The sequence below is a fragment of the Streptomyces sp. WMMB303 genome, from assembly GCF_029351045.1.
Lineage (GTDB): Bacteria > Actinomycetota > Actinomycetes > Streptomycetales > Streptomycetaceae > Streptomyces.
Genome location: NZ_JARKIN010000001.1, coordinates 1,367,563 through 1,423,114 on the forward strand (window position 1 = coordinate 1,367,563; position 55,552 = coordinate 1,423,114).

The window sequence follows — 55,552 nt, forward strand, 5'->3', positions numbered from 1 at the left end:
GGCCATACGTTCGACAGGGGGACACAGTCATGCCAGCTCCAGAGGCCGGGAGCCCCGTTGCGAGGCCACGAAAACGGTAATGGGGACAGGTGTGAATGCTGTGTGGGCGAGCGTGGTCGCAGTGGTCGGGACGCTGCTCGGGGCCCTCACCACTGGTCTGTTGCAGCGCTGGGTGTCCTCCCGTGCCGAGCACACGGCCCGGATCCAGAGACTTCAGGACGCTGCGACCAGCCTGGCGGACGCGTTGACGGACTATCGCGGGCGGCTCTACTGGGAGACACGTCTGGCCACGCAGGACGAGGGGACGCCCGAGCAGGAGGAGGCCACCCACGAGAGCTGGGCGGCCCGGTCACGGGTGAACTACGCCATCAACCGGCTGCTCCTGGCCACGCAGGACGAACGCATCCTCCGGCTCGCGACCGAGGCCCGCAACGCGACATTCGACGTGCAGACCGGCACGTGCGCGCCGCCTGACGCCCGGGAGCAGCAGTTCGCCTTCCTGGCGGCGGTCGCCGAGGCGTCGCGGAGCTGAGGAGCTGCCGGTGCGGCCGGCCGGCAGCGGCCCGCCTGCTCGGGACTCCCGTTCGACGGGCCCTTCTCAAGATCGAAAAGACAACAGCTTCGCAGGCCGGTCAGGCTCGGAGAGCACCGACGCGAGCGGCGAGGCCGCGGAGATCCGATGTCCTACGTCCGGAGAGCAGCAGGCCGGAGATGAGGGCTTGGACGGCGGGGCGTGCATGGATCTCTTGCGGGGCACAGCGTTCGGCCGCCAGAAGGCTGGAGATGCACGCGTCTCTGCGCCCCCATCGGTTGTGGGCGTGGGCGATGTCCGTATACAGGCGAGCGCGTCGCTCGGTGGTGGGCAGCGCGGCGGGGTCGATGGCGTGTGCTGCGGCCAGTGCCCGTGCCGGGTCCCCGACACTGTTCTCGGCTGAGACCAGATGCAGTTGCACGGTTGCGGGGCAGAAGCCGCCAAGGTCCCTCAGCCGGGTGTCACCAAGTCCGGAGGCGAGAGCGGCAGCTTCGGCGGTGAGCTCACGCATCCCATCCGGGTCTCCCTTCCAGGCGGCGGTGTAGGCGGCAGACTGCACCAGCAGTCCCCGCAGTGCGGTGCCCGACCGGCCGACCTCGCGCAGCTCGGGCGATTCGGCAGCGTTGAGCGCGAGGGTGAGTGCTTGGTCCTGCCACCCTGCTTTGCGTGCGAGGACGGCGAGTTGGCGTGCCGACTCGGCGACAGCGAGTGGATCCCCGGCTGCCGCCGCCAGCTGCCGGGCCCGGTCGGCGGCCATCCACCCCAGTTGCTGCTCGTCCAGCTTGACCAGGAGCCGGGTTGCGAGGAGATAGCTGCGGCCCAGCAGAGCGTGGTCCTTACCGTGGGCAGCGTGTGCTGTGCTGATGAGGCGCGGCAGGCGTACGGCGAGGCTGGCATACCCGCATGTGCGGTAGTCGCGGTGCGCGTGGTGGAGCTCGGCGATCACGTGCTCATGATTCTGGCTCGTGGCGGGGCTGCCGAGCCCGAGCATCGCGTCCCGCAGCCGTGCGACGAGGATCTCACCCATCTGAGCTTCGTGGGCCTGCGCAGGGGTCTCGCCGGGCGGACCCCCGACGTTCACCGCAGCAGCAGCAGCGCTGGCTGCGAGAAACTGCCGACGCCTCACGCTCTCACCGTCCTCCCTGCCCTTCAGCGTAGGCGCGGGAATGCGGGGATAGCGGCTGGTCGGTTCAGTGTGTCGGCCCGGCTGATGGGAGTCGGGGAGCGGGCCGGGAGCTCCGGACGGGATGTCGAGGGCGTCAGCGAAGGCTCGGAAGGCATCGACCGTCATCGGGGAGATGCCGCGCTCCAGACGCGAGAGCTGCGCGGCTGAGTACCCGGTCTTCTGGCCCAGTTGCTCCAGCGTGACGCCCTGCTCCCGTCTGATGACGCGAATCAATTGGCCCGGGGCCAAGTGCTCCCCCGATGGGGTGGACGGCAAACGGATGACCGGTCGCATCAAACCCCCCTGGTCGTGCTGCCGGAACACCCATCGTAGGAACAGAAGACGTGGTGGCGGTCACTTTTGCGTGAGATGCAAAGACCGTGCACGCCGACCCGATACCTCTCCCGATCCGCTCCCGGCTGAGGCGCAATCGGTGAGTGCGCCCCACCACCTACGGCGGGGAGCGCCCACACCTACCGCATCAGGAGGCATCGTGACCGACACATATCTGTCAGAGCTGGCTGGGCGAACCGTCTTGGTAACGGGAGGCGCTGGGTTGATCGGCAGCCGCATCACCGGTCGCCTCCGCGAACTGGGAGCCCACTGCCGCGTGCTGTGCACGCTCGACGCCTATCCCGCCCACACCTACCGGGACATCTTCGGCGTCGGCCTCGACAGCCCCGACGTCATCCGAGCAAGCATCACCGACGAGGCCGCCGTGACGCGTGCTGTTGACGGGACCGACTACATCATCCACGCCGCGGCGCTGGCTGACGTGGCAGCCTGCACCCGCCACCCGCATAACGCGATCGCCGCCAACATCTGTGGCACACAGACCGTGTTGGACGCTGCCGCCGCCAGCGACCGACTGCGCCGATTCGTGTTCGTCTCCTCTGCCAGCGTCTACGGCAACGGCGAGCCGGACAACTCTCCCCGCTGCGCCGAGTGGCGATCGATGCGGCAACTGCTGGAGTCCGTCTACGGACAGGCAGCCACGCTGTTCACCGAGGAGACGCCCCTGCGGCCCGTCTCGGTCTACGGCAGCACGAAGGCGTGGGGCGAGACCCAGACTCGGCTGATGCTGGGTGCGGTCGGTATCTCCCACACCGTCGTGCGTTACTTCTCCGTCTACGGAGAACCGCAGGTGGTCAAGGAGGACAGCCACTCATGGGTGGTCGCCTGGTTTGCCGTGCGCGCCGCTCTGGGGCTGCCGCTGTACCTGCACGGTGGTGGTCGGCAGATCCGCGACCTGGTGCATGTCGACGACGTGGCTGCCGCCACAGTACGCAGCCTGGTTGCACCGCGCGCACACAACGAAACCGTCAACGTCGGAACTGGAACGCCTACAAACGTGCGCACCGTGGCCGACCTGATTGCCGAACACTTCCCTGGCACACAGTTGCTGGAGGCTCCGATGCCTTCTGGTGACCCGCTGGGCGGCTATGCCTCACCGCACCGGCTGGCCGCGACACTGGAGTGGAAGCCCACCATCACGGTCGCCGACGGGGTGGCCCGTTATGTGCGGTGGCTGGGCAGGACCCCGGATGCGGTACCGGACTGGCTGCTCGCCGAGAGGGCTGCGAGCGCCTAGAGCACCGGAGGCCGACCGAGGCGGGTCATGCGCCAGACCGTGGCCCACCTCATCGGCTGCCGCGGCGGGCACGAGGTGCGCACGCCTTCTGCGAACCCTCCGAACCAGGCGCGGAGCCCGTCCCACGAACGCGTCCGGGCCAGAGTGAGAAGCGTCCATGCACCCAGGTAGGCGGGGACGAGTGGTGCGGGCAGGTGGCGTTTGGCCAGCCATACCCGGTTGCGGGCGACCATGCGGTGGAAGACCGCGTGCCGGGTCGGTGACGTCCACGGGTGCTGGAGCACCAGGGCGGGTTCGTAGACCACCTTCCATCCCGCGTCCAAGGCACGCCAGGCCAGGTCCGTCTCCTCGTGGGCATAGAAGAAGGCGTCGGGCCAGCCGCCGGTCTGCTCCAGCATCCGGGCCGAGAGGGCGTGCCCGCCGCCGAGGAAGGTGGTGACCGGACCGCCCCGCATCGGATCCCCGGCCCTCAGCCGCGGAACGTGACGCCGCTGGGTACGGCCGCGCTCATCGCAAATACGGAAGCTGACGATGCCCAGCCGCTCGTCCTGCTCGTACAGGGCGGCCAGGCGGGCGAAGGCGTCGCGGCTGATCAGCAGACCGTCATCGTCCAGATCCACCACCACATCGACGTCCCCGAACTCCGCCAGACAGGCAAGGGCCGTGTTCCGGCCGCCGGCCACGCCCAGGTTCTCCGTCAGCTCGAGGCCGGTCACTCCATCCTGGAGCGCGGGCAGTGGCGCCCCGTTCCCGACCACCACCACCCGCTGCGCGGGCGTCTCCTGCATGGCCACCGACTCCAGCAGTTCCATCAGTTCGGCTGGTCGGTTGCCCATCGTCAGGATGGCGACGCCGATGCGCGGACTACTCACAGATGAACGCTCCGTCTCTCGGGACTGACGCAGATGCTAACGATCCCGGGCAGCGGGCCGACCGCAAGAGAGAGGTCTTCATGCCCCGACTACGTATCGGCGACTACCTCACCGCACCCAGCGCCGGGATGCTCGCAGACACCCCGTATGCCGACATGAACGACGCAGAGCTGGCTGACTTCCTGGCATCGTGGGACGACTGGCACCGCCAGGCCCTCGCGCGACTCCCCCACCCTCACCGTATCCACCCCACTGCCGAGATCCATCGAACGGCCCTCATCGGAGAGGACGTCATCATCGGCCCCGGCGTGCGGGTGTGGGAGTTCTCCACCGTACGGTCCGGCTCGGTACTCAGCGCAGGAGTAAGCGTCGGCTTCAACTGCGAAGTCACACGGTCGTTCCTCGGTGAAGGCACGATTCTCGGGCACCGCATCGGTCTCAATCGCACCCTCGTCGGTGACGAGGCCCATCTGTCCGCCAACGTCACCGTCGCCGCCATCAGTATGTGGAGCACTCACATGGCGCAGCCGGAGCGCGAGATCCGGTTTCGCGCCCCTGGTGGGATCTACCGCTGCGGAACGCCCCGATTCGGGGCGCTCCTTGGCGACCGCGTCCAGACCGGTCACAACATCAGCCTGGGTCCAGGGCTTGCCATCGGGCGGTACTCACGCATCGCCGGCGGCGTCACCCTGGCTGGACGCACCCTCCCGGAGCGCAGCACCGTGACCGCGCCGCACACCGCCGAAGCGCACGTGCGTCGGCAGCGGGCGTAGCTCCTGCACGTCAGGAGCTGCCGACCCACGCCGAGCAGCGCCCACACCCTGCGGCGGCGGCGCGATTCCTGGGAGCGCGGCGTCAGCCCAGCGCGGCCTCCGCCAGGAGGTCGAGCTGGGCCGGTGCGGCGGTGCAGGGGAAGACCAGCAGCTCGTCGCAGCCGGCCGCGGCATAGGCGGCGGCCGTCTCGCGCAGGGCCTCCGCGTCGGTGATGACGGCCTTGGCGGCCATCTCCGCCTTCGGGCCGATGAACGCGTAGTAGGCCCGCAGATAGCGCTCGGCGGTGGCGCGCGCCTCCGGGCCCAGGCAGGCGTAGACGAGCGCGACCAGCCGCGGGCTGTCGGTGCGACCCTCGGCGCGCCAGGCGGCGCGGGCCTGCTGCGCCAGGTCGGCGTAGGCCGTGGCCGAACTGCCGCCCGCGATCCAGCCGCCCGCGTGCCGCGCTGCCCGCCGCATCGCGGCCGGGGTGTGCCCGCCGACGATCAGTTCGGGGCCGGGCGCGGCCGGGAAGGGGCCGATGCCCGTGACGCCGGTGTCGGTCTCCTTGCCGTCCCAGACGTTGCGCAGCTCGGTCAGCAGGGCGTCCAGCCGGCGCCCCCGGTCGTGGTACGCGGCACCGGTCGCCTGGAAGTCGTCCTCGCGGCCGCCCGCCGCGGCGCCGACCACCAGCCGGCCGCCCGAGATCTCGTGCAGGGTGGCGAGCTGCTTGGCCAGCAGCGCGGTGCCGGGCCGGTAGGCGGCCAGCAGGATGCTGGTCGTCAGCCGGATCCGTTCGGTGACGGCCGCGGCCGCGGTGAGCGCGGTGAGGGGTTCGTAGCTGTCGTAGACGAGCCGGTCCAGGACGCCCAGCGCCGAGAAGCCGTGCTCCTCGGCGCGGGCCGCCCACCGGACGAGGCGCCGCCCGTCGACGTCGGGCACGGTGGTGGGCAGGCCCACTCCGATCTGCACAGTCGGTCTCCTTGGGTCGTCGGGGCTGGCGGCGTGCCGTCAGGGCGTGCCGGCCGCCGGTTTGCGGGCGGCCAGGAGCGTGTTGCCCAGCGGCAGCGGCCGGGAGGTCACCTCGGTGAATCCGGCCTGCTCCATCCAGCCGGCGCAGTGGTCGGGGTGGTATCCGGCTCCCGCCGGGGTCATGACCAGCATGTGCAGGCTGGCGATCAGCGAGGCCAGTTCGGGCTTGTCGCCGTTCATCGGGTCGTAGACGAGCAGCGCCCCGCCCTCGTGCACGGCCGCGTACGCCTTCTCGATCAGCGCGCGCCGCTCGTCGCGGGAGAAGTCGGCCAGGACGTGGCCGATGACGACGACGTCGGCGGGCGGCAGCGGGTCGGTGAAGAAGTCGCCGCCGACGAAGCCGGTCCGGTCGGCCACCCCCAGGTCCGCGGTGTGCTCGGCGCAGGGTCCGGCGTTCTGCGGCCGGTCGAAGACGGTGGCCGTCAGCCCGGGGCGCTCGCGCGCGATGCGCGCCGCCAGGTTGCCGCGGGCGCCGCCCACGTCGGTGAGGGTGGCGTACCCGGACCAGTCGAGTGCAGCCAGCAGATGCGGGATCAGCGGCTGGCTGAGCGAGTCCTGCATGGCGAGGAACATCCGGCGGGCCTGCGGATCGCTGAGCATGGCCTCGAAGTCGCCCTCGGCCTGGGGTTCCCCGGTGCGCAGCGCCTCGGTGAGCCGCCCCCAGGCCGGGTAGAGGACGAACCCCGCGCCTTCCAGGAAGCCGCCCTGGTAGTCCGGGCCGCGGACCAGGTGCCGCTGGGCGGTGTCGCTGTTGCGGTAGCGGCCGTACTGCCGCTCCAGCAGGCCGACGGCGGTCAGCGCGTCGAAGAAGTCGGAGGCGGCCCGCGGGTGCAGACCCAGCGCGGCGCGCAGTTCCTCGGCTTCCGCGCTGCCGTCGGCCGTCTGCGCGAGGGCGGAGAAGACGCCCAGCTCCAGTGCGCTCAGCAGCAGTTTGGAGGCTGCGAAGCCGAGCCCCAGCCGGGCCAGCTCCGAGGTCTGGGGGGTGTCGAGGGTGGCGGACTCGGGTGCCGGGGGCAGCGAGGTCATGTGCGGTCTCCTTCCTTGACGGTCGCGGGCGCGGTGCCCTCGGGCGGTTCCTCGGCGTCCGCGCCCTCGGGGGCCAGGCCGCGGGACACGGCGTGCCGGCGCAGGGCCAGGGCGCCGCCGACGGAGAGTGCCAGCACCGCGAGCAGCAGGTAGTACAGCGCCTCGGGAATCACATCGATCAGCCGGACGAGGCCGCTGCCCGCGCCGCCGCCGAGCGCCGCGAACAGCCACAGCAGCCCCAGCATGTGCGCGATGAACCGGCGCGGCAGGACGTCGGCCACGGCGGCGATGCCCACGGCGGCGACGATCAGTTCGCCGCAGGCGTGCATCAGATAGACCACCAGCAGCCACAGCGGGGAGACCTTGGTGTCGCCGGAGGCCAGCCCGGCGGCCACCGCCATGATGAGGAAGCTGACGCCGGTCAGCAGCAGGCCGGCGGAGAACTTGGCCGGGACGCCGCCGCGTCCGCCGCTGTGCTTGAGCAGCAGCCAGGCGAACACCGGTGCCAGCACCAGGATGAACAGCGGGGTGGCCGACTGCAGCCAGCTGACCGGGACTTCGAATCCGAGCACGTCACGGTCGGTGGAGTTCTTGGCGAACAGCGTGAGCGAGGAGCCGTCCTGGGCGATCAGCGACCAGAACAGCGTGGAACCGAGGAAGATCCACAGGAAGGCGCGCAGCCTCCTGCGGTCCGGCGGCCCCAGTTCGGGGCTGCGGTAGAGCACGGTGTAGGCGACGACGGGCGCGACGATGGTGACCATGCCGACGAGGGCGATGCCGCTGGCCGCCGTCAGCGCGCCGCCCGCCGCCATCCCGCTCAGCAGCAGCACGAGGACGGCCGCGACGGCGCCGGTCCGGCGCTTGACGCGGCGGGCCGATGCCGCGTCCAGCGGCCTGCCGGGCAGGTCGCCCACTCCCTGGAACTGCGGCCGGGCCAGCGCCACCTGGATGGTGCCGAGCAGCATCGCGGTGCCCGAGACGGCGAAGCCGAGCCGCCAGTCGACGCGCTCGCCGAGGAACCCCGCGATCAGCGGCGAGGTGAGCGCGCTGACCTGGATGCCGACGTAGATCAGCGAGATGCCCGCCTCGCGGCGGCCGCCGTCCTTGAACATCAGGTTGAGCAGGGCCTGGTGGTTGGGCTTGTACAGGCCCATGCCGACGGCCAGCAGAACGAGCGCGAGCGGCGTCAGCCACAGCAGCGGGGTGGCGAGCGCGAAGTGGCCCGCGGTGGTGACGGCGGCGCCGAGCACCAGGGTGCGCCGCGGGCCGAGCAGCCGGTCGGCGACCCAGCCGCCGGGCAGGCAGAGCATGAACGCCAGCCCGATCCAGGCGCCGAACAGGGCGGCGGCGTCCGCCTTGGCGAGCCCGAGCCCGCCCTCGTCGCGGGGCGCCACGGCGAACAGCACGAGGATCGCCTGCATGCCGAAGAAGCCGAAGCGCTCCCACAGGTCGCTCATGAACAGGGTGCGGAACCAGTTGGGCCAGGGCCGCAGCGAGGTGGTGGCCGGTGTGCCGTCCGCCGCGGGGGCCGGTTGCTGAGCCGTCATACCGTCGGGCCTCCCTGCGGCGCCGCCTCGGCGGCGCCGGTGCGTGCCAGCCGCAACTGCGGGTGGAAGGCGAGGTAGAGGCCGCCGACAGCGTTCTGCTCGCTCATCGGGGCCTGCTTCTGCTCATGGACCTTGTTGAGGTTGGCGAGCGGGTTGGGGTCGCCGCTCTCGGCGCCGTTCAGGTGGGCGTGCACGCTGGCGTACACGTCCTGCGCGTCCTCCATGTCCGCGATACCGGTGATGATCCGGTCGAAGGCGTCCTGGAGATTGAGGTTCTCGCGCTGCGCGGAGGTGAGCTTCTGCGCGTTGTAGAAGTGGTGCTCCTTGCCGCGGTAGCTCTCGTAGAAGACCGAGACCAGCACCAGCAGCCGCTCGTAGGCGTGCTGGTAGACCGTGTTGAAGAACTGCCAGGCCTCCTCCTCCTCGACCTCGCCGCGGATGACGCTGCCGAGCGCGGCGCTGGCCAGCATCGCGCTGTAGGTGGCCAGGTGCACGCCGGTGGACAGCAGCGGGTCGAGGAAGCAGGCGGCGTCGCCGCACATCAGATAGCCCGGCCGGCCGAAGTCCTCCGCGGTGTAGGAGTAGTCCTGCTCGACCTTCATCTCGCCGACCTGCTCGGCGCCGCCGAGCAGATCGGTGACGGCCGGGCACTCGGCCAGCACCTGGTCGTAGACCTCCTGGACGCCGCCGAGGCGGTTGCGCTTCTCGTTGAAGATGTCCCGCCCGGTGACCAGGCCGATGCTGGTGGTGCCGTCGTGCAGCGGGATCACCCAGAACCAGCCGTCGGGTGCCGAGCAGACGGCGATGGCGCCCTCGGGGCCCCGGTCGAGCGGCTTGACGTTCTTCCAGTACGACCAGGCGGCCACGTTGCGGAAGATCTCGTGGTACTGGCGGTTCTTCACGTGCCGTGCCGCCATCACGCCGCCGCGCCCGGAGGCGTCGATGACGTAGTCGAAGGCGATGCGGCCGCCCCGGGCCGGATCCTTGGTGCCGGCCCAGCGGGCGGCGACCGGCCGGTCCCCGTCGAACTCCAGTTCCTTGACGGTGACGTTCTCCACCACCTCGACGCCCAGCGAGGCGGCGTGCCGCAGCAGCAGCTCGTCGAACTCGGAGCGGACGACCTGCCAGGCGTTGGTGCCGTCGTCGCCCAGGCTGTCGAACTTGACCTCCCACTCCTCCGGGCCCCAGAAGAAGTAGGCACCGCCCTTGGGCTGGAAGCCGTGGGACTGCACCTTGTCCCAGACGCCGAGGAGTTCGAGTATCGGTCGGCACGAGGGGAGGATCGACTCGCCGATGTGGTAGCGGGGGAACTGGTCCCGCTCCAGCAGGGTGACCTCGAAGCCCTGCTTGGCCAGCAGTCCGGCCGCCGTTGACCCGGCAGGCCCGCCCCCGATGACGAGGATCTGGGTGGAACCGCGCATGAACTTCTCCATTCCTCCGGGGCCCAGGACAGATCGGGTGGAAGGCTCGGACCCTCCCGGCCACGGTGCGCCGGGCTGCCGGAGGAGCGGTGGAGGCGGCCTCGATGCCCGGCTGTGCCGCCGGTGTTCCGCCGCGCTTCCGCGCGCTTCCCCGCGCTTTCCCGCACCGCGCGCGGGCGGCGGGGCAGGCACAGCCGGTTCGAGGGCGGGTGGAGGCGGAGCGGGGTCGCTCCAGCGGTACTCGAGCGAAGTGCAGTCTGCTGGGCGGCGCCCGGGAGCCGCCCGGGTCAGTCGAAGCGAAGGAGACCACCATGCGTGCAAGAGCCATCCGCACCCTGGCAGTCAGCACGGCGAGCGCGGCGGTGCTGTCCGTCGGGCTGGTGGCGGGCGCCCCGAGCAGCGGTGCGCAGCCGGCGGCGGCCAAGGCGCCGTCGACGGCCGAGATCGTGCGGTACGGGCAGCCGAGCCTCTACACCAGGAACATCGACACGATGCTGGACTTCTACCACGAGGCGTTCGGCTTCCAGGTCGACTTCCGCTTCCCGGCCGAGGGGGACGCCGTCTTCGGCACGGTCAGCCTCGGGGACAGCTACTACCTCACGTTCGCCACCTACGACGTGATCAAGGACTCCACGCCGCTGCGGCGCATCGGCCGCTCGCTGCGCAAGCAGTCCGAGATCGTGGTGATCACCAGCGATGTGGACGCGCTGTACGCCAAGGCCCGGCAGGCGGGCGCGCGCGGACTGATGGCGCCCAAGGACCAGCCCTGGGGCGAGCGGTCGGCCTACGTCGCCGACCCGGAGGGCAACCTGGTGCAGCTCTCCACGCACAACGAGTCCTGAACCGCACGGCACGGTCCGGGACAGCGACGGAGGGGGTACGCGGATCGGGCGTACCCCCTCCGGCTGTCCGGGACCGCACGTTCAGGCCGCGCGGCCCGCGGGTGCGGGCTGGACCTCCTCGTCCCAGTCGACGCGGTAGGAGTAGACCGGCTCGGTCGCCTTGACGCCGAGCTTGAGGAAGAACGGCAGCACCAGATCGCGCAGGGCGCGCTGGAAGCCGTTGGCCGCCGCCTTCTGGTTCCCGGTCCGGCGCCCCTCCTTGATGATCTTCTCGACCCGGTCCTTGCGGATGTCCTGGAACGCCGCGAAGGCCCGCTCCACCTGTGGGATGTCCCGCAGGCACTTGGCCAGCACGATCGCGTCCTCCATGGCCATCGAGGCGCCCTGGCCGACGTGCGGCGAGGTGGCGTGCGCGGCGTCGCCGACCAGGCAGACCCGCCCCTTGTGCCAGGTGGGCAGCGAGGGCATGTCGTAGATGGGGTAGCCGATGATGCCGTCGGCGGTGTCCTCGATCAGCTGCGGCACCGGGTAGTGGTCCTTGCGGTGCCGCTCCAGCAGCCGGCGCTGCCACTCCTGGTGCTCGACGGCCTCGATCTCGCCGCGCGCCGGCTCCCGCTCGTGGTGGTAGTTCTCGAACCAGTAGATCTCGCCGCCGGGAGTGGTCTGGTGACCGAAGAATCCCTCGAGGCAGAACGACATCCGCATGGTGCCGTCCTCGGGCGCCCCGTGCCGGGAGTGGGTGTACCCGGCGGTGCCGATCACTCCGGTGTAGGCGGGCTTGGGGGCGTTGGGCAGCACGGTGTAGCGGGTCTTGGAGTGGATGCCGTCGCAGCCGACGAGGAAGTCGCCCTCGGCGGTGCTGCCGTCACGGAAGCGGACCGACACGCCCTCGTCCGTCTCGGTGACGCTCTCGAAGAACTTGCCGAACTCCATCGGCACGCCGCGCTCGACCGCCGCCTCGCGCAGGGCCTGGTTGAGCCGTCCCCGCGTCAGCAGCACGGTCTCGGCCGGGTTCTGGCCGAGCTGCCGGCCCTTGTGGTTGAGGAAGGCGGTGTTGCGGGTGAGGGTTCCGCTGCCCGAGACCTCCTCGGCGATGCCCAGCGTCTCCAGGACGGCGATCCCGTTGGGCGCCAGGTTCAGAAAGGCCCCCGCGTCGTCCCTCGGCTTCTCGCTCCCCTCGTAGACGACGGCTTCCACGCCGATGCGCTGGAGGAACATGGCCAGGACGGGCCCGGCGATACCGCAGCCGATCAGCAGCGCTCTGCGGGGTCGTACGGACTGGGTGCCGCTCATGGATCAACCTCGTTCTCTGCGGGGTGCGTTGATGTGCGGTTCGGGTGCGGTCGTGCAGGTTTCGAGTGTCGCCGATCGATGCTCGTCCGTCAGTCGATATCCAGACGTGGCAGGATTCGTTCCATCGGACGCGGCAGCCACCAGGCACGCGGTCCCAGCAGCCGCAGCACGGCGGGGACGAGCAGGCAGCGGATGACGACGGCGTCCATGAAGATCGCGACGGCCAGCCCGAAGCCGAACTGGCGCAGCATCCGGTCGTCGCTGAGGAAGAACGAGCCGAACACCACGATCATGATGGCTCCGGCCGCGGTGACGACGGCACCGGTGCGGGCCAGCCCCTCGCGGACGGCCGCGGTGTGATCGCCGGTGCGCAGCCACTCCTCGCGCATCCGGGAGAGCAGGAAGACCTCGTAGTCCATGGAGAGCCCGAAGACGATCGCGAAGATCATCACGGGCAGGTACGCCTCGATGGGACCCGCCTGTTCGCCCAGCCAGCCGTTCTGGAACACCAGGGTGATGGCGCCCAGCGCGGCGCCGATGGACAGCAGGTTGAGCAGCGCGGCCTTCAGCGGGATCAGCAGCGAGCGGAAGACGGCGGCCAGCAGCAGCATGGACAGCCCCACGACGATCGCCACGAACAGCGGCATCCGGGAGGCGACCGTGTCGGAGTAGTCGATGACCGAGGCGGTGGCGCCGCCCAGCAGATAGTCGGCACCGGTGCGCTCCGAGAGGCGGGGCAGCACCTCCTCGCGCAGGTGGTGCACCAGGTCGGTGGTCGCCTCGTCCTGCGGCGCCGTCTTCGGATAGGCCAGCACGGTGGCCGCCTCGCCGTCGGCGGTCGGGATGACCCCGCTGCTGCCGGCGATGCCGGGGGTGTCGCGCAGCGCCGCCGTCAGGGCGCGGGCCGCCTCCCGGACGTCGCCGCCCGAACCGTCGTCCCCCTGCGGCGCGACGGCGATGACCAGCGGGCCGTTGACGCCCGGGCCGAAGCCGTCGGCAAGCCGGTCGTAGGCCTTCCGGCTGGTGCTGCCCTGCGGGTCGTTGCCCGCGTCGGCGAAGCCGAGCCGCATGCCGAGCATCGGCGCGGCCAGTGCGCCGAGCGCGACCACGGCCAGTACGAGTACGGCGACGGGGCGGCGCTGCACGGCCGCGCCCAGCCGGCGCCAGCCCGCGCCCTCCTCGGACCTGCCCCGATCGGCGCGCTTGGCGGCGCGGGCCCGGAACTGCCGCTCGAAGCGCTTGCCGAAGACGGCCAGCAGCGCGGGCAGCAGGGTCAGCGAGGCGAGCATCGTGACCAGGATGGTCAGCGCCACCGCCAGCGCGGCCCCACGCAGCGCGCCCAGGCCCAGGGCGACCAGCCCCAGCAGGGCGATGATCACGGTGCAGCCGGCGACGGCGACGGTTCTTCCGGCCGTCTGCAGGGCCCGCTGCGCCGCCTCGGCGGTCTCGGCACCGCTGGTGAGTTCGGTGCGGTACCGGGCGAAGATCAGCAGCGCGTAGTCGATGCCGACACCGAGGCCGACGAGCATCATCACGTACGGCGCCCAGGTGGCGACGGTGAACAGATGGGAGACGAGCACGATGGCGCCGAGCGTGGTGCCCACGGCGAACAGCGCGGTGATGACGGGCAGTCCGGCGGCCACCACGGTGCCGAACATGAAGACGAGGATGACCAGCGCCGCGAGGATGCCGGCTCCCTCCGCCGCGCCGCCGGAGTCGGCCGCGAGTTCGCCGGCCGCCTCGCCGCCGAGCTCGACGCGGACGCCGTCTCCCGCCACGGTGCGCGCGGTGTCCAGGATGCGCCGGGTGTCGGCGACCTCCATCTCCTCCGCGGGCCGGTCGAGGGCCACGGTGGCGAACGCCGTGGTGCCGTCCGGGGAGAGCGAGGAGGGGTCGGCGAAGGCGCCGCGCACCTCGTCGACCGCGGGCAGGTCCGCGACCTTCGCCTCCATGGAGCCGACGGCCTGGCGGACCGCCTCTCCGCGCAGCCCGTCCGGGTCGTGCAGCACGATCTCCAGGGAGCCGCCGCCCTGCCCGGAACCGTGCTCCTCCAGCAGTTCGACCGTGCGCTGGGTCTCGGTCCCGGGGATGGAGTAGTCGTCGCGGTAACGGTCCCCCGCGGCGGAGGCCGCCGCCCATATCCCGGCGAGCACCACGGCCCACAGCACCAGCGCGGTCCATCGGTGGCGGTGCGCGAAGACGGCGGATCTGGCGAACAGCCCACCGCCGTCCGGCTGTGGTGCCGGGGCGGTGGAGTGGGTACGGGGTGGCGTGCCGGTCACGGTTCCTCCTCGGGCACGCGGTCGGCTGGTCCGCGGCCGTGCGTACAGCCTGGCCAGAGCCGCTGGAGAACGGCTCGAGCGAGGTTGTAGCCGCTCCGGGACGGGCCGGGCAAGGGGCATCGGCGCGCGCTCCACCGCCACTCCAGGGACAGTCGAGTCAAGCGCCGGACGCTGACCGGATGACCGGCCACCATGGTCCGATGACCAGCGAACCGGACAACGAGCAGCGGCCGCGCCGGGCCGGGAAGAACAAACGCGACTCCGTCGGCGGGCCGCCCTCGCGCGGCCGGCGGATCCGCCGCCGCGCCCTGCTGACCGCGGGCGGCGCACTGGGGGCTGGAGTGGTGGTGGGCGGTGCGTACGCCGTCAACTTCGCGGTCGTCTACGGCAACCGCAAGCTGACCAACGTCGGCGATCTGACGTTCGAGAACGCGCTGCGCATCCCCCGGCTGCTGGAGGGGCGCAGGAGCGGCGGGGACCGGCTGTTCGAGCTCACCGCGCGGCCGGGCAGCAGCGAGTTGCTGCCCGGCAAGCAGACCCCGACCTGGGGCATCAACGGGCCTTTTCTGGCGCCCACGCTGCGGGCCCGGCGCGGGGAGACGGTACGGGTGGCCTACGACAACCGGCTGCCGGAAGCCACCACACTGCACTGGCACGGCATGCACCTGCCGGCGGTGATGGACGGCGGCCCGCACCAGACGGTGCAGCCCGGCGCCGTCTGGAAGCCGCACTGGAAGATCGAGCAGCCCGCCGCGACGCTCTGGTACCACCCGCACCCGCACGGGGCCACCGCCGAGCATGTGACACGCGGCATCGCGGGCATGTTCCTGGTGGACGACGAGCAGGACGCCGAGGAGCGCACGGGCCTGCCGCGGGACTACGGGGTGGACGACATCCCGCTGATCGTGCAGGACCGCAGCTTCGCGGACGACGGCACGATGGAGTTGCGCGGCGCCTCCACCCTGGAGAGCTTCGCCGGGGTGGGCAGCGTCGGCGTGCTGGGCGACACGATCCTGGTCAACGGGGTGCACGACCCGCATCTGAAGGTGAGCACCACGCTGGTGCGGCTGAGAGTGCTGAACGCCTCCAACGCGCGGGTCTACAACTTCGGCTTCACCGACAACCGCGAGTTCCACCTGGTGGCCCAGGAGAACGGGCTGCTGGAGCGGCCCGTGCCGCTGCGGCGGCTGCAGCTCATGGCCGCCGAGCGCGCGGAGATCGTGGTGCGGATGGAGCCGGGCAGGAACGCGCTGCTGCGCAGCTTCCCGCCCGATCTGGGGCTCAGCTTTCCCACCGACCGGATGGACGGCGGCGAGGACACCTTCGACATCCTCCAGCTCCGCCCCGCGCGGAAGCTGACCAGGTCGCAGCCGCTGCCCGAGCGGCTGCGGGACGTGCCGCGCCCGGTCGAGGTGGAGAAGGACGCGACCGTGCGCAGGTTCCGGATGAACGGGACCCAGATCAACGGCAAGGCCATGGAGATGGCGCGGGTGGACGTGGTCGCCCCCGCCGAAGCGGTTGAAGTGTGGGAGTTCACCGGCTCGAGCGATGGGATGCACAGCATCCATGTGCACGGCACCGGCTTCAACGTCCTGGAGTACCGGGGGCGGAAACCGCCCGCGCGGCTGCGCGGCCAGAAGGACACCGTCCACGTACCGGCGGGCGGCACGGTGCGGCTCGCGGTTCCGCTGCCGCGCTGGGTGGACACCGAGTACCCCTACATGTACCACTGCCACGTCCTCACCCATGAGGACCAGGGCATGATGGCGCAGTTCACGATCGCCGAGCCCGGCTCCGAGTCCCAGGCCCCGCGCTGGATCTCCGACCACCACTGACCACGTGAAGAGCGTCCGCGGCGACCGGCCGCGGCACGCGCGCACCCGTCGAGATCCTGGAGGCCGAGATGAACAGCAGCACTGCCCCGCCCGGACCGCGTACCGCGCTGGTGACCGGGGCCAACCGCGGACTCGGGCAGGCGGTGGCCGCCGCGCTGCACGAGGCCGGCCATCGGGTGGTGGTCGCCGCCCGGGACGCGGAGGCCGCCGCGAAGACGGCCGCCGAACTGGGCGAGGGGGCACGGTCCGCGGTGCTGGACGTGACCGAGGCCGGGGCGGCCGAGCGGGCCGCCGCGCACCTGGGCCCGGTGGACATCCTGGTCAACAACGCGGGCGTGCAACTGGACTGGGGGGAGCGGCCCTCCGCGCTGGACCTGTCGTTGGTCGAGCGCACCCTGGAGGTGAACCTGCTGGGCACCTGGCGGGTCTGCCAGTCCTTCGTCCCCGGCATGGTGGCACGGGGCTGGGGGCGGGTGGTCAACATCTCCAGCGGCACCGGCTCGTTCAGCAACGGGATCGCCGCCATGTGCCCGGCCTACTCGGTCTCCAAGACGTCCCTGAACGCGCTGACCGTGATGCTCGCCGAGGAGACCCGGGGCACGGGGGTACTGGTCAACGCGATCAATCCGGGGCTGGTGCGCACCCGGATGCGGCCGACGGCCGAGCAGAGTCCGCAGCAGGCGGCGCGGGACGTGGTGCGCGCCGCGACGCTGCCGGACGACGGACCCTCGGGGGTGTTCTTCCGCCGGGACGCCGTGATCGGCTGGTAGTCCTGCCCGTTTCGCGCCCGTTCTCGGTGCCGGTTCCGCTGCCCGTCCGGGGGCCGACGCCACCTCTGCCATCACATTTGACACATCCTTGAGCCCGTCGCGGGCGGTCACTTGTTCGCTGGAGACCGGAATTGCCCGTTCGACACGAGGAAGTGTCCGTATGCGCAACTGGAACAGGCGCCGGTTCATCACCGCGGCCGGCGGGGCGGCCGGTGCGGCCCTGGCAGCCGGGGCCGCACCGGCCCACGCCGCACCCCGGGCCCAACAGGCCGAGGCGTGCGCTCCGCTCCGTATCGTGACCGGCGAGGAGGATTTCGTCTGCCCGAGCACGGCTCCCCCGGGTGCCTCGGTCTTCCGGGTGACCGCCACCAGCTTCAAGACCGGGTTCCTCGGGCTGGTCCGGCTGCGCGACGGACACGAGGAGGGCGCCTTCCGCGAACTGCTGTACGCGCTCTTCTCGGCGCGCACCCCGCAGGAGACCATCGAGGCCACCCGCGGGCTCATGGACACCGCCGAACTGTACGGCGGGGCCGCCGTCCATCCGGGCGCGGTCTCCTACATCACTCCGGTGCTGGAGCCCGGCAGCTATCTGGTGCTGGAGTACCGGGACTTCCAGGGGCCGCTGGGCCGCGAGCCGGAGCGGGGGCAGGAGCACGTGCGGACGCTGACCGTCACGGAGCCGGTCACCGGTACGGCCGCGGCCGCGGCCACCGGGAGCGCGGCCACGCTGACCACCCGGGAGACCGCGGAGGGGCCGCGGTTCGAACTGCACGGACAGCCCGGGGCCGGATCTCCGGTCCGCTGCGTCAACCAGGTGACGCAGCCGGACGAGGCGATCATCTACCGCGTCCCGGACGACTCGGTCACCGAGGAGGACGTACACGCGTTCTTCAATAGTGACATGAGCATGACACCTCCGTTCAGCATCGAAGCCCCCCTGGGAACCCCGCCGATCTCCCCCGGTGGAGACCTCTGGGTCACCATGCCGACCGAGCCCGGCCGATATGTGGCCGCCTCCTGGGTCGGCAGCCTGGAGGACGGCCGGCCGATGGCCGCGCACGGCCAGCATCTGATCTTCCACGTCACGGCCTGACCCGTACGCGGAAGGCGGCGGCCGCACCCGGCGGCCGCCGCACCGGGCCACCGGACGGCACGTGCGGCCGCACCCGCGGGCCGCACCGCCCGGCCGTACCCCGCAGAGCCCCGGCACGGCTCCCGCGGCCGGAGCACGCCGGAAGCCCCGGCCCCCGTTCGACGGGGCCGGGGCTTCCGGCATCCGCGGTCAGACACCCGCGGCGCGACACCTCAGGTGCGGGTGTCCAGGAAGGAGGTGATGTGCCGGCCGGCCCGGAAGACCGGGTCGGCGACGATCTCGCGCAGCAGCGGGATGGTCGTGTGCACCCCCGGTCCGGCGATCCGGAACTCGGCCAGCGCCCGGTCCATCCGGTCCAGCGCCTCGTCGCGCTCCGGCGCCCAGCAGACCACCTTCGCCAGCAGCGAGTCGTACTGCGGCGGCACCTTCCACCCGGCCCGGCCGTGGGTGTCCACCCGCACGAACGGGCCGCCCGGCGGGACGAACTCCGCCAGGGTGCCGGGCGCCGGCGCGAAGTCCCGCGCCGGGTCCTCCGCGTTGACCCGGCACTCGACCGCGACGCCGCGCGGCACCAGGTCCTCCTGGGACATCCGCAGCGCCTCCCCGGAGGCGACCCGGATCTGCTCGGCTACCAGATCGACCCCGTACACCGCCTCGGTGACCGGATGTTCGACCTGGATGCGGCAGTTCATCTCCATGAAGGAGAAGCCCTCGTCGTGCACGAGGAACTCGAAGGTCCCCGCGCCCGTGTAGCCGATGGCCCGGGCCCCGCGCACCGCGGCACGCGCCATGGCCGAGCGCAACTGCGGGTGCAGCCCCGGGCCGGGACTCTCCTCGACCAGCTTCTGGTGCCGCCGCTGCACCGAGCAGTCCCGCTCGCCCAGGTGCAGCACGGTGCCGTGCCCGTCGGCGAGCACCTGCACCTCGATATGGCGGGCGCTGTCGCAGTACCGCTCCATGTAGACCCGGTTGTCGCCGAAGACGGCCTGCGCGGTCGCCCGCGTCTGCCGGTAGGCGGGCAGCAGGTCGGAGGCGCCGCGCACCACGGTCATCCCCCGCCCGCCGCCCCCGGCCGCGGCCTTGATGATGAGCGGATAACCGATCCGGGACGCCAGGTCGGACGCCTCGGCGGCGCTGTCCACGGTGCCGGGGCTGCCGGGCAGCACCGGCAGCCCCGCGTCCGTCATCAGAGACCGGGCGACGGCCTTGTCGCCCAGCCTGGCCAGCACCTCGGGACGCGGCCCGATGAAGGTCAGCCCGTTCTCCGCGCAGATCTCCGCGAAGTCCGGGTCCTCGGAGAGGAATCCGTACCCCGGGTGCACCGCGTCGGCGCCGGTGCGCAGCGCCGCCTCGACCACGGCGGGCGCCGAGAGGTACGACTTGCGGGGCGCCCCGGGCCCGATCTGCACCGCGGCGTCCGCCGCGTGCACATGGCTGCTGTCCCGGTCGGCCGTCGAGTGCACGGCGACGGTGCGGATGCCCAACTCGCGGCAGGTCCGCATGACACGGATCGCGATCTCGCCCCGGTTGGCCACCAGGACGGTGCCGAATCCCACCGTCACACCCCCTCGTCCGAGCCGTCGGCAGCGGTGTCGTCGGGGTCGATCAGCACCAGCGGCTCGCCGTACTCGACGGGCTCGCCGTCCCCGACCAGCACCTCCACCACGCGGCCACGCCGGGTGGCCGCCAGCGGGTTCATCAGCTTCATCGCCTCGATGATGCCGAGCTGCTGGCCCTCCTCCACATGGTCACCCGGCTGGACGAAGGCGGGTGCGCCGGGCGCGGGAGCGGCGTAGAAGGTGCCGACGAGCGGCGCGCACTCCCGGTGCCCCTCCAGGACCTCCTCCCCGGCGCCCCCCGCGGCGCCGGGATCGCCGTGCGGACCGAGCACGGCCTGCGCCGCCGCGGGGGCCCGTTCGTTGTCCCACTCGACCTCGACGCTGGCGGCGCCGAGCGCGATCCGCACCCGGCGGGGTTTGTCGGGCCCTACGCGGACCACTTCGGCGATGCTCCGGCAGATGTCGGTCAGGGCCAGGCCGCTGTTGTCGTAGTCCAGGCCGGCGAGCGCATCGTCGGTCTGGGCGCGCGGACTGTCCTGGGTGAGTTCACTCATGAGTGCCTCTCGGTAGTACGTTGCCTTGCGACCTGTGTGCGCCGCGATGGGGCCGGGCCACGGCGGCGGAGGGTGCAGGGTGCCGCCCGGCCAGGGTCCGAGGGAGCCGTCCCGGCCGTCGTGCCCGGCGCGTTCGAGTGGCCCGCCGGACACCGCTAGCCGTCCGCGAGGCCGAAGGAGCGGAAGCGGCGCCGCCGCGCGGGCACCGGGCCGGCCCCCTCGGCCCCGGTACCCTCCGCGTCCGGCCCGGTCCGCAGCTCGCGGAGCGCCGCGACGACGGCGCGCCGCACGGCGTCGCTCAGCGCCGCGGTGTCCGTGTGGCCGCCGCCCTCGGGTTCGGGTATCACCCCGTCCACCACGCCGAGCCGCAACAGCGAGGCCGCGTCCAGCGCCAACTCGTCGGCGGCGACGGCGGCCTCCGCGGCGTTCTTCCAGAGGATGGCCGCGCAGCCTTCCGGACTGATCACCGAGTAGGTCGCGTTGGCGCAGATCAGCACCCGGTCGGCGACGCCCAGCGCGAGCGCCCCGCCGCTGCCGCCCTCCCCCGTGACGACGGCGACGACGGGCACCGGCAGCGACCCCATCAGCCGCAGGTTCTCGGCGATGGCGCCGGACTGGCCCCTCTCCTCGGCGGTCAGCCCCGGGTAGGCGCCCGGGGTGTCGATCAGGGTGATGACGGGAAGCCCCAGTTTGGCCGCCAGCCGCATCAGCCGGCCCGCCTTGCGGTAGCCGGCGGGCGAGGGCATGCCGAAGTTCCGGCCGACCAGCTCGGCGGTGGTGTGGCCCTTCTGGTGCCCCACGACCATCACCGGCAGGCCGTCCAGGCAGCCGATCCCGCCGACGATCGCCGGGCACTCCTCGCCCGCCCGGTCGCCGTGCAGTTCGACGAAGCCGTCGAGCCAGAAGCCGATGTGCTCCAGCGCGGTGGGCCGCCCGGACTCGCGGGCGAGCTGGACGCAGTCCCAGGCGGGCAGCTGGTCCAGCAACTGGCTGTCGCGGACCACCGGATCCTCCTCGCCGCTCCCCCAGGCCGCCGCCGGACGGTCGGTGACGGTCAGCAGCCGGGCGAGTCGCGCGCGCAGCTCGCCCCGCTCCCACACGTCGTCCACCAGCCCGCGCTCGCGCAGGAACTCGGCGGTCTGGAACCCGGCGGGCAGTTGCTGCCGGATGGTCTGTTCGATGACGCGCGGCCCGGCGAACCCCATCCGGGCGCCGGGCTCGGCGACCACCACGTCCGAGAGTGTGGCGAAGGACGCGGCGACCCCGCCGTAGGTGGGGTCGGTGACCAGGGTGACGGTCAGCAGCCCGGCCTCGTCCAACTGGGCCAGTGCGTTGCTGGTCTTGGCCATCTGCATCAGGGACAGCGCCCCCTCCTGCATCCGGGCCCCGCCGGACGCGGTGACCAGCAGCAGCGGGGTGCGGTCCCGCAGCGCGTGCTCGGCGGCGGTGGTGACCGCCTCGCCCGCCGCGACGCCCAGGCTGCCGCCGAAGAAGCGGAAGTCCATGACGGCGGCGGTCAGCGGGCGCCCCTCGATCCGGCCCCGCACCGCCAGGACCGCGTCCTGCCGGCCCGTGCGGTGACGGGCCTGCTGGAGCCGTTCGGCGTAGGGGCGCTGGTCCACGAAGTCGAGGGGATTGTGCTGGGTCGCGGGGACCTCGAGGTGCTGGACGCTGCCCTCGTCGAAGAGCTGCGCTATCCGCGCGGGCGCGTCCAGGCGGGCGTGCGCTCCGCACTCGGGGCACACGTGCAGCAGCCGCGTGTACCGCTTTCCGTAGACGAGGGAGCGGCAGTTGGTGCACGAGACCCAGGAAGGCTGTTCCGTCGGCGGCGCGCCGGTGGGCGCGGTGGAAGTTGTCATGGGTGTCCCTTGCGTTCGCGGCGGCGCGCGGCGGTCAGTAGGTGGCTTCTACCTCGTAGATGCCGAACGGGACGTGCAGGCGGGTGTCCCGGTAGGGGCGCAGCGGCGCCGTGTCGTCCTTGTGCCCGGCGCCCTCCTCCCAGGCCCGGAAGGCCGCCGTGTCCGACCAGCGGCTGACGACGACGAGCGCGGTCGGGTCGGCGGGGGAGCGCAGCAGCTCGTTGCCGAGCATCCCGGGCACCTCCGCCATCCGCTTGCTGACCCGGTGGTAGGCGGCGCGCACCGCGGCCAGCTGCTCGTCGTCGTAGGCCGCCTGATACACCAGTACGCGGACCTCAGTGGGCATCCGTGCCCGCCTTGCCCGGTACGTGGGCGACGACGGTCATCGTGTTGAAGGAGCCCTGGGAGCGGAAGGGGTGCAGCCGCTCGCGGTGGGCGAGATGCGCGTCGCTGGTCTCGAACTCGCGGAACCCGGGCTCGTCCACCCAGTCACTGACGATGTAGTAGGTGGACTCCTCGTCGGCCGACTTGGACAGCCACTGGCCCAGGCAGGCGGGGTGGCCGGTGACGGCCTCGGTGCTGCCCCGCCAGGTCTTCTCGAAGTCGGCCTCCATACCGGGGTTGATCTGCATCCGCAGCAGCACCCGGAACTGTCCCTCGGTCCTGGCTTCCGTGCTCATCAGGAAATCCCTCCGTCCACGCCGATGGTGGCGCCGGTCACATAACGGGAGAGGTCGCTGGCCAGCCACAGGATCGCGCCGGCGACCTCGTCGGGGGTGCCGAGCCGGCCCAGCGCGGTCTTGGCGCTGTACCGCTCGATCATGAGTTTCTGCTGTTCCTCGGGCATCTTGTGCAGGTTCTCGGTCTCGATGACGCCGAGTGCGACGACGTTGAAGCGGATGCCCTTGCTGCCGAACTCCTTGGCCAGCGAGCGGTTCAGGCCGACCAGGGCCGCCTTGGTCGCGGTGTAGTGGGAGCGCAGCGGGATGCCCGCCTCGACGGCCTTGGAGCCGATGCTGACCACCGAGGCGCCCTCGTCCAGCAGCGGCAGCGCGGCCTGGATGACGAGGTGGACGCCGGTGAGGTTGGTGTCGACGATGCGCCGCCACTCGTCCAGCGGCAGTTCGGTGTAGGGGATGTGGCTGATGGCACCGGCGTTGTTGACCACCAGGTCGAGGCGGCCCCAGCGGGTGCGGGCCTCGTCGATCAGCGCACTGACGCTGTCGGGGTCGGAGACGTCGGCGCAGACCACGTGGTGGTCGCCGTCGGTCTCCTTGAGCGCGGCCTCCAGCGAGGCCACGGCCTCGCTCTCGTTCCGGTAGCAGGTCAGCACGTCGGCGCCGGCCTCGGCCAGGGCGAGCGCGACGCCCCGCCCCACTCCCCTGGTGCCTCCGGTGACCAGGGCCTTCTTGCCCTTGAGGCCGAGATCCATGGGTTCCTCCTTGAACGGGTCGGACGGTGGGATGTCAGAGCAGCAGCGTGAGCGCGGCGCAGTTGGCGACCAGGGCGAGGACGGTCAGCGCGCTGCGGCGCTGGTTCCAGGCGCCCCAGCGCCACCGCGGGTCCCGCTCGGCGAAGTCGGCGGGCAGGTTGTCCGGGTCGAGCGTGCGCACCCATCGGTTGACCGGGACGTTCTTGGTGAGCGAGATGACGACGGTGGCGGCCGCCAGGACGGCGGCCGCCGCGAACAGGCCGCGGGCCGCCGCGTGCGGACTGGCCGCCAGCAGCCACCCGTCCCCCGCGAGGGTGCCGAGCAGGCAGATCGGCATGGCCGGGTCGTAGCGGGTGGCGAAGAAGGCGTGCGCGTGCACATACCGGTCGGCGGGCAGCGCCGCCAGCAGCGGCCAGCCGCCGAGCTGGGTGCCGAACAGCACGCCGGCGGCCAGCCCGTTGAGCAGGACGACGAGCGGTGCGAGGTAGGCGATCACTTCCGCTCCGCCGCTGCCTTCTTCGCCCCGGACCCCGCCTTCGCCGCCTCCGCCGCCTTCTCGACTTTCCCCTTGATGAGGTTCATCTGCACCGGGGTGTTGCGGTTGAGGCGCTCGGTCATGCCCTCGTCGGTGACGGGTGCGGCGTCCTTCATGTGGAAGTCCTGCACCCAGCGCATCCGCACGCCGTCACCCTCGGGCAGGTACTCCCAGTAGATGTTCATGTACTCGAAGGGCCCGGTCTCCACCCGGTGGGCCCGCACCTGGCGCGCCGCGGGGTCGACGACCCGCTTGGAGACCCAGCTCCAGACGTTGCCGTTCTCGTCAGGGTGCATGGTGAGCCGGAAGAGGTACTCCCGGCCGCCGTCCACGTCCTTCTCCTCCAGCACCTCGACAGCCGCGTACTCGCTGTAGAGCTGCGTCCAGGACCTGAGGTCGTTCGTCATGTCCCAGACCAGGTCCATCGGCGCGTCGATGACGATGCTGTTGTCGGTGTGGCCCGCCATGGCGGTCCCTCCTCACTTCTCGTTGTGTCCCGGCACGTTCTGCTGCGGATGGCCCAGCACGAGCGCCGCGTTGAACCCGCCGTGGCCGCGCGCGACCACCAGCGCGGTACGCAGTTCGGCCCGGCGGGGCTCGCCGAGCACCAGGTCGATCTCGTATCCGGACGCGGGTGCCGCCGGGCCCGCGGTATGCGGGACGACCTGGTCGCGCAACGCCAGCAGCGCGGTGGCGGCGTCCAGTGCCGCGCCTCCGCCGTAGAGCCGTCCGGTCAGCGTCTTGGGCGCGGTCACCGGCACCCCGCGCGGTCCGAACACCTCGGCCAGTGCGGTGGCTTCGGCGCGGTCGGCCTCCGGGACACCGAGCGCGTCGGCGAAGACCACGTCCACCGCGGCCGCGTCCAGTCCGGCGTCCGCGAGTGCGGAGCGCACGGTGCGGGCCAGCACGGGTCGGCGGTCGGAGCCCGGCGGCGGGTCGAACGCGGCGGCGTAGCCCAGCACCCGGCCGTAGCCGGGTCCGGCGCCGCGGGCCTCGGCCGCGGCGGCGTCCTCGACGACGAGCAGCGCTCCGCCCTCGCCGGGCAGGTATCCCGACGCTTCGGCGTCGAAGGGCAGATAGGCACGCGCCGGGTCCTGCACGGTGGACAGCTGCCCGGTGGTCAGCTGCGCTGTCAGCCCGTAGGGGCAGAGCGAGGCGTCGGTGCCGCCCGTCATCACCAGCTTGGCGCCGGTGCGGATCAGCCGCCGGGCCTGGCCGATCGCATCCAGCCCGCCGGCCTGTTCGCAGCACAGCACCCCGCAGGGTCCGCGCAGCCCGTGCCGGATGGAGATCTGGCCGGTGGTGGCCGCGTAGAACCACGCGATGGACTGGTAGGCGCCCACCCAGTCGGGGGCGTGCTGGTAGAGGTTCTCCATCTCGTGCTGGCCGAACTCGGTGCCGCCCGAGGAACTGGAGGTGACCACGGCCATCTCGTACTCGGGCAGTTCGGCGGGGACGACCCCGGCGTCGGCGATGGCGGCCTCGGCGGCGGCCAGTCCCAGGTGGGTCCAGCGGTCGGTCTGCGAGATGAGCCGGCTGGGCACCTGCTCCTTGGCCACGAACCCGGGCACCTGGCCGGCCAGCTTCACCGGGTAGGGCGCCGGGTCGAACAGGGTGATCCGGTCGATGGCGGAGCGGCCGGCCAGCACCGCGCTCCAGTGCTCCTCGATGCCGATGCCGGTGGGCGCCAGCACGCCGAGCCCGGTGACCACGGGGGCGCGGACCGGGGTGGTGACGCCGGTCGCCGAGACGGGCGCCTCGGTGGTGGCGGTCGGTGGTGTCATGCCGCTCTCCCCTTCCCCTGGTGGCCCCCCTGGCGGTCGACGACTCCGGGCCGGGCCAGCACGGTGGCGCTCTGGAAGCCGCCGAACCCGCTGCCGACGCTGAGCACCACGTCCATCGGGTGCTCGCGTGCGGTCCGGGGGACGTAGTCCAGGTCGCACTCGGGGTCGGGGTGGTGCAGGTTGGCGGTGGGCGGCACGACCTGCCGGTCGAGCGCCAGCGCGCAGGCCGCCACCTCGATCGAGCCGATGGCGCCCAGCGAGTGGCCCACCATGGACTTGATGGAGCTGACCGGGATCCGGTAGGCGTGCTCCCCGAGGCTGCGCTTGAAGGCGGCCGTCTCGTGCCGGTCGTTCTGCTTGGTGCCGGAGCCGTGCGCGTTGATGTAGTCGACGGCGGTCGGGTCGAGCCGGGCCCGGTCCAGGCAGACCCGGATGGCCTCGGCCATCTCGCGTCCGTTCGCCTTCAGCCCGGTCATGTGGAAGGCGTTGCTGCGGCCCGCGTAGCCGACGATCTCCCCGTAGACGCGCGCCCCGCGCGCCTCGGCCGCCGCCTTCTCCTCCAGGACGAGCACGGCGGCACCCTCGCCCAGGACGAAGCCGTCCCGCTGCGCGTCGAAGGGGCGGGAGGCGTGCTCGGGGTCGTCGTTGTTGGGTGAGGTGGCCTTGATGGCGTCGAAGCAGGCGGAGGTGATCGGGGAGAGCGGCGCGTCCGTCGCCCCGGCCAGCACCACGTCGGAGCTGCCCTCCTCGATGAGCTGCACGCCGTGCCCGATGGAGTCCAGGCCCGAGGTGCAGCCGGTCGAGATCAGCGCGACCGGCCCCTCGGCGGCGACCTCCCAGGCGACCTCCACGGCGAGGGTGGAGGGCACCATGTAGCCGTACAGATGCGGCATCCCGTAGGTGTGGTCGACCAGCCAGTGCTTCCCGGCATCGCTGAGCAGGACGTACTCCTCCTCCAGCCCCATGGTGCAGCCCACGGCGCTGCCGATGCTCACCCCGGTGCGGGCCGGGTCGGCGGCGGCGAAGTCGAATCCGCTGTCCTCGACGGCCTCCCGGGCGCTGACGACGGCGAACTGGGCCGCCCGGTCCATCCGCCGGATCTGCCGCGCGTCCAGTCCGGCGGCCACCGGGTCGAAGTCGGCCTCGGCCGCCATCCGGGAGCGGAAGCCGGCCGGGTCGAACAGGGAGATCCGGCGGGTGGCGGTGCGCCCGTCGGACAGCAGCTTCCAGAACGCCTCCCGGCCCACTCCGCCGGGCGCGACCACGCCGACCCCGGTGACCACCGCACGGCGGGCGGCGGCTGCCCCGGTGGTCACGAGGCACCGCCGACCGACGGGTTGGGCTGCTGGGGCCGGGCCACCTGCTCGGTGTCCACATGGCCCAGGTCGGGGCGGGGCGCCAGCGGCGAGAGGTGGAAGGCGGCGTGCGCGCTCTCGGTGCCGGTGTTCACCAGCCGGTGGCGGACCCCGATGGGCACCAGCAGCGAGTCGCCCGGCCCGAGCTGCACGACCTGCCCGTCCATCGTCATCTCCAGACGTCCGGTGACGACGTGCAGGAACTCCTCGGAGTAGGGGTGGTAGTGCTCGGTGACGTGCTCGCCCGGCGCCAGGTTCAGCACCCCGCCGAATCCGCTGGTGCATCCCGTGGTCTTCGGGCTGAGCGTGGTCCTGATGTCGCCGCCGCGCCGGGTGCTGGCCTCGACGTCGTCGGCGTGCACCCGGACGGTGCGCGTGATCTCGGTGGTCACTGACCCCGCCTCCTCATCGGCTGTCATGGGCTGGTGTTCCGCCTGGCGGCCGGTGTCTCGCCCCCGGCGTCCCGCGGGTCCGCAGCGCGGTGCACCGTCGCAGCCGGGCCTAGACGGCCGCTCGAACCGGCGTCGACGCGGCGGAGCCGCGCGGGGACGCAGCGGCAAAGCCGCGCGCGGGTGCCGCCGGGGTGCGAGGGGCCCTCGAGCCACCGGCGAGCGCGGTGCGGCGAGATGGCGCCCGCGGGGGGACCCCCGCGTCCGCGACCTGCGAGGAGCAGCCCATGCCGTTCGCCGCCATCACCTACGACATCAAGGCGGGTTACGAGAAGGAGATCTCGGAGATCTTCGGCAACTTCCGGCGGGTGAGCTCACCCGTCGTGCGGGACGGCGCGGGCGGCGAGACCGCGCGCATCCTGTCGACCGCGGTCTTCATCCGGGACGCCACGATGGTGCGGGTCATCGAGTACGAGGGCGACCTGGACGCCGTCGCCCGCCACATGGCCACCCAGCCCGGGGTGCGGGAGGTGGAGGAGAAGCTGGCCCCCTACCTGTCCCGGCCCCGTACGACCGACACCGTCGAGGGCTTCGTCGCCACGTTCCGCCGCTCCCTGCTGACCTGCATGGCGCAGATGTCGGTCCGGGACCTCCCCGCCGCCTGACCCGGCCGCCCGGGACCTGCTTCGGCCCGCATGCGGCCCACACGACGTACGAGACGTACGAGACGTACAACGGGAGGAACTCTCCGTGCCCACACGCAGAAACCTGCTCCGGGCCGCCACCGCGGCCGGAGTGGCGGCGGCCGCACCGGGCGGTCTCGCCGCCGGGGCGCACGCCGCGGCCCCACGCCTTCGCGGCCGGGCTGCCGGGAAGGCACCTTCGGCCGGGTCTCCGTTCACGGTGCCGCTGGAGGTGCAACGGCCGATCCGCCCGCTGCGCCTGGCGGGCCATGACTTCTACCGGCTCACGCCCCGGGAGGCGGACGTCGGCCTGCTGCCGGGCACCACGACCCGGATCCGCTCCTTCAACGGCCGGATCAGCCCGCTGATCATGGCCGAGCGGGGCAGGCCCGTGCTCGTCGAGCAGGTCAACCGGATGGACGTGCCCTTCTCGATGCACCTGCACGGCGGGCACACTCCGCAGCGCTACGACGGGCACCCCATGTACCAGCTCGAACCCGGCGAGCGGCGGCTCTTCCGCTACCCGAACGAGCAGGACGCGGCGACGCTGTGGCTGCACGACCACTCGCACGAACAGCACGCGGAGAACATCTACCGCGGGCTGGCGGCCACCTACCTCCTGACCGACGAGTTCGAGCGGCACCTCCCGCTGCCCAAGGGCCGCTACGATGTGGCGCTGCAGCTGCGCGACGCGCAGTTCGCGGACGACGGGGCCCTGGTGTGGGACCTGCACGGTTTCAGGGAACGGCACACGGTCCTGGTCAACGGACGGCCCCGGCCCTACTTCGAGGTGGCGGCGCGCAAGTACCGGCTGCGGCTGATCAACACCTCCAACGAGCGGGTCTTCAGTCTCCAGCTGGGCGAGGGTGAGGAGTTCACCCATATCGGGACCGACGGGGGGCTGCTCCCCGCGCCCGTCCCCACCCGGATGCTGCAACTGTGGCCGGGCGAGCGGCAGGAGATCGTCGTCGACTTCGCCCGCCACGGGGTGGGCCGCCGGCTGGTGCTCGCCAACGCGCACCCCTACGAGGGCGAGGCACCGGAGGTGATGCGGTTCGACGTGGTCCGCCGGGCCGGCGACCCCAGCGAGGTGCCCGAAACGCTGCGGCCGGTGCCGGACCTGGGGACCTCCGCCGTCGAGCGGGAGTTCGTCATGGCCTTCGATCCGAAGACCGGCCAACACCTGATCAACGGCGAGCCGTTCGACATGCACCGGGTGGACATCCGGCCCCGGCTCGATGTCGCCGAGACCTGGAAGATCGTCAACGGCGACGGCGAGCTGGGCATCCCGCACTCGATGCATCCGCACCTGGACGCGTTCCGGATCCTGGACCGGAACGGGAAGCCGCCCGCGGCCGGCGAGGCCGGACTGAAGGACGTGGTCGCGGTGCCCCCGGGCGAGTCGGTGCGGATCCAGGTGCGCTTCACCGAGCACACGGGGCTGTACATGTACCACTGCCACATGCTCAGCCACGCACAGATGGGCATGATGGGCCAGATGGAGATCGTCCGCTGACGGCACTCCCCGGGGGGCCGCCCAGCCCCCGCGGCACCCGCAGTACGCACGCAGCGCCCCGGACCGAGGTCCGGGGCGCTGCGTGTTCCGGCGCCGGACGGGAGCCCGGCGCGGAGCCACCGGGCGGGCCGCGGCCCAGGACGCGGGAGGCCGCGGCCCGGCGGGCCCGGCCGCGGCCGGAGGTCACAGCGCCGTCACCGCCACCGCGTTCAGCAGCAGCGCCGCCACCGCCAGTACGGTGCGCAGCAGATGCCAGCGGCGCCACAGCGGCCGCGGGTCCTCCCAGTCAGCGGGCAGCACCCGCGGGTCGGCCACCGCCTTGACCCGGCGGTTGATGGGGACGTTGCACAGGTGGGAGACGGCGGAGACGCCCAGCAGCAGGACCGCGGCGGCGGCGAACAGCCCCCGGGCCGCGCCGTCGTCGGCGATCAGGGCCAGCGCGACGGCGAGCCCCGTGGAGGTGAGGACGACGACCGGCATCGTCGGGTCCCAGTTGCGGCCCAGCAGCTTGTGGGCGTGCACGTAGGTGCCGGTCTCCATGGCGAACAGCGCCGGCAGGACGCTGAGCGCCACGGCGAAGAGGACCCCCGCCGTGACGCCGCTGCCGAGGAGAACGGCCACCCCGAGGACAGCGTCCACCCTCATCGGGTCAGCTCCCGGCGGGGTGCGTGTCCACCGTCAGCTGCGCGACGGACCGCATCGTGGCGTCGCGGAAGTAGGCCGCGAACGCCTCGGGAGAGGCCGTGTCGCGCGGCTCGGCGAGGTAGGGCTGGAGCTTCTCCTCCAGGACGTGGACGCCTTTCTGCCGGGCCATGTGGGCGCCGACGGCGGCGAAGTCGCCCTCGTAGTGGATGACGCGCACCATCACGTCGTCCTTGATGAAGACGCCGGTGCCCAGCAGCCGTCCGGCCGCCTGGCCGTCGTCGCCGGCCAGGTCGGGTGTGTCGACGCGCTTGAAGTGGGCGAAGATCTCCGCGATCTCGTCCTCGTACCCCGGCTTGACCCGGTAGGTGATCGCCGCGTAGGGCATCAGATTCCTCCATCGACTGTGAGCGTGGCACCGGTGACGTAGCGGGCGGTGTCCCCCGCGAGGTAGAGGACCGCGCCGGCCACGTCCGCCGCGGTGCCCAGTCGGCCCAGCGCCGTCATTCCGGCGAGGCGCTCGACGAGCTGCGGGGGCAGCCCCGCGCCCGGCTCGTCCTCGGTCGCGGTGACGCCGGGCGCGACGGTGTTGACCCGGATCCCCCGGTCGCCGACCTCCTTGCTCAGCGCCCGGCCGAAGCCCACCAGCGCCGCCTTGGAGGCGGAGTAGTGGGTGCCCAGCGGGCGCCCGCGCAGCGCCACCGACGCGCCGACGTTGACGATCGAGGCGCCGTCGGCCAGCAGTTCGTGCACCGCCCGGGTGACCAGATAGGCGGAGGTGACGTTGGAGTTCATCAGCCGGTGCCATTCGGCCTCGTCCAGGTCGGCGAACTTGCTGTGGCCGTCGACACCGACGTTGTTGACGAGCACGTCCAGGCCGCCCAGGTGCGTGCGGCACTCCTCGGCGAGCCGGGTGGCGTCCTGCCCGTCGGTGACGTCGGCGGCCACCAGGTGGTGTCCGGCTCCGCGGGCCGCCAGCGCGGCCGCCAGGCTGCGCGCGTCGTCACCCGTGGTGCGGTGGGCGACGACGACCCGGGCGCCCGCCTCGGCGAACGCCAGGGCCGTGGTCCGGCCGATGCCCCGGGTGCCGCCGGTGACCAGGACCCGCTTGCCGGCCAGCCCCGGCCCCGGCAGCACACCGGTGGCCGTACCGGCGGCGCTCATACCGCATCGGGCAGGTTGGCATTGATCATCTTGAGCAGCAGCCGCGGTGTCTCGGCCTCCACCACGGCGTCGTCGGACAGTTCGACGCCGTACTCGCGCTTGATGACGCCGGTCACCTGGAGCAGCGCGAGCGAGTCGTAGCCCAGTTCGAGGAACGGGGTGTCCAGCACCGCCTCGTCGGAGACGTCCGCGTCCTCGGCCTCGCCCGCGCACTCCAGCAGCTTCTCGGCCAGCTCACGCTGGGTGAAATCGCTCACTGGATCCTCCCTCCGTCTTTCGTCCACACGTAGAACGGGTTCGCCATCGCGTCCTTGGGTTCCTTCCAGTTCGGGTCGTAGGGCGACACGCACTGCGCGAGGCGGGTGTTGATGTCGTCGTAGAGAGGGTGACTGCGGGCGCGGTAGAGGTTGGGGGTGATGTCGTCGTCCGCCTCCACGAGGTGGAAGTACAGGTCGTGGAAGCTGAAGAGCGTCCGCCGCGCGACCCCCACCATGTGGGGCAGCTCGGTCCCGTCCGACTCCTCGAAGATGCTGGCGATGGAGTCGGCCCTGCCCGGCTCCATCCGCGCCACTATGAGCGTCCGGTGTGCCACCGTCGGCCTCCTTGGGGAAGGTGTGGAGCAGCCCGTCCCGGTCGGTCGGCGGGCCTGGCGGGCAGCGTGCCAGCGGCCTCTGGAGCCCCGCTCAATCCCGCCGCGGCCCCGGTGCGCCGCCCGCCCCCTCGCTTTCCACGTCCCGCGCTGCCGGGGCCGGTCCGGCGCGGTCAGCGCAGCGGACCGGTGATCACCGTGTTCCGCAGGGCCGCCTCCTGGGAGAGCAGCAGCGGCCTGCCGACCGTCCGGCCCTCCCGGCGGACACCGCTGGCGTGCGCGCCGTATCCGCCGCAGGGCAGATTGCCGTCCTCGGTGTCGAAAGGGGTGGCGTCGCGCAGCACGACGGCCGTGCCCAGGGTCCGTCCGGTCAGCCGCGGCTCGCCGAGGACCGCCGCGTACATCCCGCGCTCCAGCTCCAGGGGGTGCCGGGCCCAGCAGCGCAGCATCTCCGGGTCCTCGTAGGGGACGACGCAGAAGAGCGGCCCGGAGAGGGCGGGCGGATGGAAGTCGGGGTCCTCGTCGAACACCAGCAGGGAGGGCTCGACCTGCATCCGCTCCGGCTCCGTCCGGCCCCCGGCCACCACCCGGTCGGCGTGCTCGGTCAGGAAACGGTCGGCGCCCTCCACGGCCTCTCCGTAGGTGAGGGCGGTGAGCACGGCGTCGGGCCAGCCACGGGCGCCCACCGTCAGTACGGACAGTTCGGCGCGCAACCGGTCGACCAGCGCGTCCAGCCGCAGCCGGTGGACGAACAGCACGTCGGGGCAGAGCCGGTGCTGCCCGGAGTTGTAGAGCCGGGCGCGCAGCACCGCCCGGCAGGCGGCATCCGGATCGGCCCGCGGGCCGACCACCAGCGGGTTGGGCGCGGGCCCTGACAGCAGGAAGAGCGGACCGTCGCCGATCTCGGTCATCAGCTTCCCGCCCGCCGTGGCGGATCCGGTGAAGACGACGGCGTCGGACTCCGCGCAGACGGGCGTGAAGTCGTGCTGCGCGGCGTCGGTGAACCGGATCCGGGCGGCCAGCGCGGGGTCGAGGCCGCGGCTGACGGTCCGGTGCACCTCCAGGGCCGTCTCCCGGATCCGGGGCGTGGGCCGGACGACGACCTCGTCGCAGTAGAGCGCGGGCACCAGGCAGTGGCGCACGTAGGAGTAGAGCGCGGTGTCCTGCGGGAGCACGACGGAGACCCGGGAGAGCTGCGGCACTCCGGTACGGGCCAGCTCCCACGGCGCCCCGGCCACCGTGCGGAGCGAGCGCAGCAGTTCGTCGCGGGCACTGGCGCAGGTGGCGAGCCGGGTCAGGGCCGCCAGCAGTTCGGCGCGGCCGTCGAGCAGCGCGGCTGCCGCGCCGGTGGCCCGCTCGTGCACCGCCTCCAGGTCGGGCCACGGGCGGGTGACGGATTCCAGCACGGGCATGACGGGCTGGGTCATGGAGGACTCCTCGGGCACGGGCGGGTCCGCTCCCACCGGTTGCTTCAACCGGCACTCGACCCCGCCGGGTTACCTTTCCCTGCGGCTCACCGCCGCATTTCCGAGGAATCACCGATTTCGTGTATGTCAGCTCTGTGAGGGTGATTTCAGCGTAGGGGGTTCGGAGGCGGGGTGTCGAGAGGGCCGCCTCGGACCGGGCGGCCGGACCAGGAGGGGACCCGTCCATGACGCTGACCGCCCGCACCGGACCCGCCGCCCGCATCCGATCCGCGGAACCGCCCGGGGAGACCGCGCCCTGGGAGGGGCAGCCGCTGACCGACCACTGGGACACCGTCCGCGCCCTGGTGCGCTCCGCGCACCGGCGGCCGGCCGGGCCGGGCCCCGGCGACGGGCGGGACCCGGCCGGCTTCGTGCCGTACGCCGAACTCCCGGCCCTCGACGGCCCGCTGCGCGGCTATCTGGCAGCGGCCGGGACGCGGGTCACCCGGCTGCCCGACCATCGGGGCGTCCGCTGGCAGTTGTTCGACCACTGCACCGCCTCCGAGGGCCGCACGGCGCAGCCGGACGCGGCGCTGCTGCTCATCGCGCGGGCCGTGCAGCACACGCGGCGGACCGGCCGGCGGATCGCGCTGCTCGCGCCGTCGTCCGGCAACCTGGCGAGCGCGCTGCGCGAGGCGCTGCTGCGCACCCACCGGTACGGGCTGGCCCAGCCGGACCAGGTGCGGGTGATCGCGCTGGTGCCCGCCGCCGCCCGGCACCGGGTGGCCGACTCGCCGCTGGCCCGCCACCCGGAGCTGCGGCGGCGCAACCCCCTGGTCGTCCACCACGGTGCGGAGCCGGGCTCGGTGCACGAACTGGCCGCCGCCTACTGCCGGGCGCACGCCCGGGCACTGCACACCGGGACGGGAACCGCACTGTGGTACATCCGCGACCCCGTCGAGCACCGGGCAGCGGCCGCACTGCGCGCGTTCGTGGAGCGGGACGCGCTGGGCGCGGCGCCCGCGGCGGGCCGGGTGCACGCGCAGACCGCCGACACCGGATCCGCGGCGCTGGGGCACCGCGCGGGCAGCGTCCTGGCGGCGGACGGCGCGGCCGACGCGGCGGGGCCGCGTCCGCTGCTGGTGCAGCAGCCGCGCACCTGCGGGCTGGTGCTCCGGCTGCTGACCGGCTCGTGCTCCCTGGAGGGCGCGCCCCGGTACCGGTACGACGCGGCGCGCGGCCTGTACCACCAGGCTTCGGGCACCCCCGACCCGCACTTCCCCCGTACAGCGCACCACCCCGAGGAGGTCGTGGAACCCGCCTTCTTCACCCGGGCGCCCGGCACGGCACCGGAGGTGAGCGCGCTGCTGCGCGCCCACGGGGGTACCGGGATCGTCGTCTCCCGCTACGAGTGCCTGGCCCGCTATCCGTCCCTGCGCGCCCTGCTGGCCCCGGCCGGTGTCGCGCTGCCCGCCGACCCGGCCCGGTTGGCCGACTGGTCGCTGGTGATGGCGCTGACCGGGGCCCTGAACGCGGCCGAGCGCGGCCTGCCGGCCGCTCCGGAGGTGGTGGTGCACCGCACCGCTGCGCACAGCGCCGCGGACCGCGCCCCGGTACCCGGCCCACTGGCCCGGTACGCGGACTCCGCGGACGAACTGCACGCCGTACTGACCGGGGCGCTCGACGACCGTGGGCGGTCGTGGTGACGGGCGCCGGGATCCCGCCCGGCGCCGGTGGGCCCGGCGGTGGGCCGGCCGCCATGGTGCCCGGCGAGGCCGTGCGCGTCGGGCGGGCCGCCGCCGGCCTCCCCGCGCAGGGGCCGCTGCCCGCACGGCCGTTCGTGCTGCCGCGCGGCCGCTACGACGAGCTCTTCGAGACCGCGGCGACGTTGCTGACGCTGGTGCGCCGGGCGGTGCTGGCGCTCGGACCCACCTGGCCCGAACGGCTCGTCGCACTCGGCGCCGACCCCGCCGACCATCCCCCGCACTCGGGGCTGGAGACGGTGGAGACCGAGTGCTGTGCCCTGCTGGCCGGTGCCGACTTCCTGGTCGGGACGGGCGGGCCGCGACTGCTGGGCCTGGACACCGGCGGAACACTCGGCAGTCACCGGGAGACGGGGGTGCTCACCCGCGCCTGGCAGCGCGCCGCGGCCGCACCGCCGGAGGGACCGCTGTTCGGGCACGATCCGCGGACCGTACGCGCCGCCGCGCTCGCCGACCTGTGCGCACGCCGGGGACTGCCGCGCACGGTGGCCCTCATCGGCCCCGGCTTCCACCCCGACGAACTGCGCGAGCTGCGGGCGCACGGCTTCATCGCCGACCTGCTGCCCGGCACCGGCGCCCGGGACGGACCGGACCGGCGGAGCTACGCGCTGGGCCTGTTCGGCGGCGCGCCCACGACGGCCGGCGGAGCCGCCGCCCTGCCGAAGGCGTACCGTGCGGGCCTGCTGCTGCCGCAGCCGAGCAGCGCGCTGCTGGCCGACAAGCGGGCCCTCGCACTGGTCTCCGAAGGGCTGCCCTGGATGACCCGGGGCGAGCGGGCGCTGGTGGAACGCCGGCTGCCGTGGACCCGGATCACCCTGGCCGGGCGCACCACCTGGCACGGGACCGAACGGGACCTGCCGGGCCTGGTGCTCGAGGAACCCGAACGGTTCGTGCTCAAGCGGGCGGTCGCGGGAAGCGGGCCGGTCCTGGCCGGCCACGCGACGGAGCCGGCGGTCTGGGCGGCGGCGGTACGGCGCGCCTTCGGCCTCGGCGACAGCGTGGTGCAGGAATATGTGCGACCGGCGCCCCACCCGGTGGAGCTGAGCGACGGCACGGCCGCCCCGCGGGCCGTGCGCGCGGCCGCTCCGGTGCTCAGCCCGCTGCTGTTCGCCGGGCGGCCGGGCGGGTGCCGGGTCAGCTTCCCGGCACTCGCCCTCCCGGCGTCCGGTGCCGGCCCCTCCCGCCTCCCGACCGGCCTCCCGGCCGACGCCGTGCTGGCGGGCCGGGAGACGTCAGGCTGAGACCGTCAGCCGCCGCGCAGCGCCCTCAGCGGCCCCCCGCTGCCGCTGAAGGCCGCGTCGCGGGCGGCGCCGGTCAGCTCCAGTTCGACCGAGGAGTCGAGCACGGCGCACTGGAGACGTTGCAGGTCGGGTGAGGGATCCAGGCCCAGCTCGCGGGAGAGGACGCCGCGCAGCCGCTGGTAGACCTCCAGCGCGTTGCCGCGTCTGCCCGAACGGTAGAGCGCGAGCATGAGCTGCGCCTGGACCCCTTCGTGCAGCGGATGCTGGGCGGCGAGTCCGGAGAGTTCGCCCACCAGCTCGTGGTGCCGGCCCAGGCTGAGGTCGACCTCGATGCGCTGGTTGAGGATGCCCAGCCGGGATTCCTCGAGCCGGGTCGCCTCGATCTCCAGCAGCGGACCGCACTGCACGTCCACCAGCGCGGGGCCGCGCCACAGCTCCAGGGCCCGGCGGAAGGAGGCGGAGGCGCCGACGAAGTCGCCGGCCTCCAGCGCCCGGTGTCCCGCGCCGGAGAGCCGCTCGAACTCGCAGACGTCGACCATTCCGCCCTGGGTGTCGAGCAGATAGCCGCCGGACTCGGTGATCAGCACGCTCTTGGCGCCGTGCGGCAGATCGGGGTGGTGCCGGTCGCCCAGGGCGGCCGCGATGAGGTTGCGCAGCTGCAGCACATACGTCTGGAGCGTGGTCTGCACGCTGCGCGGCGGGGCCTCCCCCCACAGTTCCTCCACCAGGGAGGCGACGGAGACCACTTGGTCCGGGTAGAGCGCCAGCAGGGCCAGCACCTTTCTCGGTTTGACCGCGGTCGGGACGACGGAGACCCCCGACTGGACGACCCGGCAGGGTCCCAGCACACTGATGTCCATCTCTCGCTCCCTTCGGGTGCGTTCTCGGACTGCTTCGGACTAGGTGGACGGATCGGGCAGTGGTGCGGCGCACTGCTTCGGGCCGTTGCGGCGCAGTTGTGCCGCCAGCAGCTCGGGCAGGACGGTGTCGCGTACGAAGAAGTGGCCTCCGGGGACCGGGTGCTGCACGAACGGGCCGCTCGCCCAGCGGCGCCACTCGGCGACGGCGGCGGCCGGAGCCGCCTCGTCCCCGGTGCCGGCGAACACGTGCAGGGGACAGTCGAGCGGGGCGTCCCAGTCCGGGTCCGCCGCGCCGTCGAGCGCGCGCAGGCTGGCGGCGAGCCGCAGGTCGTCGCGCATCGTGGAGAGCAGGGTGCGCAGCCAGTCCGGACGCTCGAACATGTACGGGGGCAGCGTGCCGTACCGGTTCAGCGCGGCCAGCAGCGCCGTGTCGGGCAGGTCGTGCTGGTCGGTCAGCGGGGTCGGCAGGTGCGGCGGCGGGCAGGCTCCCAGCCCGACCAGCACCGGCGCCGCCCGGCCCGCGCGGCGAATCCGCTGCGCGAAGCGGTAGGCCACCAGCGCGCCGAGGCTGTGCCCGTAGAGTGCGTAGGGCTGGTCCAGCAGCGGGCCGAGCTGCGCGTCGAGTTCGTCCAGCAGCACGGACGCCTCGGTGATGCGCGGCTCACGCAGCCGGGTCTCCCGGCCGGGGAGCCGGACGGGCAGCACGCACACACTCGGGTCGAACCCGCGGCGCCAGCGCGCGAAGGTGAGCGCGCCGGCGCCCGCGTGGTGGAAGCAGAACAGCCGCAGTCCGCCGTCGGCGAGCTCCCGTCCGGAGGCGGGCGAGGCGTGCGTCGTGCGTGGTTCGGGAGGTGCCGCGAGATACGCGTTCATCCCTCCCCCCTTCCCCCGTCCCGATGACGGGGCCGGTCGTCGAGGGCCAGATGTTCACGACCGACGCTGGACGACAGCTTGAAGCGGGGTGGAACCGGCCCTGGGAGGGCCCCTACCCCGCGAGGCCCGCCGCCGCGCCGGCCTCGGCGCCGCGCCAGGCGGCCAGTGCGTCCTCGCCCCGGAGAATGGCCTGGTGCAGGCGGTCGATCCGGGGCGAGGGCTCCAGGCCCAGCTCCTCCACGAGGGTGGCGCGCAGCCGCCGGAAGGCGACCAGCGCGTCGGAGGAGCGGCCGTCCTGATGGAAAGCGACCATGAGCAGCGCGTGCAGGTTCTCGTAGAGCGGGTAGCGGCCGCGCAGGGCGCACAGCTCGCCCAGCACCTCGCGGTGCCGCCCCAGCCGCAGATCCGCGTCGATCCGCCGCTCCAGCGCACCCAGCCTGCTCTCCTCCAGCCGGGTGGCCTCGATGGCGAGGTGCTTGCCGTGCGGCAGGTCGGCGAGCGCGGGACCGCGCCACAACCCGAGTGCCTCGTCCAGCAGCCGCGCCGCCTTGACCATGTCCCCGGCCTCGTAGGCCGCGTGCCCGTTGCGGGTGAGCTGCGCGAACTGCAGCGCGTCGACATCGGCGTCGGCGATCTCCAGCTGGTAGCCGCCGTGCCGGGTGGCGAGGATGTGCTTGTCCCCGGGCCCGAGCGGATCGCGCGGCGCGGCGCCGACCGCGGGCAGCGTGCCCTGGTCGCCGAGCGCCGCGCGGAGCCTGCGGCGCAGTTGCAGGATGTAGGTCTGGAGCGTGGTGGGGGCGCTGCGCGGGGGCCCGGCGCCCCAGACCTCCTCCATGAGGTCGGACACCGGCACGATGTGCCGGCTGTGGAGCGCGAGCAGAGCCAGGATCTGCCGCGGCTTGGCCGCGCTCGGCGCGATCGAGGCGCCCGCCGTCTCGGCGTGCAGAGTTCCCAGTACCCTGATGCGCATCCGGGCCTCCCCGTTGGCGGTTCCCGCTGGTGGGTGTCGCTGCTTCGGTCACTGCGTACGGTTGGGAGAATCGCATCCGTACGCGCCGTGCGACAGTGAGTAACTCACGATCTTGGCGCGGATATCCGGCGGAACCGGGCATGAGTTTTTCACATGGCGGGTCGTGAAGCCTCCACTGGTCTGAGTCCCGGGGGCCGCTCACACTGCTGTCCTGCGCATCGGACCCTCACGATCGGGCCACTCCCCACAGCACCGCGTCGCCCCATGAGTCCACGGGGGGCCATGGGTTCCTCTCTCTCCAGACGGGAGACCACGATGTCAGGTCACGCGCTCGCCAAGGTCACCGCACCCCGCACGCCGGGGGCCGCGCACTCCGTCGACCAGGACTGGCGCTTCGCCGAACTGACCGCGCAATGCTGCCTCGACCACGCCCTCGCGCTGCGCTACGCGGTGGAGCCGCACGGCGTGCTGGCCGAGTTCGGGATCGCCACCGACGCGGCGACACCCGTTCCCGCCCTGCCCGCCGGACTGGGCAGCGAGGTGACGATCACCAGCCTCAACCCGCGCGACACCGTCGGTCACACCACCGACTGCTCGAGCTGGACCTACGCACCGCCGAACGAGCCGGCACCGGCCACCGTTCCGGTCTCCCCCGCGGCATCGACACGCTGAACCGCGACCGAGCCGATCGAACGGGGGAGACGGAATGGAGACCGGCACCACACCACCGAGACCGGGGTTCCGCAAACACCTGCGGCCCGCCGTCGTACCCGGCGACGCCACCTACCTCGTCTCCGAACAGGGGGTCACCGCCGTGGAAGGCGCGGCGATGGCCGCCCTGGCACCGCTGCTCGACGGCAGCCGGGACCTGGCCCAGTTGGCCCGGGAGACCCGCGGGGTGCTCTCGCCCGGCCAGCTCGGCAGCATCCTGGGGCAGTTGGCGGAGGCCGACCTGGTCGCCGACTTCGCCGCGGTGCCCGGGCCGGGCGGCCCGGCCGCCGGCGGCCCCGGGCACTCCGACGCCACCTCCGCGTTCTGGGAGTCCGCCGGACTCGACGGGACGCGGGCCGACGCCGAACTGTCCGCCGGCCGGGTCCGGTTGCTGACCGTCGGCGGCGACGAGGACCTGCGGGCCGCCCGGGACGCCTTCCGGGCGGCCGGGATCGCACCGGCCCGGCCGGGCGAGGCCGACGCGCACACCCTCACCGTGGTGCTGTGCGAGGACTACCTCTCCCCCGCGCTGGCCGACATCGACGCGGCCCAGCGCCGCACCGGCCGGCCCTGGCTGCTGGCCAAGCCCTCCGGCGTCCAGCCGTGGCTCGGCCCGATCTTCCAGCCGGGCGCCGGCGCCTGCTGGCACTGCCTGCACCACCGGCTGCGCCACCACCGCTCCGCGCACAGCTACGTGGGCCGTGCGCTGGGCCTCTCGGCGCCGGTCACCCCGCCGCGCGCGCACATCGCCGCCAGCCGGGCCAGCGCCCTCCACCTGCTGGCCCTGCAGGCGGCGACCTGGCTGGGCGGCTTCCGGGACGGCCGGCAGTCGTCGGTGTGGACCCTGGACAGCCTGCGCGGCGAGGGGAGACACCATCCGGTGGAGCGCCGCCCGCAGTGCCCGGTCTGCGGCGATCCGACGCTGGTCGCGGCCCGGGCACGGCAACCCGTGGTGCTCCGCTCCCGCCCCAAGGTGCCCACCGGAGGCGGCCACCGGTCGGTTTCCGCACGGGAGATGCTGCGGCGGCACGAACACCTGGTGAGCGAGGTCACCGGGGTGGTGCGGCTGCTCAACCGCGACCCGCGCTGCCCGGAGGACCTCAACGCCTTCGTGTCCGGCAGCAATCCGGCGCTGCTCGGCGACGGGGTGCACACGCTGCGCTCGGCGCTGCGCAGCCACAGCGCCGGCAAGGGCGTCACCGAACTCGACGCGAAGGTCGGGGCGCTGTGCGAGGCGCTGGAGAGGTACTCCGGCACCTTCCAGGGGGACGAGGAGCGGATCCCGGGACGCTACACCGAGCTGGGCGGCGCCGCGGTGCACCCCAACACCCTCCAGCTGTACGACGAGCGGCAGTTCGCCCGCCGGCGGGAGTGGAACGCACTGCACTCGCCGTTCCAGTTCGTCTGCGACCCGTTCGACGAGAACGCGGTGGTCGACTGGACGCCCGTGTGGTCGCTGACCGAGCGGCGGCACCGGCTGCTGCCGACCGCGATGCTCTACTTCGCCACCCCGCGGCGGGCAGGCGATCCGGAGCCGGTGCGGGCCGACTCCAACGGCAACGCGGCGGGCAGCAGCCTGGAGGACGCCGTCCTGCAGGGCTTCTACGAGCTGGTGGAGCGCGACGCGGTGGCCCTGTGGTGGTACAACCGCACCCTCCAGCCGCAGGTGGACCCGGAGTCCTTCGGCGAGGAGTGGATCGCTCGGATGCGCGCCTCCTACGCCGCGCTCGGCCGGGAGTTCTGGGTCCTGGATGTGACCTCGGACCTGGGGATCCCGGTGATGTGCGCGGTCTCCCGGCGCGCCCGCCGCCTCGGCGGGAAGGGGCCGGAGGAGCGCGAGGACCTCGTGTTCGGCTTCGGCTGCCACCCGGACCCGGCCCTGGCGCTGCGCCGGGCGCTGACCGAAATGACACAGATGCTGCCCGCGGTGCTGGACACCCGGAACAGTTTCGAGGACCCGGTCTTCCGCGACTGGTGCACCCGGCGCACCCTCGCCGACCAGCCCTATCTGGCACCGGACCCGGAGGCCCGCACCCTGGGGGCCGCCGACTTCGGCTACACGCCCCGCGCCGATCTGCGCGAGGACGTGGAGGACGCGGTCGGGCTGCTGGGCCGGCACGGGATGGAGCTGCTGGTGCTGGACCAGACGCGGCCCGACCTGGGCATCCCGGTGGTGAAGGTGCTGGTGCCCGGACTGCGGCACTTCTGGGCACGCTTCGCACCGGGGAGGCTCTACGACGTACCGGTCCGGCTCGGACGCCGCGCCGAGCCGGTCGCCTACGAGGAGCTGAACCCCATCCCGGTGTTCGTCTAGCCGCGTTCCGGTGTTCGTCCAGCCGATGGTGGCACCCGATCCCCTCGCCTATGCTGTGCACACCTTCGGCGGGGCGAGGGGAGAGCGCGAGTGAGCTCAGGGGGAAACCGCATCTCTTTACATCGGCAACGCAACGGCACGCGGCAGCCACTCGCCTACGGGGTCGACGCCGCGATGGCGCCCCGGATCGTGCTGGTGGTCTTCATCGTCGCCATGGCCGGAATCCTGGGTGCCGCGGTGCTGCACCTGCTGACCGTCGGCGGGTCGCCGATGCAGATCCTGGTCGGCGGGGCGGCGATCGCGGTGATGTTCTGCACCCAGGTGGCCCGCACCACCCAGCGGGGCATGCGGCTGCACCGCACCTACCAGTTCTGGGTGCTGGGCGTGCAGATCGTCTGCACCTTCCTGCCGATGCTGCTGATGGGCACGGCCTGGGTCGGGTTGCCGGGGCTGCTGGCGGGATCGCTGCTGCTCACCCTGCGGCCGCCCTGGTCCTGGCTGGGGGTGGCCGCGTGTGTGGCCAGCGTCCTGGCCGTCACCGGGTTCTCGGGCTGGGCACCGCTGCGGGTGGCCTACAACGGGGTGTCCGCGCTGACGACGTGCGCCGTGGTCTACGGGCTGACCAAGCTGTCCGAGATCGTCCACCAACTGCGCGCGGCGCAACAGGAGATCGCCCGGCTTGCGGTGGAGGAGGAGCGGCTGCGCTTCGCCCGGGACCTGCACGACCTGCTGGGCTACAGCCTGTCGGCGATCACCCTGCGCAGCGAGCTGGCGCACCGGCTGGTGGACGCCGATCCGCCGCGCGCCCAGGGCGAGGTGGCGCATGTGCTGGAGATCTCCCGGCAGGCGCTGGCCGATGTCCGCTCGGTGGCGCGCAGCTACCGGAACATCTCGCTGCCCGCCGAGATCTCCTCGGCCGTCTCCGTCTTCGAGGCCGCCGGGATCGACGCGGAGGTCGACTCGACGCTGGAGAGCGTCCCGGAGACGGTGGGCACGGTGCTGGCCACGGTGCTGCGGGAGGGCGTCACCAACATCCTGCGGCACAGCAAGGTGCGCCGCTGCCAGATCACGGTGTGCGGCGACGCGGACTGCGCGGTGCTGCGGCTGGTCAACGACGGCGTGCAGCCACTGCCCGACCCGCGTGACCCCACGACGCCACGCCCGGACGACGAGGGGGGCAGCGGACTCGGCAATCTGGCCGCGCGGGTGGACGCGATCGGCGGCACCCTGCGGGCCGGTCTGCGGGAGGACGGCTGCTTCCGGCTGGAGGCGCGCATCCCGCCGCCGGCCGTGGGCCGTCCGGCGGGCCGGGAGGCCGGGCCCGTCCGGTGCGCGGAGCGCACGCCGGACGGGACGCACGGGACGGCCCGGGCGGCGGCGGCCTCCGGTGCGGCTACAGCCAGCCCTGCTCCCGGGCGATCCGCAGAGCGTCCACCCGGTTTCGGGCCCCCAGCTTGATGACAATGGCCGTCAGGTAGTTGCGCACGGTTCCCACGGACAGGAAGAGCCGCCCGGCGATGTCGGCGGCCTCGGCGCCCTCGGCCGCCAGCCGCAGCACTTCGGTCTCCCGCGCGGTGAGCGGGTTCTCCCGGGCCGACCAGGCGTCCAGGGCCAGTTCGGGGTCGATGACCCGCTCCCCCGCGCGTATCCGGCGGATGGCGTCGGCCAGCTTGCTCGGCGGCGCGTCCTTGAGCAGGAATCCCGAGACGTGGGCCTCCAGGGCGCGGCGCAGATTGCCGGGCTGGCCCAGGCTGGTGAGGATCAGGGTGCGGCAGGCCGGCAGCTTCTCGTACACCTCGGCGGCCGCGGTCAGCCCGTCCACGCCCGGCAGGTCGATGTCGATGACGGCGACGTCGGGACGGTGCGCCAGGACGGCCGGCAGGATGGCGCTGCCGGAATCGATCTCGGCGACGATCTCGATGTCCTTCTCGATGTCGAGCAGCGCCACCAGAGCACCGCGCACCATGTGCATGTCCTCGGCGAGCACCACTGAGATCATCGTCGAGTTCCCCCGCGGACTCGGCCGGCCGGACTGGCGTTAGCGAGGCGAGAATACCGCGCCCCGTCACAAGCAACACCGACTCGACCACGATTCGAGTCCAGAGTCCAACAGTCCGTTACATGGCTCAGGATTCCGCCACACCCACGCCTGCCCGTCCCTACCCCCCGCCGCGCCGCTCGGCGACCGAGGTCCCCGAGGACTACGCGATGCTGCGCGCCGAGGAACCCGTCGCCGCCGTCACGCTCCCCAGCGGCGATCCGGGGCACCTGATCAGCCGCTACGACGACGTACGGGCCGTGCTCGCCGACCCCCGCTGCTCGCGGGCCACGACGGTGGCGCCCGAGGCGCCGAAACTGACGGCCGTCCCGTTCGACGCGGGCGGCCTGTTCACCATGGACCCGCCCGAACACACCCGGCTGCGCGGGCTGGTCGCACGCGCCTTCACCCCGCGCCGGGTGGAGCGGATGCGGCCCCGGCTGGCGGAGCTGGCCGGGGAACTGGCCGACGCCATGGCCGCCGGGAACGGTGCCGAGGGCGGCTCCACCGACCTGAACGCGGCCTTCGCCTTCCCGTTCCCGATGGCCGTCATCTGCGAACTGTTGGGGGTTCCCTTCGCGGACCGGGAGCGCTTCCGCACCTGGTCCGACGCCGTGCTGTCGCTGACGGCGCATCCGCCGGAGGAGATGCTGCGGCACAAGCAGGCGCTGCTGGCCTATCTCGCGGACCTGGTGGCGGACAAGCGGCGCGCTCCCGGTACCGATCTGCTGAGCGCGCTGGTCGGCGTCCGGGACGAGGAAGGCCGGCCCGACGAGCGGGAACTGCTGGTGCTGGCCATGACGTTGCTGGTCGCCGGGCACGAGACCACGGTCGGCGTACTGGGCACCTCCGTGCTGACCCTGCTGCGCCGGCCGGAGCGGCTCGGCCTGGTTCCGGAGCGGGAGGGGGCGACGGCCGCGCTGGTGGAGGAGCTGCTGCGGCTCAACCCGATCGGGGACGGCGGTCCACTGCGGGTCACCACCGAGCCGGTGGAGGTGGCGGGGCGGGTGCTGCCGCCGAACAGCGCCGTGATCGCGTCCGTCTGCTCCGCCAACCGGGACGGCAGCCGGTACACCGACCCGGACCGCTTCGACCCGGACCGCACCGGTGATCCGGCCCAGCCGCCGCACCTGGCCTTCGGACACGGCCCGCACTACTGCCTGGGCGCGCCGTTGGCGCGCGCCGAACTGGCCGTCGCGCTGCGGGTGCTGGCCGACCGGTTCCCGGCGTTGCGGCTGGCGGTGCCCGTCGAGGCGGTCACCATGCACCGGGGGCTGCTGGTCAACCGGCTGACGGAGCTGCCCGTCCGGTGGGACTGAGCGCAGCGCCACGGGGCCCGGCGGGAGCCGGGCCCCGGATGCGGGAGCCGTCGCGGGCCCGCGGCCCGTATCCGACGGCGCGGTCGACGGCGATGTGGGCGAGCCACCCGCAGGCCGCGACCCGCAGCGGACGGCTGTCCAGGACACGCGCGGTGCCGTAGAGCAGGAGCGGCACTCCCGGCGAGTGCAGCACGTTGTAGGAGCGCACCGCATACCGGGGCAGCGGGTCGAAGGCGGGGGCCGCGGCGATGCCGTGGAGCAGCGCGAGGTCGGGCAGCACCGCACAGGTCCACAGCACGCGGCTGCGGGGCCCGCCCAGCCGGGCGCCCGCGTACAGCGCCGCCGCCCCGACGGCGCCGCTCAGTATCCGCCCCCGCGGGGTGCACCACGTCCAGCCATTCATGTCCGCACCCGGCCCCGGCCGCCCCGGCGCACGCCCGCGACCGCCTCCAACACCGCCCGCCGCACCGGGTGGACGCCCAGGCCGCGGAGCGCGGAGCCGAGCAGCAGCGGGCGGACGCGGCCCAGATGGGCCGGGGCCCCGTGCTCGTCGTCGACCACGAGCAGCCTGCAGCGCGCCGCGGGGTCCCGGGTCAGCGCCGCCGCGTCGGCGAGCGGCACGATCTCGTCCCGCAGCGCGGCGACGTAGGTGAGCGGAAGGTGCGCGAGGCGGGCCAGTTCCGGCGGGGCGAGCGCCCAGTCCCGCAGTGCGGGCAGCACGTCCGCGGGCGGGTGCCCGGTCAGCCGCGCGAGGGTGTGGGTGGTGGTGGCCGGGATACGGGCCTGCTGCCCGGCGTCCCGGAAGAAGTGCCGCACCGGCGCGCCCACGGTGGAGACGCCGGTGATCCGGCGGTCGGCCAGCGCGGCCCGCAGCGCCAGGTGACCGCCGAAGCTGAGCGCCACCGCGTGCGTACGGCCGACGTCCGCGCGGTCGACGAGGTGATCGAGCAGGGCACCGAACATGGCGGGGGCCGCGGTGTCGTAGGGCAGGGTGTTCTCCCCCACGCCGGGCAGTTCGGTGACGGCCACGGCGGTGCCCAGCGCGGCGGCGCGGGCCAGCAGCGGGGCCCACTGCTCCTTGACCGAGACGATGCCGCCGCACACCAGGATCAGGGGCCGCGGGGCGCTGCGGGAGAGTCCGGCCGTCCAGGCGGTGAACCGGCCGGTACCGCCGGGCGGTTCGATCTCCGCACGGCCGATGTCCGGGCGGGTGGACCGCCAGCGGTCGAAGGAGCTCACGCACAGCCGTTGGGCCCGTTCCCGCGCCGGACCGTCCGGGTGGGGGAAGCGGGCCAGCGCGTAGTGGCGGACCGCGTCCAGGTGCCTGCCGCGTGCGGCCAGTACGTCACCCGCGCGGCTCCAGACGGCGGGCCAGGAGTCGGGGCCCTCGCCGTGGGCGCTGCGGACGCGGGAGAGGACCGCGCGGCAGCGGTCGGCCGGGATGCCCTGCGCGCGGGCGTGCAGCGGTGCGAGCGCCCGGAGTTCGGCGAGGCCGGGCGGGCCGGTGAGTGCTGCGGCATCGCTCATACGGGTGTCACCTCGCTGGGCGTGGGCGGCTGTTCCCGCCGGGCGGCGGGACGCCGGCCGGGGAAGTAGGCGGGGGCCAGCACCCGTCGGCGCAGCGCGGGGCTCGCGTCGAGCGCCCGGTAGACGGCCCGGCGCAGCGCTGTCGCGGCAGGCGCCGTGAGCGCGAACATCCGCTCCTGCCGCAGTTGGAGCGCGCGCGAGCGGCGCACCTCCGGCGCACGGCGCTGCTGGAAGAGGTCCAGGGCGGTGCGCAGGGCGCGGCCGCGGGCCCGCCGGTCGCGGCCCAGCGCCTCGGCCGCCAGCGGCGCGAGCACGTCCGCGTCGGCCAGCGCGTGATTGACGCCCTGACCGAGTACGGGTGAGAGGGTGTGCGCGGCGTCGCCGACGAGGACGACGCCGGGCGCCGACCAGCGCGGCACCTCGGCGGTGAAGATGTCCAGCAGCGCCGTGTCCGACCACGCCCGCAGGCTGCCGTGGGCCGCTTCCCCGGCCTCCGGGGCCAGCCGGCCGATGCGGGCGCACAGCAGGTCGAGGCCGCCCGCGCGCAGCTCCCGCAGCCCGCCCTTGGGGATGTTGAGGCCGACTCGGACGGTGCCGTCCGCGCAGGGCAGGAACAGGCCGTGGCTGTCCCCGGCGATCCGCACCCGGTAGACGCGGCGGTCCCAGTCGGCGGGGAAGGGCAGCTTCAGCCACACCACGTCGCGCTCCAGCGGCCGGTGCCGTACCCGCTCCTGGAGGCCGCTCAGCCGGCGCACGGCGCTGTAGCGGCCGTCCGCGCCGACGGTCAGCGGCGCCTCGACCCGCACCGTGCCGGTGGGGGTGCGCGCCCACACGCCGGTCACGGCCGGGCCCTCGAGCAGGAGCCCGACCGCGGTGGCGGGCTCCAGCACCGTGCAGGAGCCCGGCTGCCGGGCGGTCTGCTCGGCGAGCGCCGCCAGCAGCGCCTCCTGCGGCAGTTCGGCGGGGTGCCGGTAGCGGTAGGGAAAGTCGGCGAACCGCAGGTCGAGCACGCGGCGGCCCGCATCCCGGATCTCCAGCCGGTCCACCCGGTGGGCGGTACCCCGTACCCGCTCCCAGACGCCGAGTCGGTCCAGCAGCCGCACGCCGTCCGGTGAGACGGACTCGCCGCGGAAGGCCGGGCCCGCGCCGCGTGCCGGGTCGCGCTTCTCCAGCAGCACGACGTCCACGCCCAGCCGAGTCAGCGCCAGCGCCAGGGCCCGGCCGCCGGGGCCGCCGCCGACCACGCACACGTCGGCGCTCAGCGCGCTCCCTCCTGCTGTCTCCTCACTGCGCACGGTTCCCCTCCCCTGTCCCGTCCACCAGCGCGGCGATGAGGCCGTCGTCCAGCATGGTGGCGGCCGCGGTGTCGCTGGTGTCGCCGAAGCCGGCGTCGAAGTGGGCGACGCTGACGGTGTAGGCGCGGTCCACCAGGCAGGTGTGGAAGGTCCATTCGGCGCCGGTGCCCGGTTCCCCGTCGGGCCGCAGCACCTGCACGTTGCGGTCCTGCGGGCTGAATCCGAACTCGGTGAAGCGGAACCGCATGCCCTGTCCGATGGCCTTGCTGTACGCCTCCTTCAGGGTCCACAGCCGCACCAGTGCCGCGTTGCGCCGCTCCTCGGCGATCTGCGCGAGGGCGCTGCGCTCGTACGGTGTGCAGACCTGCTTCTCGGTGCCCAGGCCCAGCATGGGGCGGTCCCTGGCCTCGGCGTCCACCCCGATCCAGCCGCGCCGGGTGAGGCCGACGAGCAACAGGTTCTCGGTGTGGCTGAGGCTGATGTCGATCTGGTCCAGGCCGCGCAGATAGGGGCGGCCACCTGGCTTGTAGGCGAGCTCGACCGTCTCGGGTGCGGCCTCGACGACCGCGCAGGCGACGTGTTTGAGCAGCAGCCTGGACGCCACGAAGCGGGCCCGGACCTGCGGATGGCCCATCGCCCGGAAGCGGGCGTGGTCCCGGCCCAGCAGCGGGCGCAGCCGCGGGTGGTCGAGGTCGGCGGGCAGCCACTCCGGCAGCCGCCCGTACACGACGACGCTGCCGTGCCGCGCGACGGCGTCACGGACCCGCTCCCAGGGTCCGTGCGGTCCGTTCATCCGCACCGGCCGGGCGAACGGCTCCGCCGTCCTGCCGTCCACCGCGGGACCCGAGGTGATCACCATGCCGGCCCTCCAGCCACGTCGCCGCGTCGTCGCGCGTCCACCGCGCGGTGGCCCGCCGGGCCCGCCGCGCGGATGCCCGGCGGCGCCTGCCGGGCGGTCGGCGTGCTCACGCGGTCACCGCCGCGGACCAGATGTCGTGCAGGCTGCGCGCCTGGAGTACGGCGTCCACCGGCACGGGACGGTCGAGTGTCCGCTCCAGCAGCCCGATCAGCCGTAGCAGGTGCACGGAGTCCCACCCGGCCAGCTCGCTCAGTTCGAGCTCGGCGTCGGCGGGTGCCAGCGCCGTGCCGAGGTGGGTGTTGGCGAGCTCGATCAGCTCCTCGACGGTGCGCATTCCTCCACCTCCGCTCCGTCCACGGCCGGCTGTGCGGCGCGCGCGTCGGTCAGTCGCAGCCGCAGCGTGATGTGCCCGGGGACCGGGGGGAGCGTCCGGAGCGGATGCGCGAACCGCACCTCGCCCGCGCCGCCGGTCTCCGGGTCGGTCTCCGGGCCGTCAGCGCGGCCGGCCCCCGCCGCGGTGCCGGTGGCCGGGCCGGGCGCGGTGCCGGAGCGGGCTCCGGGGCCGCTGACGGTACGGAATCCGTGCCGAGGGCACAGCGTCCGCACGGCCGCGTTGGCCCGGGTGGGGCGCCAGACGGCGTGCACGGCGGTCAGCCCGGCCTCCCGCGCCGCGGCCAGCAGCCCGCCGAGCACGGCCTCCTCGATACCGCGGCCCAGCACCCGGCAGCTCAGCAGCAGGTTCTCCACCCACAGCCGGTTGCCGGCGATATGCGCGACGACGGCACCGACCACGCCCTCGTCGCCGAACCGGTCGGCAGCCCGCACCGCGAGCACCGCGGCGCCGGACGCGGCGGCGCGCTGCCGCACCTGCTCGGCGCTCAGCCGCTCCCCGGTCAGGTTGAACCGGTTGGTGCGCAGGGTGAGCTGGGCCAGCCGGGCCAGTTCGTGTTCCCGGGCGGGCGCGACCTCCACCCGCAGCTCCAGGGTGCCGAGAAAGGCGCGGTGGTCGGCGGAGGCGGCCTCCGAGTGCGCCCGCGCCGCGCGCCGCGCATAGCGCACCGGCCGGAGCCGGTCCTCGTCGGTGAGCGCCGGGGTGTCGAACCAGCCGTCCGCGAGCAGGCGTTCGGTGTGCAGCGCGGGCTCCGCGTCCAGCTCGACCACGGCGGCGCCGGGCACTCCCGCGCGCACGCTCTCCCGCTCGAAGGGCGTGTCGTCGGCGAAGACGACCGCCTCCGGGGCGAGGCCCAGCCGCTCGGCGACGGTGCGCACGCCCTCGGCCTTGGAGCCCCAGTCGGCGACCACGGTCGCGAAGTCGTCCGGCCGGAGCGGGAACTCGGGGTGCTCGGCCAGGGCCCGCCGGACGTCTCCGGCGTCGTTCCGGCTGCAGACGGCGAGCAGCACACCCTGCGAGGCGAGCTGTTTGACGGTGCGCTGGAAGGCGCCGAAGGCCGCGCCGCGCAGCGTACCGGCCGCCGTGACGCGCTCGGGCCCGTCCTCGGCCAGCACGCCGTCCCACAGGGTGCCGTCCAGATCGAGCACCAGGCACTTCTTGGCCTCGCCGCGCAGCCCGCGGATCAGATGAGCGGCCTCGCGGGCGTAGTGGGCCAGCAGTTCGGCGGTGCAGTGCGCCTCGGCGTAGGCGCCCAGGCGCGGCTCGTCGGCGCGGACGCCCGCGCTGGTGACCGGCTCCAGGTCGAGGACGGCGAGCCCGGCGGACGGCCGGGCCATGTGCAGCAGGTCGGCGTTGAACTGCTTCCAGAGACCACCGAGTTCGGCGCGCTGGGTGAGGGAGGTGAGCTGGTGGGTGAAGCGGCGCAGCAGCGGCACGGTGTTCAGCACCAGGGTCGCTCCCCTCGGCGCGGAGGCCGCGTGCGCCTGGGCCAGTTCGCCGAGCACCTTGCGCTGACGCTCCGCGGCGACGCTGACCTCGAGCGGCTGCCACGGCGCCTCGACCTTGTCCCAGACGGTGAGCGGGTCCAGCACGCACAGGGTGACCTCGGGCGCGTGCGCGTAGAGCGCAGAGCCCGGGTCGGCCAGGTCGCCCAGGTAACCGCCGCTGCCGCACACCCGGGTACGGGCCAGGACGCCGTGCCGGGCCAGCTGCGCGGTCAGTGCGGGCACCACCTCCCCGACCGTGCCCCGCCCCGTGACAGCGACGCGGACGACGGGGGTGTCCGGGTGGTGGGCGAGCACCCCCTCGGGGTCGAGGGGGGCGAGCACCCGGCCGGCGAAGTCGAACGCGTCCCGGTCCGCGGCGGCCAGCAGTTCCCGGACGGCCGGGTACTCGGCCGCGAGCCTGCCCCGGGCGTGCAGGGTGCGCAGTGTGGCGCCCGGGGGCGGTGCGGGGTCTCGGTCAGGCATCGGGCGCCTCCACGGTGAAGCCGGCCCGGATCCACTTGCTGGACTCCACGGAGAGGACCAGGGCGCGCTGAGCGGGGGTGAGCAGCGGGAGCAGGCGGTCGAGCTGGTGGAGGACCAGCGCGTTGCCGGTGTTGCCGGTCTCCGCGACACAGGAGACCGGCTCCCACTCGAGCCCGCGGCCCAGCTCGCTCGTGATCCGCTCGGTCATCCGGCCGCCGAGTTGCGGCGGCAGCAGATAGTCGACGGTCTCGGGGGGCCAGTCCGCCGCGGTCAGCAGCGCGTCCCGCAGCTCGCGGGCCAGCTGCGGCACCCGCTGCTCGACGGCTTTGTAGTCCTCGCTCACCGGCGTGCGGGGGGCCGTGCCGGACCGCAGATCCGCGGCGCCGAACCACTCGACGCGCTGCCCCGGGGGGAGTCCGAGCCCGGCCAGCCGGTGTTCGAGGTGGGTGAGCGCCGCCCGGGCGCCGGGCCGCGGCCTGCCGCTGACGACGGCCGCGCCCGCGCCGTCACCGAACAGCACATAGTTGACCAGCGCGGCCGGTGGCAGGTCCCGGAAGTCCTGGCCCAGGTCCAGGTGCTTGCTGCACACGTCGCCGCCGACCACCAGCCCCAGCCCGGCCGGTCCGAGCGACAGCAGGGCGCGGGCCACGGCGAACGCCTGGACCGCGCCGCCGCACCCGGACTGGAGCTGGTAGGCGGCGGCTCCTTGGATCCCCAGCCGGTCGGCCAGCAGGGCAGCGGTGCTGGGCATCAGCGCGTCCGGGGTGGCGGTCGCCAGCACGATGAAGCCCACCTCGGACGGGTCCGCACCGGAGTTGGCCAGGGCCCGGTCCGCCGCGTCGGTGCACAGGTCCTCCAGCGTCCAGCGCGCCCGGCCGGTGTCCAGGTCGACGGCGAAGTGCCGGGTCCGGGTGCCGATGAACGTCTCCACCCAGGCGGACGGGATGCCGAGGCGGTCGGCGAGCCGGTCGTTGCCGACCGGCTCGCCGGGCAGCGCCGTTCCGGTGCCCAGCAGGTGCACGGGCGGCGGGCACGCGCCGGGGGGTCTCACACGGCCGCCGGTGCCGGTAGGCCGCGCAGATACGCGACGAGGGAACCGATGCTCACCAGGCCGGAGATCATCTCGGGCAGCGACAGTTCGCCCAGTTCGGGAAAACGCATCTCCAGGCGGTACTTGAGCTCCATCAGCATCACCGAGTCGAAGCCCAGGTCGTCGTAGAAGCGCACGTCCTCGCCGAGTTCCTCCGGCGCGCTGCCGGTGATCTCGGCCACCACGGCGCGGACCCCGGCCCCGAAGTCCGGCGCCGCGCCGGACGGCTGCGCGCCACGGGGCTGCCCGGGCGTGCCGTCCGGGTGGGTGCCGAGGCCGGGCCCGGCGTCGTCGGCCGACGGTACCGGGGCGGGGGCCGGGGGCGGCTGCCGCCAGGAGCGCCACCGGGTGGCGAAGACGTGCGGTGTCATCCGTACGGTGCGCCGGTCGGCGGCGGCGTACAACCGCTCCCAGCGCGGGTCGAGGCCGTCCTCGTACAGCCGGGCCACCACTTGGGCGAGGTCCCGCTGACCGGAGTCGGCGGTGCGGCAGGGGGTGAGCAACGGAAGACCGCGTGCGGCACCGATCCGGCGCAGCAGCCCGGCCAGGACGGGCTGGGGGCCGATCTCCACGAGGTGTGTGGGCAGGTCGGCGCACAGCGAGCCGGCGGCGTCCGCGAACCGGACGGTCGCCGTGATCTGCGCCGTCCAGTACGCGGCGTCCGGTGCGGCCCCCTCGGGCAGCGGTGCGCCGTGCACCGTGGAGTGGAACGGGATGCGCGGCGGCGCGGCGGGCAGGCCCCCGGCGGCGTCCGCGAAGGCGTCCACCACCGGCTCCATCAGCGGCGAGTGGAAGGCGCGCGTGACGGGCAGCGGGGTGCAGCCGAAGCCGCGCCGCGCCAGCCGCTCCCGGACCCGGGCCAGGCCCGCCAGGGTGCCGGAGAGCACGGTGGCGCCGGGAGCGTCGACGGCTGCGACCGCGCACCGCGGCTCTGTCCCGACGGCGGCCTGCGCCTCCGCGGCGGGGGCCCGGGTCGCGAGCATCCCGCCGCCTTCGGGCAGCGCCTCCATCAGCGCGCCGCGCCGGGCCACCAGGCGGGCGGCGTCGGCCAACTCCAGCGCTCCGGCGAGCACCGCGGCCGCGAACTCGCCGACGCCGTATCCGAGTACCGCACAGGGCCGTACCCCCAGCTCGCGCAGGCAGGCGGCCAGCGCGTACTCGACGGCGAACAGCGCGGGCTGGGCGAGGCCGGGGCGGTGCACGCGGGCGGTGCGTGACAGGAGCAGCTCGTGCACCGGATCACCGGTCCAGGGGCGCAGCACGGCCGACGCCTCCCGCAGAAAGCCGCGGTAGAGGGGGGAGCCCGCGTACAGCGCGGCTGTCATACCGGGGTGCTGGGAGCCCTGGCCGGCGAAGACGAAGGCCACCGCGGGCTCTTCGGAGGGGGCGGCCCGGTCCGGTACGGTCTCCGCCGCGGCCCGCAGCGCCCCGGCCAGCTCCCGCGGGGTGCCGGCCACCGCGGCGAACCGGACCGGCCGTTCGGCCCGTACCCGGTTGCTCGTCCGGCACAGCGCCGCCACGTCCCGCTCCGGCAGGGACTCGGCCGCGGCAGCCTGGACGCGGAGGTTGTCGCGCAGCGCGTCCGGGGTGTCGGCGGAGAGGGTGAACACCCCCGCGGAGTGTGGCTCCTCGGCCGCCGGTCTCGGCTGCTGCGGCTGTTGCGGCGGCGGCCCCAGGACGAGGTGTGCGTTGGTGCCGCCCATGCCGAAGCTGGAGACGCCGAGGCGGTGGTCGGGCCCGTGGGCGGCCAGCCCCAGCGGCTCGGTCAGCAGCTCCATCCGCCGCCGGGCCAGGCCCAGTCGCTCGTTCTCGGCACCCGCGGCCGGTCCCGGCGGCACGATGCCGTGGTGCACCGCCAGCACCGCCTTCACCAGCCCCGCCATCCCCGCGGCGCCCTCGGTGTGGCCGACGGCGCCCTTCGCGGAGCCGACCGCGAGCGGCGCCGTGCGGGGGCCCTGGCGGGCGCCCAGCGCGTCGTCGAGCGCGAGCACTTCGATGAGGTCGCCGAGGGCGGTGCCGGTGCCGTGCGCCTCCACGTACCGGATCTGCCCGGGCTCGGCGCCCGCGCGCAGCCGCGCGGCGGTGACCACGTCCCGCTGCGCGGCGCGGTGCGGTGCCATGATGCCGTTGCTGCGGCCGTCCTGGTTGACGGCGCTGCCGTGGAGCACGGCGTAGACCGGGTCGCCGCGCCGCACCGCTTCGTCCAGCCTGCGCAGCACCAGTACGCCCACGCCCTCGCCGCGGCCGATGCCGTCGGCCTCGGCCGCGAACGGTTTGCACCGGCCGTCCGCGGCGGCGAGTCCGGCCTGCCGGTAGATCCGGTCCAGCGCGGTGCCGATGACGATGTTGACGCCGCCGGCCAGTGCCAGGTCGCACTCGTCGGCCTGCAGCGCGGTGCATGCCAGGTGCACGGCCACCAGCGACGAGGAGCAGGCGGTGTCCACGGCGAGGCTGGGGCCACGCAGGTCGAACTGGTAGGCGAGCCGGTTGGCCAGCATGGAGCGCCCGCTGCCGGTGCCGGTGCGCGGGGTGATCCCGGCCGGGTCGGCCAGCGCCAGCCGGGCCCAGTCGTCGCACATCGCTCCGACGTAGCTGCCGGTGCGGCTGCCCGCCAGCCGGGACGGCGGCAGTCCGCTGTCCTCGACCGCCCGCCACGCGCACTGCAGCAGCAGCCGCTGCTGCGGGTCCATGGCGGTCGCCTCGGCGGTGGGGACGCCGAGGAAGCCGGGGTCGAAGGCGTCGGCGTCGGCCAGGAACGCGCCCGGCGCCGCACCCCGGAAGCGGGAGGGCGGCGGGGCGCCGACGGCGTGCGT

52 protein-coding genes and 1 pseudogene (1 of these 53 cut by a window edge) are annotated in these 55,552 nt (G+C 73.5%); 15 read left to right on the forward strand and 38 right to left on the reverse strand.

Annotated elements, in window-relative coordinates; all coding sequences use genetic code 11:
- The first annotated feature begins 91 nt into the window (after nt 1–91).
- A complete protein-coding gene (locus P2424_RS06195; protein WP_276474775.1) occupies nt 92–532 on the forward strand; it encodes a hypothetical protein in 441 nt (146 codons plus the stop codon).
- Between the two features lie 100 nt (nt 533–632).
- Here P2424_RS06195 and P2424_RS06200 read toward each other — a convergent pair whose 3' ends face one another.
- Together P2424_RS06200 and P2424_RS06205 are read right to left on the reverse strand one after the other, a co-directional pair.
- Nucleotides 633–1,559 carry an XRE family transcriptional regulator gene (locus P2424_RS06200; protein WP_276478849.1) on the reverse strand — a complete coding sequence of 309 codons (927 nt, stop codon included), beginning with the start codon at nt 1,557–1,559 and terminating at the stop codon, nt 633–635.
- A gap of 228 nt (nt 1,560–1,787) precedes the next feature.
- Nucleotides 1,788–1,991: pseudogene (locus P2424_RS06205) on the reverse strand (helix-turn-helix transcriptional regulator); the annotation flags it as partial.
- A 199-nt stretch (nt 1,992–2,190) separates the two neighbouring features.
- Between P2424_RS06205 and P2424_RS06210 the strand changes: the two are divergent.
- Nucleotides 2,191–3,288 carry an NAD-dependent epimerase/dehydratase family protein gene (locus tag P2424_RS06210; protein ID WP_069991559.1) on the forward strand — a complete coding sequence of 366 codons (1,098 nt, stop codon included), beginning with the start codon at nt 2,191–2,193 and terminating at the stop codon, nt 3,286–3,288.
- On the opposite strand, the gene P2424_RS06215 is transcribed toward P2424_RS06210, so the two are convergent.
- Nucleotides 3,285–4,160, reverse strand: a complete 876-nt coding sequence (locus P2424_RS06215; RefSeq protein ID WP_027759546.1) for a glycosyltransferase — start codon at nt 4,158–4,160, stop codon at nt 3,285–3,287. The two genes, P2424_RS06210 and P2424_RS06215, sit on opposite strands and share 4 nt — an antisense overlap.
- 155 nt (nt 4,161–4,315) lie before the next feature.
- Here P2424_RS06215 and P2424_RS06220 point away from each other — a divergent pair, with 155 nt between their 5' ends.
- On the forward strand, nt 4,316–4,933 hold the full coding sequence (locus tag P2424_RS06220) for a transferase (RefSeq protein ID WP_276474776.1): 618 nt from the start codon (nt 4,316–4,318) through the stop codon (nt 4,931–4,933).
- Nucleotides 4,934–5,015: 82 nt separating this feature from the next.
- Here the strand turns inward: P2424_RS06220 and P2424_RS06225 are convergent, their stop codons facing one another.
- Genes P2424_RS06225 through P2424_RS06240 form a run of 4 tightly spaced genes read right to left on the reverse strand, consistent with a single transcriptional unit; the run spans nt 5,016 to nt 9,936 of the window.
- The gene (locus tag P2424_RS06225; protein ID WP_276474777.1) at nt 5,016–5,882 is read right to left on the reverse strand and encodes an LLM class flavin-dependent oxidoreductase; all 867 of its coding nucleotides are present in this window, start codon (nt 5,880–5,882) and stop codon (nt 5,016–5,018) included.
- A 39-nt stretch (nt 5,883–5,921) separates the two neighbouring features.
- Nucleotides 5,922–6,968: a methyltransferase gene (locus P2424_RS06230; RefSeq protein ID WP_276474778.1), complete on the reverse strand. Its 1,047-nt coding sequence runs from the start codon at nt 6,966–6,968 to the stop codon at nt 5,922–5,924.
- Nucleotides 6,965–8,515 (reverse strand): peptide MFS transporter, encoded by a 1,551-nt coding sequence (locus P2424_RS06235; RefSeq protein ID WP_276474779.1) that lies wholly within the window; start codon nt 8,513–8,515, stop codon nt 6,965–6,967. Before P2424_RS06235 ends, P2424_RS06230 begins: the two co-directional genes overlap by 4 nt.
- Nucleotides 8,512–9,936, reverse strand: a complete 1,425-nt coding sequence (locus P2424_RS06240; RefSeq protein WP_276474780.1) for an NAD(P)/FAD-dependent oxidoreductase — start codon at nt 9,934–9,936, stop codon at nt 8,512–8,514. Before P2424_RS06240 ends, P2424_RS06235 begins: the two co-directional genes overlap by 4 nt.
- Nucleotides 9,937–10,247: 311 nt before the next feature.
- Between P2424_RS06240 and P2424_RS06245 the strand changes: the two genes are divergently transcribed.
- A complete protein-coding gene (locus P2424_RS06245; RefSeq protein ID WP_276474781.1) occupies nt 10,248–10,778 on the forward strand; it encodes a VOC family protein in 531 nt (176 codons plus the stop codon).
- 81 nt (nt 10,779–10,859) lie between these two features.
- Here P2424_RS06245 and P2424_RS06250 read toward each other — a convergent pair whose 3' ends face one another.
- On the reverse strand, nt 10,860–12,071 hold the full coding sequence (locus P2424_RS06250) for an FAD-dependent monooxygenase (RefSeq protein ID WP_276474782.1): 1,212 nt from the start codon (nt 12,069–12,071) through the stop codon (nt 10,860–10,862).
- Between the two features lie 89 nt (nt 12,072–12,160).
- The gene (locus tag P2424_RS06255) at nt 12,161–14,353 is read right to left on the reverse strand and encodes an MMPL family transporter (protein WP_276474783.1); all 2,193 of its coding nucleotides are present in this window, start codon (nt 14,351–14,353) and stop codon (nt 12,161–12,163) included.
- Between the two features lie 200 nt (nt 14,354–14,553).
- Here P2424_RS06255 and P2424_RS06260 point away from each other — a divergent pair, with 200 nt between their 5' ends.
- The 3 genes from P2424_RS06260 (at nt 14,554) to P2424_RS06270 (ending at nt 18,051) form a co-directional block, all read left to right on the forward strand.
- Entirely contained in the window at nt 14,554–16,188 is a 1,635-nt protein-coding gene (locus P2424_RS06260; protein ID WP_276474784.1) for a multicopper oxidase domain-containing protein, read from the forward strand.
- 68 nt (nt 16,189–16,256) lie between these two features.
- Nucleotides 16,257–16,958, forward strand: coding sequence for an SDR family NAD(P)-dependent oxidoreductase (locus P2424_RS06265; protein ID WP_276474785.1), 702 nt, complete (start codon nt 16,257–16,259; stop codon nt 16,956–16,958).
- Between the two features lie 160 nt (nt 16,959–17,118).
- A complete protein-coding gene (locus P2424_RS06270) occupies nt 17,119–18,051 on the forward strand; it encodes a twin-arginine translocation signal domain-containing protein (RefSeq protein WP_276474786.1) in 933 nt (310 codons plus the stop codon).
- A 212-nt stretch (nt 18,052–18,263) separates the two neighbouring features.
- On the opposite strand, the gene P2424_RS06275 is transcribed toward P2424_RS06270, so the two are convergent.
- The 11 genes from P2424_RS06275 to P2424_RS06325 all read right to left on the reverse strand — a co-directional run bounded on the left by P2424_RS06275 (nt 18,264) and on the right by P2424_RS06325 (nt 27,521).
- A complete protein-coding gene (locus tag P2424_RS06275; protein WP_276474787.1) occupies nt 18,264–19,607 on the reverse strand; it encodes an acetyl-CoA carboxylase biotin carboxylase subunit in 1,344 nt (447 codons plus the stop codon).
- A 2-nt stretch (nt 19,608–19,609) separates the two neighbouring features.
- Nucleotides 19,610–20,164, reverse strand: a complete 555-nt coding sequence (locus P2424_RS06280; RefSeq protein ID WP_276474788.1) for an acetyl-CoA carboxylase biotin carboxyl carrier protein subunit — start codon at nt 20,162–20,164, stop codon at nt 19,610–19,612.
- Between the two features lie 155 nt (nt 20,165–20,319).
- A complete protein-coding gene (accD, locus tag P2424_RS06285) occupies nt 20,320–22,023 on the reverse strand; it encodes an acetyl-CoA carboxylase, carboxyltransferase subunit beta (RefSeq protein WP_276474789.1) in 1,704 nt (567 codons plus the stop codon).
- Nucleotides 22,024–22,057: 34 nt separating this feature from the next.
- A complete protein-coding gene (locus tag P2424_RS06290; protein WP_276474790.1) occupies nt 22,058–22,369 on the reverse strand; it encodes an antibiotic biosynthesis monooxygenase family protein in 312 nt (103 codons plus the stop codon).
- Nucleotides 22,359–22,703 (reverse strand): antibiotic biosynthesis monooxygenase family protein, encoded by a 345-nt coding sequence (locus P2424_RS06295; RefSeq protein WP_019358446.1) that lies wholly within the window; start codon nt 22,701–22,703, stop codon nt 22,359–22,361. The genes P2424_RS06290 and P2424_RS06295 overlap by 11 nt, the downstream gene beginning before the upstream one ends.
- Nucleotides 22,703–23,455, reverse strand: coding sequence for an SDR family oxidoreductase (locus P2424_RS06300; protein WP_276474791.1), 753 nt, complete (start codon nt 23,453–23,455; stop codon nt 22,703–22,705). Before P2424_RS06300 ends, P2424_RS06295 begins: the two co-directional genes overlap by 1 nt.
- A gap of 34 nt (nt 23,456–23,489) precedes the next feature.
- On the reverse strand, nt 23,490–23,951 hold the full coding sequence (locus tag P2424_RS06305; protein WP_074998187.1) for an anthrone oxygenase family protein: 462 nt from the start codon (nt 23,949–23,951) through the stop codon (nt 23,490–23,492).
- Complete coding sequence (locus P2424_RS06310) at nt 23,948–24,457, reverse strand: SRPBCC family protein (protein ID WP_276474792.1); 510 nt, start codon at nt 24,455–24,457, stop codon at nt 23,948–23,950. Before P2424_RS06310 ends, P2424_RS06305 begins: the two co-directional genes overlap by 4 nt.
- A gap of 12 nt (nt 24,458–24,469) precedes the next feature.
- Nucleotides 24,470–25,774: a ketosynthase chain-length factor gene (locus P2424_RS06315; protein WP_276474793.1), complete on the reverse strand. Its 1,305-nt coding sequence runs from the start codon at nt 25,772–25,774 to the stop codon at nt 24,470–24,472.
- Nucleotides 25,771–27,090: a beta-ketoacyl-[acyl-carrier-protein] synthase family protein gene (locus P2424_RS06320; protein WP_276474794.1), complete on the reverse strand. Its 1,320-nt coding sequence runs from the start codon at nt 27,088–27,090 to the stop codon at nt 25,771–25,773. Before P2424_RS06320 ends, P2424_RS06315 begins: the two co-directional genes overlap by 4 nt.
- Entirely contained in the window at nt 27,087–27,521 is a 435-nt protein-coding gene (locus P2424_RS06325; protein WP_276474795.1) for a cupin domain-containing protein, read from the reverse strand. The genes P2424_RS06320 and P2424_RS06325 overlap by 4 nt, the downstream gene beginning before the upstream one ends.
- Nucleotides 27,522–27,805: 284 nt before the next feature.
- Between P2424_RS06325 and P2424_RS06330 the strand changes: the two genes are divergently transcribed.
- Both P2424_RS06330 and P2424_RS06335 read left to right on the forward strand, forming a co-directional pair.
- Nucleotides 27,806–28,183, forward strand: a complete 378-nt coding sequence (locus P2424_RS06330; RefSeq protein ID WP_276474796.1) for a SchA/CurD-like domain-containing protein — start codon at nt 27,806–27,808, stop codon at nt 28,181–28,183.
- Between the two features lie 85 nt (nt 28,184–28,268).
- Nucleotides 28,269–29,717 carry a multicopper oxidase family protein gene (locus P2424_RS06335; RefSeq protein WP_276474797.1) on the forward strand — a complete coding sequence of 483 codons (1,449 nt, stop codon included), beginning with the start codon at nt 28,269–28,271 and terminating at the stop codon, nt 29,715–29,717.
- Nucleotides 29,718–29,900: 183 nt separating this feature from the next.
- Here P2424_RS06335 and P2424_RS06340 read toward each other — a convergent pair whose 3' ends face one another.
- From P2424_RS06340 to P2424_RS06365, 6 genes are all read right to left on the reverse strand, one after another.
- Nucleotides 29,901–30,362: an anthrone oxygenase family protein gene (locus tag P2424_RS06340; RefSeq protein WP_276474798.1), complete on the reverse strand. Its 462-nt coding sequence runs from the start codon at nt 30,360–30,362 to the stop codon at nt 29,901–29,903.
- Nucleotides 30,363–30,366: 4 nt separating this feature from the next.
- The gene (locus tag P2424_RS06345) at nt 30,367–30,747 is read right to left on the reverse strand and encodes a SchA/CurD-like domain-containing protein (protein WP_276474799.1); all 381 of its coding nucleotides are present in this window, start codon (nt 30,745–30,747) and stop codon (nt 30,367–30,369) included.
- Entirely contained in the window at nt 30,747–31,523 is a 777-nt protein-coding gene (locus P2424_RS06350; protein WP_276474800.1) for an SDR family oxidoreductase, read from the reverse strand. Before P2424_RS06350 ends, P2424_RS06345 begins: the two co-directional genes overlap by 1 nt.
- A complete protein-coding gene (locus P2424_RS06355; RefSeq protein WP_276474801.1) occupies nt 31,520–31,780 on the reverse strand; it encodes an acyl carrier protein in 261 nt (86 codons plus the stop codon). Before P2424_RS06355 ends, P2424_RS06350 begins: the two co-directional genes overlap by 4 nt.
- Complete coding sequence (locus P2424_RS06360; protein WP_276474802.1) at nt 31,777–32,115, reverse strand: TcmI family type II polyketide cyclase; 339 nt, start codon at nt 32,113–32,115, stop codon at nt 31,777–31,779. The genes P2424_RS06355 and P2424_RS06360 overlap by 4 nt, the downstream gene beginning before the upstream one ends.
- Nucleotides 32,116–32,285: 170 nt before the next feature.
- Nucleotides 32,286–33,539 (reverse strand): aldehyde dehydrogenase family protein, encoded by a 1,254-nt coding sequence (locus tag P2424_RS06365; RefSeq protein WP_276474803.1) that lies wholly within the window; start codon nt 33,537–33,539, stop codon nt 32,286–32,288.
- Nucleotides 33,540–33,763: 224 nt separating this feature from the next.
- On the opposite strand from P2424_RS06365, the gene P2424_RS06370 reads away from it, so the two are divergent.
- On the forward strand, nt 33,764–35,224 hold the full coding sequence (locus P2424_RS06370) for a DUF6002 family protein (RefSeq protein WP_276474804.1): 1,461 nt from the start codon (nt 33,764–33,766) through the stop codon (nt 35,222–35,224).
- Entirely contained in the window at nt 35,218–36,522 is a 1,305-nt protein-coding gene (locus tag P2424_RS06375; RefSeq protein WP_276474805.1) for a hypothetical protein, read from the forward strand. The genes P2424_RS06370 and P2424_RS06375 overlap by 7 nt, the downstream gene beginning before the upstream one ends.
- Nucleotides 36,523–36,527: 5 nt before the next feature.
- Here the strand turns inward: P2424_RS06375 and P2424_RS06380 are convergent, their stop codons facing one another.
- The 3 genes from P2424_RS06380 to P2424_RS06390 all read right to left on the reverse strand — a co-directional run bounded on the left by P2424_RS06380 (nt 36,528) and on the right by P2424_RS06390 (nt 39,225).
- Complete coding sequence (locus P2424_RS06380) at nt 36,528–37,382, reverse strand: AfsR/SARP family transcriptional regulator (RefSeq protein WP_276474806.1); 855 nt, start codon at nt 37,380–37,382, stop codon at nt 36,528–36,530.
- Between the two features lie 39 nt (nt 37,383–37,421).
- Entirely contained in the window at nt 37,422–38,255 is an 834-nt protein-coding gene (locus P2424_RS06385) for a thioesterase domain-containing protein (protein WP_276474807.1), read from the reverse strand.
- A gap of 112 nt (nt 38,256–38,367) precedes the next feature.
- Nucleotides 38,368–39,225 carry an AfsR/SARP family transcriptional regulator gene (locus tag P2424_RS06390; protein ID WP_276474808.1) on the reverse strand — a complete coding sequence of 286 codons (858 nt, stop codon included), beginning with the start codon at nt 39,223–39,225 and terminating at the stop codon, nt 38,368–38,370.
- Between the two features lie 315 nt (nt 39,226–39,540).
- On the opposite strand from P2424_RS06390, the gene P2424_RS06395 reads away from it, so the two are divergent.
- From P2424_RS06395 to P2424_RS06405, 3 genes are all read left to right on the forward strand, one after another.
- Nucleotides 39,541–39,897, forward strand: a complete 357-nt coding sequence (locus P2424_RS06395) for a hypothetical protein (protein WP_276474809.1) — start codon at nt 39,541–39,543, stop codon at nt 39,895–39,897.
- 34 nt (nt 39,898–39,931) lie between these two features.
- Complete coding sequence (locus tag P2424_RS06400; protein ID WP_276474810.1) at nt 39,932–42,250, forward strand: TOMM precursor leader peptide-binding protein; 2,319 nt, start codon at nt 39,932–39,934, stop codon at nt 42,248–42,250.
- Between the two features lie 90 nt (nt 42,251–42,340).
- Entirely contained in the window at nt 42,341–43,708 is a 1,368-nt protein-coding gene (locus tag P2424_RS06405; RefSeq protein ID WP_276474811.1) for a histidine kinase, read from the forward strand.
- Here the strand turns inward: P2424_RS06405 and P2424_RS06410 are convergent.
- Complete coding sequence (locus tag P2424_RS06410) at nt 43,644–44,249, reverse strand: response regulator transcription factor (RefSeq protein WP_276474812.1); 606 nt, start codon at nt 44,247–44,249, stop codon at nt 43,644–43,646. The genes P2424_RS06405 and P2424_RS06410 overlap by 65 nt on opposite strands.
- A 122-nt stretch (nt 44,250–44,371) precedes the next feature.
- Between P2424_RS06410 and P2424_RS06415 the strand changes: the two genes are divergently transcribed.
- Nucleotides 44,372–45,607, forward strand: coding sequence for a cytochrome P450 (locus tag P2424_RS06415; protein ID WP_276474813.1), 1,236 nt, complete (start codon nt 44,372–44,374; stop codon nt 45,605–45,607).
- Here the strand turns inward: P2424_RS06415 and P2424_RS06420 are convergent.
- The 8 genes from P2424_RS06420 to P2424_RS06455 all read right to left on the reverse strand — a co-directional run.
- Nucleotides 45,570–46,010: a DUF4260 family protein gene (locus P2424_RS06420; RefSeq protein ID WP_276474814.1), complete on the reverse strand. Its 441-nt coding sequence runs from the start codon at nt 46,008–46,010 to the stop codon at nt 45,570–45,572. The two genes, P2424_RS06415 and P2424_RS06420, sit on opposite strands and share 38 nt — an antisense overlap.
- Nucleotides 46,007–47,134 (reverse strand): alpha/beta fold hydrolase, encoded by a 1,128-nt coding sequence (locus tag P2424_RS06425; RefSeq protein ID WP_276474815.1) that lies wholly within the window; start codon nt 47,132–47,134, stop codon nt 46,007–46,009. The genes P2424_RS06420 and P2424_RS06425 overlap by 4 nt, the downstream gene beginning before the upstream one ends.
- On the reverse strand, nt 47,131–48,429 hold the full coding sequence (locus tag P2424_RS06430; protein WP_276474816.1) for an FAD-dependent monooxygenase: 1,299 nt from the start codon (nt 48,427–48,429) through the stop codon (nt 47,131–47,133). The genes P2424_RS06425 and P2424_RS06430 overlap by 4 nt, the downstream gene beginning before the upstream one ends.
- Nucleotides 48,419–49,288, reverse strand: a complete 870-nt coding sequence (locus P2424_RS06435) for a 4'-phosphopantetheinyl transferase superfamily protein (RefSeq protein ID WP_276474817.1) — start codon at nt 49,286–49,288, stop codon at nt 48,419–48,421. Before P2424_RS06435 ends, P2424_RS06430 begins: the two co-directional genes overlap by 11 nt.
- A 106-nt stretch (nt 49,289–49,394) precedes the next feature.
- Nucleotides 49,395–49,622, reverse strand: coding sequence for a phosphopantetheine-binding protein (locus P2424_RS06440; protein ID WP_276474818.1), 228 nt, complete (start codon nt 49,620–49,622; stop codon nt 49,395–49,397).
- Complete coding sequence (locus P2424_RS06445) at nt 49,601–51,649, reverse strand: HAD-IIIC family phosphatase (protein ID WP_276474819.1); 2,049 nt, start codon at nt 51,647–51,649, stop codon at nt 49,601–49,603. Before P2424_RS06445 ends, P2424_RS06440 begins: the two co-directional genes overlap by 22 nt.
- Nucleotides 51,642–52,700 carry a 3-oxoacyl-ACP synthase III family protein gene (locus tag P2424_RS06450; protein WP_276474820.1) on the reverse strand — a complete coding sequence of 353 codons (1,059 nt, stop codon included), beginning with the start codon at nt 52,698–52,700 and terminating at the stop codon, nt 51,642–51,644. The genes P2424_RS06445 and P2424_RS06450 overlap by 8 nt, the downstream gene beginning before the upstream one ends.
- Nucleotides 52,697–55,552, reverse strand: partial view of a beta-ketoacyl synthase N-terminal-like domain-containing protein gene (locus tag P2424_RS06455; protein WP_276474821.1) — the 3' portion only. The gene runs 171 nt beyond the window's last position; the window shows 2,856 of its 3,027 coding nt (coding positions 172–3,027); its start codon lies beyond the right edge, outside the window; its stop codon occupies nt 52,697–52,699. The genes P2424_RS06450 and P2424_RS06455 overlap by 4 nt, the downstream gene beginning before the upstream one ends.

Bases quoted from the DNA above. Each gene is read 5' to 3' on its own strand.
- P2424_RS06200 (WP_276478849.1), bottom strand. From the start codon at position 1,559: ATGGGTGAGATCCTCGTCGCACGGCTGCGGGACGCGATGCTCGGGCTC.
- P2424_RS06370 (WP_276474804.1), top strand. From the start codon at position 33,764: ATGACGCTGACCGCCCGCACCGGACCCGCCGCCCGCATCCGATCCGCG.
- P2424_RS06410 (WP_276474812.1), bottom strand. From the start codon at position 44,249: ATGATCTCAGTGGTGCTCGCCGAGGACATGCACATGGTGCGCGGTGCT.
- P2424_RS06425 (WP_276474815.1), bottom strand. From the start codon at position 47,134: ATGAGCGATGCCGCAGCACTCACCGGCCCGCCCGGCCTCGCCGAACTC.
- P2424_RS06440 (WP_276474818.1), bottom strand. From the start codon at position 49,622: ATGCGCACCGTCGAGGAGCTGATCGAGCTCGCCAACACCCACCTCGGC.
- P2424_RS06270 (WP_276474786.1), top strand. From the start codon at position 17,119: ATGCGCAACTGGAACAGGCGCCGGTTCATCACCGCGGCCGGCGGGGCG.
- P2424_RS06420 (WP_276474814.1), bottom strand. From the start codon at position 46,010: ATGAATGGCTGGACGTGGTGCACCCCGCGGGGGCGGATACTGAGCGGC.
- P2424_RS06260 (WP_276474784.1), top strand. From the start codon at position 14,554: ATGACCAGCGAACCGGACAACGAGCAGCGGCCGCGCCGGGCCGGGAAG.
- P2424_RS06340 (WP_276474798.1), bottom strand. From the start codon at position 30,362: ATGAGGGTGGACGCTGTCCTCGGGGTGGCCGTTCTCCTCGGCAGCGGC.
- P2424_RS06300 (WP_276474791.1), bottom strand. From the start codon at position 23,455: ATGGATCTCGGCCTCAAGGGCAAGAAGGCCCTGGTCACCGGAGGCACC.
- P2424_RS06295 (WP_019358446.1), bottom strand. From the start codon at position 22,703: ATGAGCACGGAAGCCAGGACCGAGGGACAGTTCCGGGTGCTGCTGCGG.
- P2424_RS06330 (WP_276474796.1), top strand. From the start codon at position 27,806: ATGCCGTTCGCCGCCATCACCTACGACATCAAGGCGGGTTACGAGAAG.
- P2424_RS06445 (WP_276474819.1), bottom strand. From the start codon at position 51,649: ATGCCTGACCGAGACCCCGCACCGCCCCCGGGCGCCACACTGCGCACC.
- P2424_RS06390 (WP_276474808.1), bottom strand. From the start codon at position 39,225: ATGCGCATCAGGGTACTGGGAACTCTGCACGCCGAGACGGCGGGCGCC.
- P2424_RS06400 (WP_276474810.1), top strand. From the start codon at position 39,932: ATGGAGACCGGCACCACACCACCGAGACCGGGGTTCCGCAAACACCTG.
- P2424_RS06250 (WP_276474782.1), bottom strand. From the start codon at position 12,071: ATGAGCGGCACCCAGTCCGTACGACCCCGCAGAGCGCTGCTGATCGGC.
- P2424_RS06240 (WP_276474780.1), bottom strand. From the start codon at position 9,936: ATGCGCGGTTCCACCCAGATCCTCGTCATCGGGGGCGGGCCTGCCGGG.
- P2424_RS06350 (WP_276474800.1), bottom strand. From the start codon at position 31,523: ATGAGCGCCGCCGGTACGGCCACCGGTGTGCTGCCGGGGCCGGGGCTG.
- P2424_RS06310 (WP_276474792.1), bottom strand. From the start codon at position 24,457: ATGGCGGGCCACACCGACAACAGCATCGTCATCGACGCGCCGATGGAC.
- P2424_RS06280 (WP_276474788.1), bottom strand. From the start codon at position 20,164: ATGAGTGAACTCACCCAGGACAGTCCGCGCGCCCAGACCGACGATGCG.
- P2424_RS06345 (WP_276474799.1), bottom strand. From the start codon at position 30,747: ATGCCCTACGCGGCGATCACCTACCGGGTCAAGCCGGGGTACGAGGAC.
- P2424_RS06265 (WP_276474785.1), top strand. From the start codon at position 16,257: ATGAACAGCAGCACTGCCCCGCCCGGACCGCGTACCGCGCTGGTGACC.
- P2424_RS06235 (WP_276474779.1), bottom strand. From the start codon at position 8,515: ATGACGGCTCAGCAACCGGCCCCCGCGGCGGACGGCACACCGGCCACC.
- P2424_RS06315 (WP_276474793.1), bottom strand. From the start codon at position 25,774: ATGACACCACCGACCGCCACCACCGAGGCGCCCGTCTCGGCGACCGGC.
- P2424_RS06230 (WP_276474778.1), bottom strand. From the start codon at position 6,968: ATGACCTCGCTGCCCCCGGCACCCGAGTCCGCCACCCTCGACACCCCC.
- P2424_RS06380 (WP_276474806.1), bottom strand. From the start codon at position 37,382: ATGGACATCAGTGTGCTGGGACCCTGCCGGGTCGTCCAGTCGGGGGTC.
- P2424_RS06245 (WP_276474781.1), top strand. From the start codon at position 10,248: ATGCGTGCAAGAGCCATCCGCACCCTGGCAGTCAGCACGGCGAGCGCG.
- P2424_RS06220 (WP_276474776.1), top strand. From the start codon at position 4,316: ATGAACGACGCAGAGCTGGCTGACTTCCTGGCATCGTGGGACGACTGG.
- P2424_RS06435 (WP_276474817.1), bottom strand. From the start codon at position 49,288: ATGGTGATCACCTCGGGTCCCGCGGTGGACGGCAGGACGGCGGAGCCG.
- P2424_RS06290 (WP_276474790.1), bottom strand. From the start codon at position 22,369: ATGCCCACTGAGGTCCGCGTACTGGTGTATCAGGCGGCCTACGACGAC.
- P2424_RS06415 (WP_276474813.1), top strand. From the start codon at position 44,372: ATGGCTCAGGATTCCGCCACACCCACGCCTGCCCGTCCCTACCCCCCG.
- P2424_RS06395 (WP_276474809.1), top strand. From the start codon at position 39,541: ATGTCAGGTCACGCGCTCGCCAAGGTCACCGCACCCCGCACGCCGGGG.
- P2424_RS06385 (WP_276474807.1), bottom strand. From the start codon at position 38,255: ATGAACGCGTATCTCGCGGCACCTCCCGAACCACGCACGACGCACGCC.
- accD (WP_276474789.1), bottom strand. From the start codon at position 22,023: ATGACAACTTCCACCGCGCCCACCGGCGCGCCGCCGACGGAACAGCCT.
- P2424_RS06365 (WP_276474803.1), bottom strand. From the start codon at position 33,539: ATGACCCAGCCCGTCATGCCCGTGCTGGAATCCGTCACCCGCCCGTGG.